The 57,671-nt window shown below is 34.1% G+C and carries 43 protein-coding genes (1 of these 43 running past the window's edge); 17 read left to right on the top strand and 26 right to left on the bottom strand.

Annotation, left to right across the window (positions count from 1 at the left end; genetic code table 11):
• Positions 1-213 precede the first annotated feature (213 nt).
• A complete protein-coding gene (locus I8T81_RS09400) occupies positions 214-3,789 on the top strand; it encodes an AAA domain-containing protein (RefSeq protein ID WP_198072726.1) in 3,576 nt (1,191 codons plus the stop codon).
• 104 nt (positions 3,790-3,893) lie between these two features.
• On the opposite strand, the gene catC is transcribed toward I8T81_RS09400, so the two are convergent.
• The 11 genes from catC to I8T81_RS09345 form a co-directional block, all read right to left on the bottom strand.
• Entirely contained in the window at positions 3,894-4,184 is a 291-nt protein-coding gene (gene catC / locus I8T81_RS09395; RefSeq protein ID WP_100192779.1) for a muconolactone Delta-isomerase, read from the bottom strand.
• A 13-nt stretch (positions 4,185-4,197) separates the two neighbouring features.
• Complete coding sequence (pcaF, locus tag I8T81_RS09390) at positions 4,198-5,412, bottom strand: 3-oxoadipyl-CoA thiolase (protein WP_198072725.1); 1,215 nt, start codon at positions 5,410-5,412, stop codon at positions 4,198-4,200.
• 18 nt (positions 5,413-5,430) lie between these two features.
• Complete coding sequence (locus I8T81_RS09385; protein WP_198072724.1) at positions 5,431-6,078, bottom strand: 3-oxoacid CoA-transferase subunit B; 648 nt, start codon at positions 6,076-6,078, stop codon at positions 5,431-5,433.
• Between the two features lie 18 nt (positions 6,079-6,096).
• Positions 6,097-6,768 carry a 3-oxoacid CoA-transferase subunit A gene (locus I8T81_RS09380; RefSeq protein WP_198072723.1) on the bottom strand — a complete coding sequence of 224 codons (672 nt, stop codon included), beginning with the start codon at positions 6,766-6,768 and terminating at the stop codon, positions 6,097-6,099.
• 81 nt (positions 6,769-6,849) lie between these two features.
• A complete protein-coding gene (locus tag I8T81_RS09375; protein WP_033847748.1) occupies positions 6,850-7,782 on the bottom strand; it encodes an alpha/beta fold hydrolase in 933 nt (310 codons plus the stop codon).
• Between the two features lie 63 nt (positions 7,783-7,845).
• Positions 7,846-8,757 (bottom strand): alpha/beta fold hydrolase, encoded by a 912-nt coding sequence (locus I8T81_RS09370; protein WP_265091528.1) that lies wholly within the window; start codon positions 8,755-8,757, stop codon positions 7,846-7,848.
• Positions 8,758-8,766: 9 nt separating this feature from the next.
• Positions 8,767-9,540 (bottom strand): substrate-binding domain-containing protein, encoded by a 774-nt coding sequence (locus tag I8T81_RS09365; RefSeq protein WP_198072722.1) that lies wholly within the window; start codon positions 9,538-9,540, stop codon positions 8,767-8,769.
• Between the two features lie 62 nt (positions 9,541-9,602).
• The gene (locus I8T81_RS09360) at positions 9,603-10,442 is read right to left on the bottom strand and encodes an amidohydrolase family protein (RefSeq protein ID WP_198072721.1); all 840 of its coding nucleotides are present in this window, start codon (positions 10,440-10,442) and stop codon (positions 9,603-9,605) included.
• A 79-nt stretch (positions 10,443-10,521) separates the two neighbouring features.
• Entirely contained in the window at positions 10,522-11,340 is an 819-nt protein-coding gene (locus tag I8T81_RS09355; RefSeq protein ID WP_198072720.1) for an SDR family NAD(P)-dependent oxidoreductase, read from the bottom strand.
• Between the two features lies 1 nt (position 11,341).
• On the bottom strand, positions 11,342-11,905 hold the full coding sequence (locus I8T81_RS09350) for a carboxymuconolactone decarboxylase family protein (protein ID WP_198072719.1): 564 nt from the start codon (positions 11,903-11,905) through the stop codon (positions 11,342-11,344).
• A 51-nt stretch (positions 11,906-11,956) separates the two neighbouring features.
• A complete protein-coding gene (locus tag I8T81_RS09345) occupies positions 11,957-13,258 on the bottom strand; it encodes a cation:dicarboxylate symporter family transporter (protein WP_198072718.1) in 1,302 nt (433 codons plus the stop codon).
• 418 nt (positions 13,259-13,676) lie between these two features.
• Between I8T81_RS09345 and I8T81_RS09340 the strand changes: the two genes are divergently transcribed.
• Positions 13,677-14,588, top strand: coding sequence for a LysR family transcriptional regulator (locus I8T81_RS09340; RefSeq protein WP_198072717.1), 912 nt, complete (start codon positions 13,677-13,679; stop codon positions 14,586-14,588).
• A 165-nt stretch (positions 14,589-14,753) separates the two neighbouring features.
• Positions 14,754-15,476: a 4'-phosphopantetheinyl transferase family protein gene (locus I8T81_RS09335; protein ID WP_198072716.1), complete on the top strand. Its 723-nt coding sequence runs from the start codon at positions 14,754-14,756 to the stop codon at positions 15,474-15,476.
• 115 nt (positions 15,477-15,591) lie between these two features.
• On the opposite strand, the gene I8T81_RS09330 is transcribed toward I8T81_RS09335, so the two are convergent.
• The 6 genes from I8T81_RS09330 to I8T81_RS09305 all read right to left on the bottom strand — a co-directional run bounded on the left by I8T81_RS09330 (position 15,592) and on the right by I8T81_RS09305 (position 31,884).
• Positions 15,592-17,466, bottom strand: a complete 1,875-nt coding sequence (locus I8T81_RS09330; protein WP_198072715.1) for a thiamine pyrophosphate-binding protein — start codon at positions 17,464-17,466, stop codon at positions 15,592-15,594.
• Between the two features lie 36 nt (positions 17,467-17,502).
• The gene (locus tag I8T81_RS09325; protein ID WP_198072714.1) at positions 17,503-18,261 is read right to left on the bottom strand and encodes an SDR family oxidoreductase; all 759 of its coding nucleotides are present in this window, start codon (positions 18,259-18,261) and stop codon (positions 17,503-17,505) included.
• A gap of 221 nt (positions 18,262-18,482) precedes the next feature.
• Complete coding sequence (locus I8T81_RS09320; RefSeq protein WP_198072713.1) at positions 18,483-22,706, bottom strand: AMP-binding protein; 4,224 nt, start codon at positions 22,704-22,706, stop codon at positions 18,483-18,485.
• A 43-nt stretch (positions 22,707-22,749) separates the two neighbouring features.
• Positions 22,750-27,483 carry a non-ribosomal peptide synthetase gene (locus tag I8T81_RS09315; RefSeq protein WP_198072712.1) on the bottom strand — a complete coding sequence of 1,578 codons (4,734 nt, stop codon included), beginning with the start codon at positions 27,481-27,483 and terminating at the stop codon, positions 22,750-22,752.
• A 55-nt stretch (positions 27,484-27,538) separates the two neighbouring features.
• Positions 27,539-30,790 (bottom strand): amino acid adenylation domain-containing protein, encoded by a 3,252-nt coding sequence (locus I8T81_RS09310; protein ID WP_198072711.1) that lies wholly within the window; start codon positions 30,788-30,790, stop codon positions 27,539-27,541.
• A 50-nt stretch (positions 30,791-30,840) separates the two neighbouring features.
• Complete coding sequence (locus I8T81_RS09305; protein ID WP_198072710.1) at positions 30,841-31,884, bottom strand: cupin-like domain-containing protein; 1,044 nt, start codon at positions 31,882-31,884, stop codon at positions 30,841-30,843.
• Between the two features lie 568 nt (positions 31,885-32,452).
• On the opposite strand from I8T81_RS09305, the gene I8T81_RS09300 reads away from it, so the two are divergent.
• The 11 genes from I8T81_RS09300 to I8T81_RS09250 all read left to right on the top strand — a co-directional run bounded on the left by I8T81_RS09300 (position 32,453) and on the right by I8T81_RS09250 (position 45,031).
• Positions 32,453-33,217, top strand: coding sequence for an SDR family oxidoreductase (locus I8T81_RS09300; protein WP_198072709.1), 765 nt, complete (start codon positions 32,453-32,455; stop codon positions 33,215-33,217).
• A gap of 43 nt (positions 33,218-33,260) precedes the next feature.
• Positions 33,261-34,532 (top strand): serine--tRNA ligase, encoded by a 1,272-nt coding sequence (gene serS / locus I8T81_RS09295; protein ID WP_198072708.1) that lies wholly within the window; start codon positions 33,261-33,263, stop codon positions 34,530-34,532.
• A gap of 881 nt (positions 34,533-35,413) precedes the next feature.
• Complete coding sequence (locus I8T81_RS09290) at positions 35,414-36,172, top strand: HD domain-containing protein (RefSeq protein ID WP_198072707.1); 759 nt, start codon at positions 35,414-35,416, stop codon at positions 36,170-36,172.
• Between the two features lie 4 nt (positions 36,173-36,176).
• Positions 36,177-36,980: an alpha/beta fold hydrolase gene (locus I8T81_RS09285; RefSeq protein WP_198072706.1), complete on the top strand. Its 804-nt coding sequence runs from the start codon at positions 36,177-36,179 to the stop codon at positions 36,978-36,980.
• Positions 36,981-37,372: 392 nt separating this feature from the next.
• Positions 37,373-38,263 carry a hypothetical protein gene (locus I8T81_RS09280; protein ID WP_169329349.1) on the top strand — a complete coding sequence of 297 codons (891 nt, stop codon included), beginning with the start codon at positions 37,373-37,375 and terminating at the stop codon, positions 38,261-38,263.
• A 4-nt stretch (positions 38,264-38,267) separates the two neighbouring features.
• On the top strand, positions 38,268-38,783 hold the full coding sequence (locus I8T81_RS09275; protein WP_169329348.1) for a hypothetical protein: 516 nt from the start codon (positions 38,268-38,270) through the stop codon (positions 38,781-38,783).
• Positions 38,784-38,793: 10 nt separating this feature from the next.
• Positions 38,794-39,963: an iron-containing alcohol dehydrogenase gene (locus I8T81_RS09270; protein WP_125698730.1), complete on the top strand. Its 1,170-nt coding sequence runs from the start codon at positions 38,794-38,796 to the stop codon at positions 39,961-39,963.
• Positions 39,964-39,968: 5 nt separating this feature from the next.
• Positions 39,969-40,988: an acyl-CoA/acyl-ACP dehydrogenase gene (locus I8T81_RS09265; RefSeq protein WP_191001623.1), complete on the top strand. Its 1,020-nt coding sequence runs from the start codon at positions 39,969-39,971 to the stop codon at positions 40,986-40,988.
• 12 nt (positions 40,989-41,000) lie between these two features.
• A complete protein-coding gene (locus I8T81_RS09260) occupies positions 41,001-43,544 on the top strand; it encodes an aminotransferase class III-fold pyridoxal phosphate-dependent enzyme (RefSeq protein WP_191001622.1) in 2,544 nt (847 codons plus the stop codon).
• 9 nt (positions 43,545-43,553) lie between these two features.
• On the top strand, positions 43,554-44,549 hold the full coding sequence (locus I8T81_RS09255; RefSeq protein WP_191001621.1) for a DUF2156 domain-containing protein: 996 nt from the start codon (positions 43,554-43,556) through the stop codon (positions 44,547-44,549).
• Positions 44,546-45,031: a flavin reductase family protein gene (locus I8T81_RS09250; RefSeq protein WP_191001620.1), complete on the top strand. Its 486-nt coding sequence runs from the start codon at positions 44,546-44,548 to the stop codon at positions 45,029-45,031. The genes I8T81_RS09255 and I8T81_RS09250 overlap by 4 nt, the downstream gene beginning before the upstream one ends.
• Positions 45,032-45,680: 649 nt before the next feature.
• Here the strand turns inward: I8T81_RS09250 and I8T81_RS09245 are convergent.
• The 9 genes from I8T81_RS09245 to I8T81_RS09205 form a co-directional block, all read right to left on the bottom strand.
• Positions 45,681-46,295, bottom strand: coding sequence for a TetR/AcrR family transcriptional regulator (locus I8T81_RS09245; RefSeq protein WP_198072705.1), 615 nt, complete (start codon positions 46,293-46,295; stop codon positions 45,681-45,683).
• A gap of 66 nt (positions 46,296-46,361) precedes the next feature.
• Positions 46,362-47,189: a lysophospholipid acyltransferase family protein gene (locus I8T81_RS09240; RefSeq protein ID WP_198072704.1), complete on the bottom strand. Its 828-nt coding sequence runs from the start codon at positions 47,187-47,189 to the stop codon at positions 46,362-46,364.
• Between the two features lie 50 nt (positions 47,190-47,239).
• Positions 47,240-48,088, bottom strand: coding sequence for an SDR family oxidoreductase (locus I8T81_RS09235; protein WP_198072703.1), 849 nt, complete (start codon positions 48,086-48,088; stop codon positions 47,240-47,242).
• A gap of 4 nt (positions 48,089-48,092) precedes the next feature.
• On the bottom strand, positions 48,093-49,121 hold the full coding sequence (gene dmpG / locus I8T81_RS09230) for a 4-hydroxy-2-oxovalerate aldolase (protein WP_198072702.1): 1,029 nt from the start codon (positions 49,119-49,121) through the stop codon (positions 48,093-48,095).
• A gap of 1 nt (position 49,122) precedes the next feature.
• On the bottom strand, positions 49,123-50,091 hold the full coding sequence (locus I8T81_RS09225; protein WP_198072701.1) for an acetaldehyde dehydrogenase (acetylating): 969 nt from the start codon (positions 50,089-50,091) through the stop codon (positions 49,123-49,125).
• A gap of 12 nt (positions 50,092-50,103) precedes the next feature.
• Positions 50,104-50,895, bottom strand: a complete 792-nt coding sequence (locus I8T81_RS09220; protein ID WP_198072700.1) for a 2-keto-4-pentenoate hydratase — start codon at positions 50,893-50,895, stop codon at positions 50,104-50,106.
• Positions 50,892-52,640 (bottom strand): bifunctional 3-(3-hydroxy-phenyl)propionate/3-hydroxycinnamic acid hydroxylase MhpA, encoded by a 1,749-nt coding sequence (mhpA, locus tag I8T81_RS09215; protein ID WP_198072699.1) that lies wholly within the window; start codon positions 52,638-52,640, stop codon positions 50,892-50,894. Before mhpA ends, I8T81_RS09220 begins: the two co-directional genes overlap by 4 nt.
• A 17-nt stretch (positions 52,641-52,657) precedes the next feature.
• Positions 52,658-53,662, bottom strand: a complete 1,005-nt coding sequence (locus I8T81_RS09210; protein ID WP_198072698.1) for a VOC family protein — start codon at positions 53,660-53,662, stop codon at positions 52,658-52,660.
• A gap of 12 nt (positions 53,663-53,674) precedes the next feature.
• Positions 53,675-54,535, bottom strand: a complete 861-nt coding sequence (locus tag I8T81_RS09205) for an alpha/beta fold hydrolase (RefSeq protein ID WP_198072697.1) — start codon at positions 54,533-54,535, stop codon at positions 53,675-53,677.
• A gap of 254 nt (positions 54,536-54,789) precedes the next feature.
• On the opposite strand from I8T81_RS09205, the gene I8T81_RS09200 reads away from it, so the two are divergent.
• The 3 genes from I8T81_RS09200 to I8T81_RS09190 form a co-directional block, all read left to right on the top strand.
• The gene (locus tag I8T81_RS09200; RefSeq protein WP_227602161.1) at positions 54,790-56,043 is read left to right on the top strand and encodes an OmpP1/FadL family transporter; all 1,254 of its coding nucleotides are present in this window, start codon (positions 54,790-54,792) and stop codon (positions 56,041-56,043) included.
• 259 nt (positions 56,044-56,302) lie between these two features.
• Entirely contained in the window at positions 56,303-57,382 is a 1,080-nt protein-coding gene (locus I8T81_RS09195; RefSeq protein WP_198072695.1) for an amidohydrolase family protein, read from the top strand.
• A gap of 121 nt (positions 57,383-57,503) precedes the next feature.
• On the top strand, positions 57,504-57,671 hold the start of the coding sequence (locus I8T81_RS09190) for a DUF2147 domain-containing protein (RefSeq protein ID WP_198072694.1). 273 nt of this gene lie beyond the right edge of the window; only the first 168 of its 441 coding nucleotides appear in the window; it begins with the start codon at positions 57,504-57,506; its stop codon lies off the right edge, out of view.

Here is a 57,671-nt window from a genome sequence, read left to right as displayed (position 1 = left end):
GAATTTTACTCTATATCGCAGTCAAAATATATCTTACATGATATTTACTTATGTTTTGATTAGGTAATTGCGATGAATATACCCATTTTCCACACTTTGTAAAAGACAAAATATTTCGTCAAATGTAGATATAACAGACATGTATATTACGTAGTGCCTAATAAAATCTTATCTATATGATAGTATTTATTTAAATAATAATTTGAGTTAGCAATGAGTTTAGATCAGGCAAATTTACTTAAAGCTTGGCAACGTTTCATAGAGATTACAGGTTGTGAAAAGTCCAAAATTCCTGTGATCGGTGTTAATAACTGCCAAAATATTATTTTTAAGGGCTCTGATTTAATTGAGAATGTTGACAGCCATGGTGTATTTATTGAATTGCATCCAATGCAAATTGCACATCTCAAAGAAAAATATGTAACTTTTGATGAAGATCTAAATGCAGAGGTCATTCGAGACCAACTTTCTTTTGCATTTCCTTTGCTTACGATGCACAAGAACCGCGAGACATTTTATCTTCCCTTATTCATCGTAGAACTTCCTTCGGATTTTTTGGTGAGAGATGGATTCACTGGGTTTGATATATCTTCAAATCTACCCGATAGCATTAAGGTGAATATCTCTGTACTGCTGAATTATTTTGATGTTGATATAGATCAAATTGATGAAACTCGTAATTTCATTGATATGATTAATTTGCTATGCGATACCAAACACTCAGACTTTAAATCAGTATATGAAGGTTTCTTAAGTTGGGCAAATGAGCGCCTGCAAATGAAGAACAATAACTTCAATCAAATCTTTTTGGCTCCAAATATAAGTGGACTAATCTTTTCAGTTATTAATGATGATTTGAGCAGTAACCGCGATCTCGAGGACTTTAAATATTTATTATCAGAAATAGAAAAAACTGATCAAAGTAGCGAAAACTATGTGTCAAAAAATTATCCATTACTAAATATCTATTTAAGTAAAACTAACAAGAACCAATCGATTATCAAAAGCTGTCCAGTGCATGAGACCAAAATTTATGGCCTATTTGAGCATGAATACTCATTAGGACGTGGACAGTTTCAATCAATACAAGCAGCCAATATAAAACCTGAATTACCATTGATTGCAGTTCAAGGTGCTCCTGGTACTGGTAAAACCACTCTATTCAAATCCTTAATTGCTCAGCAAATTACTGCTCGTGCACTTTCAATTATTAGTGGTGAAGATAAAAATCATAATATGTTGGTATGCTCTACAGCGATTAAAGCTGTAGATAACGTCATTGCCGATCTAAGAGCAGATGAATTCACAAAAGAATTAAGTTGGCTTTGGTTTCATGGCGGTTCAAAGCAAAAAATAGAAAATGAAGTCAAAAACCGATTAGAGCCCTATATTTCGCATCTTGAAGCGAATGATTTTGATCAAAATAAATATGATTCTCTTAAAGCGAAAATTATTGCCGGTAGCATCGAAATTAATAAGATTGCCAACCAATTTCAAAAAGATTATCAGTTGCTCCAAGAAAAAAAAGCATCTGTTCCATTCATTAATCCTAATAGCGACTTAGATCCCACAGCACTTCGTGAGGACTTGAGTAAATATCAGATGGAGCTTGGTGAAAAGTTAGATACTGAATTAAAAGATAAAGGATATTCAGATGCAATACTTGAACAGCGCCAAAATCAACTTAGTTTTGAAAATAAAAAATTGTCTGAACAAATTGATGAAATCAATGTTGCTATGGAGTGTGTAAAAAACTTATTGGCATATTGGCCAAAAAAATTCTCACCTTCACAATTCGCAGATTGGATGCTGAATAAAAAAGTACGTGGTAAGTTCACATTATCTTTTGGTGACTTCTTCAAACTTCAATTTTTAAAACTGGTTACAATGTTTTCTCCAGCTAGAATTAATCTTTTAGCCTCTTGTGAAATATTGAGTCGATATGATGAGTTAAGTGAATTTGAAAGAAAACTCAACCATGGAACTGAGCAACTTAAAATATTGAATATACTTCACCAGACATCAATCAATTTTAATGCTTTTATAAACGCTCATAAGCAATTTAATGAAAGCTTTAAAGGATGTCAGGACTTATCAGATGCATTACGTTTAAAGGCGGTTGAGTTAAATCGCAAGATGTTTGAGGATTCTGTACAATTCCTTTACCAAGAGCAATTGAAGCGTAAACCTGAACTCATTGAGGCATTATCTCATTGGTCAGCCATGTTACTTGGTGGAAATACCCCTACTCCTAATTTTGGTAAATTCATCAAGCAAAGTAAAAATTTTTATAATCTCACTTCATTGGCGTACCCAGTTGTTGCGTCTACATTAGCTTCAGCACACAAAATGTCTGGTTATAAGAAACTTGATCATCTTAAAGGCATAAAACCTTGGAACTTGGTATTAGTCGATGAGGCTGGGATGGTTTCAGTAGAAAATCTAGTTCCAGTATTGTCACGTAGTAATACAGCGATGATCGTTGGTGACCCCTTACAACTAGAGCCAATCCGCACAATCTCAAAACCATCTATTCAAAAAATCTACAATGAGTATTTCCTTAATCATGACGAGGAATACAAAATGCTTGGTCCCGGTCAGGTTACAGCATATCACCGAGCAGCTGGAACCTTAACTGGTGAAATCAGCGATATAGGTGATGGGATCATTTTAGATGAGCATAGACGATGTCAAGCTCCGATCGCGAAATTGTTTATTGATATTGCTGAATATAAAGATCTCAGTGTCACTACTTTCAAGCCTAAGGAATCAATCGAAAAAGCCTTCAATGCATTTGGTGGGCATCATTTGATGTTCTACCATGTCGATGGTTCAAGGTCGATTGGAAAGACAAACCTAGATGAAGTTCGTGCCATTGGTGAATTATTAAATCAACTAGAAAAGGCTGGTTACAACCTGAAGGCTGATGTCGGTATTATTACACCGTATGCGGATCAAAAACGCTTGTTGTTGAATGCTTATGGTAAACGCCTTGGATGTGAATTTGAAACTCGTATTGGCACAGTTCATCAATTCCAAGGTACTGGCTTTGACGTGATTATTTATAGTCCAGTGATCTTTGATGAGTTAGACAGCCCATCTTTCCAAAACACACGACCAAACATGCTTAACGTAGCCGTATCTCGTGCAAAACAGCAGTTTATTGTAATTGGTAACTATCACAAGCTTAAGCAAACAAATGGTCCATTAAAAATGGTAGCTGAACGCACGTCTTCAGATTTCTATTTAGAGCTTGGTAGCCAGAGTCCAAGTTACCATGATTTTTCAATAAGCTTTGCTGTAGAAAAGCACATCTATGATGCTCAACATATCAAAGCATTTGAGTACTACCTTGAGAAAGCCGAGAAATCTGTTGTGATTATAGTTCCATGGATTCGTAAGCCACACTACGTACAAGTCCAAAAACAGTTGGATCTAATCAAAGCAGCTAAAAAACGTGGCATCAATGTGAGGATTTATTATGGTTACAGCAACTTAGAAATCAATCAAAAAGATGACAATGATCAACAGTTGGTTCAAAAGTACATCAAAGCACTTGGCCCAGATAATATTATCCGTATTCCACAAGGCACTCATGAGAAGGTACTACTGGTAGATGATCGATTATTAGTGATTGGCAGTTGGAATTGGCTTTCTAACGCATACTACAAATGGTATGAAACTCAGAATACTGCGCAGACTAATTTAGCGATACGACGTGAGACTAGTATTATAATCATGAATAGAAAGCTCATTACAGACTATAAGGCACATAACAATATAACCTAAAAAGGAGTAAAAACTTATTTCATATGCATGATTGTCGCATTCTTTAAATAGAGCACCTATTATTATTAAATAAGTGCTTTTCCATATTTATAAAAAACTCATACTTAATAATCACCTTCTCTCACAGAAGATGGATGTCTATTTAAAGCCATCACTTCAATTTTCATGTACGGGTAAAGTGGTAAGCCTTGTAATAAATTATGTAGCTCTTCATTACTTTCAACATCAAAAATACTAATGTTTGCGTATTGCCCTGTTATTCTCCATAAATGGCGACATTTACCTTGTCTTTGGATTTCTTGAGAATAAGCACGTTCTCTTGCTTTAATATCTTCAATTTCCTGCTCAGTTAAATGGCTAGGTAAAATCACATCTTTTCGTACGTAAAATAGCATTAGTTCTTTCCTTTTAAATAACACGTTCAATAATCAAAGCAATTCCTTGACCTACCCCAATACACATTGAACACAAAGCGTAGCGACCACCTGTTTGTTCAAGCTGGTTTAGGGCTGTTGTCACGAGGCGTGCACCTGATGCACCAAGTGGATGGCCTATAGCAATTGCACCACCATTTGGATTTACCTTGTCAGAATCATCTGGCAAACCTAAATCACGGGTCACTGCCAAAGCTTGTGCAGCAAACGCTTCATTGAGCTCAATTACATCCATCTGCTCTAAAGTCAGGTTGGCTTGTTTAAGTAATTTTTTAATTGCTGGTGCCGGAGCAAAGCCCATAATACGTGGTTCTACACCCACTGCTGTTGAAGCAATGATCTTGGCACGTGGTTTTAGGTTATAAGCCTGAACTGCATCATCAGAAGCAATCAGTAGAGCTGCTGCACCATCGTTAATGCCTGAAGCATTACCCGCAGTGACCGTGCCATCTGCTTTAACCACAGGTTTAAGTTTGCTCAAACCTTCAAGGGTGGTTGATGCACGAGGATGTTCATCGGTATCAATCACAACAGCATCACCCTTACGCTGAGGGATTTCAACTGGCACGATTTCTTTAGAAAAAAAGCCTTTGGCTTGCGCGCTTGCGGTGCGTTGTTGGCTCACCAAGGCAAACTGGTCCTGATCTGCACGATTGACGTTAAACTGTTCAGCGACGTTTTCGGCAGTCTGGGGCATGGTGTCTACACCATACAATTCTTTAAGTTTAGGGTTAATGAAACGCCATCCCATGGTGGTATCTTCAATCTTCTGGCTACGGCCAAAAGCACTGTCAGACTTTCCCATCACATAAGGTGCACGGCTCATGCTTTCCACACCACCTGCAATCACCAAATTCGCTTCACCAGCCTTAATGGCACGAGCAGCAATGGCAATGGCATCGAGTGAAGAACCACACAAACGGTTAATGGTGGTTGCTGGTACTTGATATGGTAAACCTGCAAGTAAAGCTGACATACGGCCAACATTACGGTTATCTTCACCGGCTTGGTTAGCACAGCCATAGATCAAATCATCGACCTGTTCCCAATCTACACTTGGGTTACGCTGCATGAGTGCTTTAATCGGCACAGCACCAAGGTCATCGGCACGAACAAGTGTAAGGCCACCGGCGTAACGGCCGAATGGTGTACGGATGGCATCGATGATATAAGCATTTTTTAATGTCATTTCCCTACTTCCTTACCCTTAAGTCGCATCAATCAAAGTTGCACCAGTCAAAGCCTGTAACTCATCAAAGCTAAGACCTTCCACTTTCTCAATCACCTTTAAACCATCTTGGGTCACGTCAATCACACACAGGTCGGTGTAAATACGGTCAACACATTTTTTACCCGTCACCGGATAGCTCAGCTCAGCCACAATCTTCGGTTCACCTTGTTTAGTCACATGGTCTGTAGTGATAAATACTTTCTTAGCCCCTACAGCTAAATCCATCGCACCCCCAACCGCAGGAATCGCATCGGGTGCCCCCGTGTGCCAGTTCGCCAAGTCACCATTCGCAGCAACCTGAAATGCACCGAGTACTGCAATATCAAGGTGACCACCACGCATCATCGCAAATGAGTCGCCATGGTGGAAAAAACTGCCGCCTTCAAGCATGGTCACAAATTCTTTACCCGCATTAATCAGTTCAGGATCTTCTTCACCTGCCGCTGGCGGTGGGCCAAAAGCCAACAGGCCATTTTCAGAATGAAGAAAAATATCTTTATCGTTAGGTAAGTAGCTCGCGATCTTGGTCGGTAAGCCAATACCCAAGTTCACATAGGCACCATCTGGAATATCTTGTGCCACACGTTTTGCAATCTGGTCACGGCTGAGTTTCTGGTAGCTCATGTTATTTCTCCTTATTGCTTACTGTGCTGGCGCTACTTGTACAACGTGCTGTACAAAGATACCCGGGGTGATGATGTGCTCTGGAGCTAATCCACCTAGCTCAACCACCTCAGAAACCTGAACAATGGTGACATCAGCAGCCATGGCCATAATCGGGCCAAAGTTACGGGCAGATTTACGGTAAACCAGATTGCCCCAGCGGTCACCCTTGTAGGCTTTAATCAAGGCAAAGTCAGCCTTGATTGGATATTCAAGTACGTAATCTTTCCCATCAATCTCACGGGTTTCTTTGCCTTCAGCTAAAAGTGTTCCAAAGCCTGTTGGTGTAAACACAGCGCCTAGGCCCATACCCGCTGCCTGAATACGACAAGCCAGATTACCTTGCGGGACCACTTCAAGCTCGACCTTTCCGGCACGGTACAGCTCATCAAACACATAAGAGTCTGACTGGCGTGGGAAAGAGCAAATCACTTTTTTAACCGAACCGGCTTTAAGCAGTTTAGCCAGACCATAATCGCCATTACCGGCGTTATTGCTGACAATCGTTAAATCTTTAATACCCAGTTCAATCAGTCCGTCAATGAGTTCAGCGGGTTGTCCTGCGGTACCGAAACCACCAATCAGGATGGTTGCACCATCTTTAATCTGCGATAGTACCTCGCTAAGTGAGGACTTACTTTTGTCAATCATATGGAAAAGTCTCTTAAAGCCTTAATGCACAAAATCGATTAGAAACGAACGTTCTTGAACGTTCGTTTCTTTAAGGAACAACTATGATTTTTTCGCGAATTGTTGTTTAGCAAATTTACCAATGGCATCCGCTAAAGCTTTCGGTTGCTCTGGAACTAAGGCATGACCTGCATTTTTAATTTCGACTATCGTCACTCGATCCCCTAAAGCACCTTTTAAAACACCTCTTAAAGGTTTAGGCGCAACTGTGTCATATTCTGGTTGAATATCTAAAATTGGTGCTTTGCCAGCAGCAAAATAGTCATCTACAGGAGTGTTATTACGCGCATAACCTTGTGCATCGTGTGCTTCGTGGTGCCAACCAGTTAGCCATACGCGCGGATCATTCATTGGTGCAAAGAATGCACGTTTTAAATATTCAATACGCTTAGCTTCTGGAAGCTCTTCATTTCCAGCATTATCAATCGCCTCACGAATTTCAGGACCAATTGGTTTACCTTTATATCCCTCAGGCACTTTACCTGCGGAAGCGCCTGCTAACACCACCCCTTTAACCAAATCTGGACGTTGCGTTGCAACCATACGGGTTGGGAAATTGCCCCATGCATGACCGACTACAATTGCAGGACCAGCTTTAAAATGTTCGATCACTGCTGCAACATCATTTCCATAATCTTGGATATGCAGTTTTTCCATTGGACCACGGCTTAAACCAATTCCACGAACTTCAGGTCGAATCACTCTAAAGCCTTGTTTAACTAAATCTTGTGCAACTACGTCATAGTCACGTACAGAACGCCCTAGTGACGACATAATCACAATGGTTGGCCCCTTACCTTGTACATAAGCTTGAATAGAGACATCACCATACTTCACCATCTCATAAGGCACATTGCTTACCTTAGAGGCAGCTGCCGTATGCGTTGCTGGTGTAACGTTTGTTTGCTTTGCTTCCGTAACCGTTGCTGTGGCTAATAATATTGCTGTAGATAAAATAGCTAAGGTTTTGTTCATCTTAATCAACTCCATGTTTTAGATGATTGTGGTTTAAAAATTAAATAAGCAGATTTAAGTCAACTAATTGGCTGAATAAACTTGTTTGGAAAATTTGACTATCGCATTTGCCATCGCTTCTGGTTGTTCTGGTACCATCGCATGACCTGCGTTTTTGATGACCTGTTCAACAACTCGTTCAGGCAAATACTCTTTCATTACATTTTTGACGACAACGGCATCGTACTCTCCTTGTAAATCAAGGATTGGAACCGTTTTCCCACCTGAAAAATACTCATCAATTGGCGTTACAATTCGTGCATGAGCTTCAGCAGCATGGTTTTTTTCATACCAACCGTTTAACCACACATGTGGATCATTCATAGGTGCGAAGAAAGCTTGTTTTAGATATGTGATACGTTGTTCTTGAGGAAGCTTATAATTCCCTGCGTTATCAATTGCATCTCGTAAACGCCCATACGGTTTTTCAGTTGAATCTTTAGGTAACTTACCTGCTGAAGCAGCGGCCATGACAATACCGCGAACCAGATCTGGTCGATCAGCAGCAAGCATACGTGCAGGCTGACTTCCCCACGCATGTCCAACGACTACCACTGGACCAGTTTTTTCAGCATCCAAAACTAAAGCAACGTCAGCAGCAAAATCGTGGAGAGTTAAATTCTCTAAAGGCCCTGTACTGCCATTGATACCTCTAGGTTCAGGACGTATTACTTTAAAGCCTGATTTTGCAAGATAATCTGCAACAACATCAAAATCCCTAGCTCCACGACTTAACGAAGGCAATAATACAATTACGGGGCCCTTCCCTTGCACATAGAACTCAATTGAGACATCACCTTGTTGGATCTGCTTTTTATGAACAGAGAAATTTGAAATTAAATTTGCTTGATCCATATTAGATTCAACCTTATCAAGACTTGAGCATCCCATGAGGCTCAATGATGTCGATAAAATTGCAGTTAAGTATTTCTTCATGGTGATTCCTCACTTACCAATTGGTTCTAAACCGCTACTGGTCAAAATACTTGCTGCTTGTTTAGATTTTAAAAATTGTATAAATTGAGCTGCGATTTCAGGATGTTCAGCTTTTTTAGAAATCACTGATGAAAACTTACTAACGTATTGCAAACTTTCAGGTAAAGGTGCAACAAAGGTAATCCCTTTAGTATGCTTAAGCTCACTAATCTGTTGCATTCCGACATCAGCCTGATGTTCTGCTAACACTTCTCCGACCAGCTTTTTACCCGGAACCTCAAGCCCCTTTGTTTGCATTTCTTGTTCAATATTCAATTTTTTGAATAATGTTGAACGAATATAGACACCACTTGAACCTTGAGAGTAGGCAACTTTTTGGGCTGACAATAAGGCTGCCTTTAGGTCTGATTCATTTTTTAACGGTGGCACTTTAGTGCCTTTACTTACAGCTAAACCAATTTTTGAATTTGCCAATTCAGTACGACTAGATAAGTCAAAATTTTGACTTAATTCATTAGATTTAAGTGCATCATCCAAAATAATAGCCAAGTCCATCTTTTCATTGTTTTTAATTCGCATTGGTAATGATTCAGGAGACTTTCCGGCAGAAGGTCCCCATTCGATATGAACCGTATTTCCAGTTAATTTTTCATACATTGGAATAAGAGTATCCATCGCACCATGAAAAGAACCAGATGCAATAACATTTAATTGCGCTGCATGTGCTGGCACGACCATAGCAATTGATAAGCCCATTCCTGAGACTAGTTTTTTTAAACTCATTTTTAACTTCCTTTTAAGTAAAGAAGTATTCAGTCAATGAATACTTCATTGGTTTTAAAACATTAATTTTCTCTGAAATATAAATTTCGTGGATTATCGACAAATACGGCTTGTTTTAATTCGGGTGTATCGAGTGCTTTTAATGCAAACTTTAAAAGCTCATCATCATTAGGAACTTCACCTTTCAAATTTGGATGTGGCCAATCTGTTCCCCATACCACTCGGTTTGGCGCAAGTTTGATTAACTTCTGAACCCAATTCAGTGAAGCCTCCCAAGTGCTGGCAGGCTGCCCATTCATTGCGCGGTCAATTCCGGAAATTTTTAGCCAACGCTTCGGATTCATCATGACTTGTTGCAACTTGGTAAAAGTATTTGCTGCATCTTGTGAGTCAAGCAAATTAGGTCGCGCCATATGATCAATCACAATATCGACATCTATGTCATGCCAAGCTTCAATCGCAGGTAAAATATCTTCAATTTTGCCGTGTATCTGAATATGCAATCCGAGCTTTGCAACTCGTTCAACCAAGCTACGTAATACTTGCGGATCACGGCTTCCCGGCAAATGCCCCATCATGTTAAAGCGAATACCACAAATACCGCCTTGCTTTAATTCAACAAGTTGCTCATCTGTAATATCGTGATCTACTAAAGCAACACCTCGATAATTAAAGTTACTTTGTTCAATCGCATCTAAAATGATGAAGTTATCTGAACCATAGGCGACGGCTTGAACAAAAACACCGTGTGCAATTCCTAAACTTTTGTGTAATTCAAGCAACTGCTTAAATGTTGCTGGTTCAGGATGATATGCAGCATCTTCAGGTAACGGAAAGCGATCAAAAGGCCCGTATATATGAAAATGGCAATCCCATGAACCTTTTGGCAAATTAAATGACATAGTACTTCCTAAACAAATCTTATTAGGTTCAACAAATATTCCATGCACCTCACATATTTGGAGTTACTCAGAATTCACCTTAATCACAACGTGCAGTCATTCCGCCATCGACCACAATTTCTGTTCCAGTAACAAAACGGGCTTCATCACTTGCTAGAAACAGAGCAGCAAAAGCTGTATCACGACCATCTCCCATAAAGCCTGCGGGAATTCGTTTTAAACGACTTTCAAGCAATTGATCGACATCACCGCCAGTCCGTTGTCCTGCTAAACGAACCTCAACCATCGGGGTATGTAATTGACCAGGCAAGACAGTGTTTACGCGTATTCCTTTAGAGGCATATTCGACAGCAGTCACTTTTGATAATTGAATAATCGCGGCTTTACTTGCGGCATAGGCAACTTGCGGAGCACCTGTAAAACGGATTCCAGAAGTTGAAGCCGTATTTACAATCGAACCACCGCCTTGTTGCTCCATATATGGAATGGTGTGTTTACAAGTTAAAAAGACGCTTTTTAAATTTAAGTCGAGTTGTTTGTTCCAAGCTTCTTCTGATAACGCAACAGCTCCACCAGCGGCAGAGCCACCTACGTTATTTACTAAAATATCGACACGACCATATTTCTCTACACAGGCTTCAACCATGGTTTGAACTGACTCACTGTCAGTCACATCACATGCAAAAGGTGTCACTTCACCACCGAAGTTTTGAATTCGATTTAAAGTCTCTTGCATTGCATCAATCGAACGATCTACAGCAAAAATTTTTGCCCCTGCTTTTGCAAAAAGTACTGCCGCTGCACGACCATTTCCCCAACCTGGACCAACACAACCGGCACCTGTAATGATTGCAACTTTATCTTTCAAACGTCCTTGAGGATTAATTTCATCAAACATATTAAATTCCTGCTTCTGGGGTTGGTAATTCAGGAGTTACACCTGCTGGGGGTGGAACCTCGAAAACATTAATCGTCATAGAAATCAGGGTGTAATAACCTGCTATCGCGACCAAATCAATTAAGGTATCTGTTCCAAGTAGTTGCTCTATTTCTCTATAGATCTGTTCAGAAACCCTTTTAGTTTCATGAAGCTCATAAATGAACTGATAAATTAATTGTTCGTCTTTATGAATAAATGCGGGTTGCTCACCTAAACGAATTGCTTCAATGACGTCTGTACTTAGACCTGCTTCAATTGCATAAGGTTTATGAGCAGCCCATTCATATTCAGCGAGCCAGTGTCTACCCATTAGTAAGATGGCTAATTCACTCAAACGCGGCTCTAAACAACTATCGTATCGGCAATATTGACCAAGACTTTGGGCTAAATTGGCTAACTTGGAACGATGCAACCAGATCGCTAAAGGACCTCGCACACCTTTACGTGGACCACTTGCAATTGCATCGAATACAACCTGTTGTTCAGCAGTTAAATGTTCTGGGTCGATAGCTTTTAAACGCATGTCTATTCTCGATATAAGAAGTTGAGATAATTAATTGGATTTATCTAAAACTTAACTTGATTGATTTGAATCAGAAGCTAATGGCGTCTCTACCAAAGAATCTTTCGCCCCTAGCAAACTACGCTTAGGTCTTTTACCTGTTTGTTTTTCAAAGGCATCAGCATCGAAAGCATTTTCCCAACGAGCAACCGCATAGACCGCAAGCGTGTTTCCAATAATGTTGGTAATTGCCATGATGGTTGCCATAATTCGGTCAACACCAAATAACAGTCCCAAACCACCTAACGGTAAAGTTTTTACAGACTGTAAAGTCGCCGCCAATTTAATAAAGGCGCCTCCAGCAACAGTAGTTCCACCTTTTGAGGTAAAGCTTAAAATTGCTAATAGAACCAGTTGGTCGATTAAGCTCAAAGGCGTGTCAGTCGCTTGTGCGATAAAGCCCACAGCAATTGCCATATATAAGGCTGTGCCATCTAAGTTAAAGCTATAACCTGTAGGTAATACGAACCCGACAACGGCTTCATCACAACCAGTTTTCTTGAGTTTTTCAATCAGTTTAGGAAAGGCAACTTCACCAGATGCTGTACCGAATACCAAAAGTATTTCGTCACGAATCACTTTTAAAATGGTGAGGAAAGGTAGACCAATAATCCACGTAACTGTGCCAAGGGCGAATACGATAAAGAAGAAGCACGCTGCGTAGAAAACACCAATTAATTTCATTAAATAAATAAGTGTTTCACCGCCGTAACTACCAATTGCAGCCGACATCGCACCAAAAGCACCGAGTGGAGCAAGCTTCATGATAAAGCCGAGCATCTTGAACAAGATGGTTTGTGCTTCATCAATTCCTTTAACAATGACAGAGTCTGGACCACAACATAAATTGATAGCCATACCTGCTAAAATTGAAACAACCAATACTTGTAATACGTTTCCAGTCGCAAAAGCATCTACGATGGTATGGGGAATCATATTTAAGAAGAAATCAACCGCTGAAAGCGTTGCTGAGCCCTTTGCTGCGTCAGGTTCGGCTAAGTCCGTTGCATGAAGCCCTAAACCAGGTTGCAACACATTGACAAACACAAAGCCAATCAGCATTGCTACAGTTGTTAGCACTTCAAAATAAATAAGCGACTTAACACCCAAACGGCCCAGTTTTTTCATATCTTTAATATGAGTTAAACCATGAACCAAGGTAAGAAAAATCAAAGGAGCTAAAAGCATTTTTAGTAAAGCAATAAATGCTTGACCTAATGGCTTCATTGCCTTTGCCCATTCAGGGGAGACTAAACCCAAAATAATGGCAGCAATAATTGCAATAATTACCTGCACATGTAGTTTTTTTAACATGTCGAATTCCTATATCGAAACTTTAAAATGCTTGTGCTTGAACACATCCCTGCATTTTTTTGGCAAACGAATCCCCTATAAACAACATTCATATGTGTTTAGATTTAAATATAACGGGGGGTTCAATTGTCTAGAGTGTTTAACTCATCGAAAAGCTAGATTTAAAAGATAATCTGTCATAGAATCAGTCCTTAATCATATTTTTCCAAATAAACCTGATCAATCCTATTTCCTAGATCAGGTTAAAAATCAATAATGATATCAATATCTTTTGACCATAAAATTGATATCTATTGATAAAGTATTACGTAAATAAGAATCTTAACTATCACTTTCCATATAAGTTCCGTTCATTACGTCTGAGTTCATTGTTATATAATCACCATCTTTGTGGAATAGGATTTAGGCACTATCAGATATGAATGAAATTAATATCGCACAAATCGACTTAAATCTATTGAAGTGCTTTGAAGTCCTATATGAAGAGCAGAATGCTTCGCGTGCAGCAGAACGTTTAGGAATTACTCAATCTGCGGTCAGTGCATCTTTAAGACGACTTAGAGACATTTACCAAGATCCACTTTTCCAACGGACTGGTCGAGGACTTGCGCCAACAACTAAAGCTCATGCTTTAAAGCCCTTAGTCAGTAATGCCTTAAATATTTTTAAGGAAACGCTGCTATCTCTACCTGATAATACCAATGCTTTACAGCAGCGAATTATTACCCTTGGTATGTCAGATGATTTTGAAATTGCGTTTGCACAAGAGATTATAGAGCAAGTTAGATTAAAATTTCCGCATTATAGAATAGTGATAAAACAGACATACATGCATATTATTGCTGAAATGTTAGTAAAACATAATGTTGATATTGGTGTAACTTCTGGTGGAATCTACTATCACTCTCTGTATCGAGAATTAATGGTTTTAGGTGATTATTCTTGTTTAGTAACTCACCCTGAAGATGCTGTTGATTTGACCTTAGAAAAGTTTTTGGGTTTTGAACATTTATTAATTTCTAATACAGCACAGATCGGAATAGTTGACGAACATTTAACAAAATTAAATAAAACCAGACATATATTTGCATCTACCTCTCATTTCGCAGCTATTCCTTGGTTATTAAAAAGGAAAGGAACTGTTTGTACGCTTCCAACCCATGCTGCAAGAAAAATTTCTGAAATTGTACCCTCACTTATTTATACAAAATGTCCAATTTCGATACCGACCTACCCAATGGTTCTTTCATGTAGAAAAACATCTCTAAAGGACAAAGCAATTTTGGATGTTCAAGAAGTGATTAGATCCGTTATTAATAGTTATAAATAAGTTTTTTCTTAAATAATCTTCATTTTGGAGCAATAAAATTAGTATCATTCTTTCAGTATAAATATTCTATATTAAATATTTTACTGTATAATTATTAAGAATAAATTTAAAGCAGATAAAACGTAACATATATAAATTATAGCCTTTTAAATGAGATTTAAAAAGATGGAAGTAGATTCAACCAATTATTTTATAAAAAAAATATACCAACATAAAATAAATGGATTACCTGGTATTTGTATACAAATAGATTTTTTGTATAATTATTATAATGATAATGTAACTTTTAAATTACTAGGAAAACATTTACCTGAATCATTGAAATATGTTGCTATTAAGAGGAAAGCTGAATACACTGCTGGTCGTTATGCAGTCCAAAAAGCTTTAAGATTATTAGAATATAGTAGTGATAATGAAGTATTTATAGGACAGCATGGGATACCTATATGGCCTCAACTTTTTACAGGTTCAATTAGCCATACATCAACAAATGCAATGTGTGTAGTTTCACATACCGATGAAATAAGAAGTATAGGTATCGATATTGAAAACTGGTTTAATAGTGACTTGTTTAATAATATTACTAGTTCGATTTTAACAGGAGCTGAATATAAATTACTGAAAAAATATAAAACTCTAGATCACAATATAGCTACTCTAATCTTTTCGGCTAAAGAAAGTTTATTTAAAGCGATATATTTTGAAGCTAAATGTTATTTTGGTTTTGATGCAGCAGAAATAGTATCAATTGATTTTCAAAAGAATATATTTACTATTAAATTAAATGTAGACTTAAATTCAAATTTAAAAAAAGGCAGACAATTTAGTGGTCTATTTAAATTTTATAAAGATTTTATTTTTACAGCGGTTATAATTTACAAATTATAAAATCCAAATTTATATAAAGAATATATTAGTAATTTTAATGACCTTTTAAGATATTAAAGTCCTTATAAAAGGACTTTAATATAATCTTAAATTAATAAATACAATTTTTCTTTAATTAATGTTGGTAACTAGCAATTCCTGGTTCAGGTACAGTAGTGTAACCAGGTGGGTATAATTTTGCAGAAGAAAATTCACGAATTGCCTGAACATTAATTAAACAAGGTTTACTTTCTTTTGCAGCAATTTTATAGCATCGCTGTAAAGCTGCTCTCATATCTTTTGGATTTGTAACATACTCGCCATGTACGCCTAATTGTTCCGCCATAACATCATAACGAGTATTTTCACGCATATGATGTAATTTTTCAGCTTCAGAGCTATTCGTATTAAACCATGTCCCCCAACTATTATTATTATAAACAATAACAATTAAAGGCAATTTGTACATGACGGCTGTTTCCAATTCAAGTAAACTGTATCCTAATTCAGAGTCCCCACATTGAACTAAAACAGGAGCTCCTTTAAATTCTTTTTGAACCCCCACTCCTTGTTTAATCGCTGCTGTTGCCCCAATCATCATAGGTATCGCAGTTCCTAATGCACCCATTTGATATAAATTAACAATAGTTTGGCCTGGGCGAAATGCACGAAACCGTGGGGGAATATAGCGCTGATGGGTAAAACCGCCTGAACCAGTCACTGTTTGTCTAGGATCAATATCACCATTGAAGAAAAACTCGTATATTTCTTTTCCAATTACCGCAGGGTGCACAGCGTTTTCTCTACTATATTTCAACCCAATCTTATAATCATTATCTAAATCTTTTTCGTATTGTATACGTGAAATTTTAATTTCACTTGTCCATTCTGGACGGCTCTTTAACGGTAATGCATTAGCTAACATTTCAAAAAATAAACGCTCATCACCTACCACGCCGAGATCAACTGGCCAATTTCGGCCTAAATCTTCTGCTGAGGGATGTACACGAATCGTTTTTACATTTTCAGTTATTGTGTATTCGATTGGACTAGGCATACAATACTGTCCAACAAAAATAACAAGATCTGCATTTTTTACAGCACTAGGTGACAAACTCATAGATAAAGGATGTTCATCAGGGAAATGACCCCTATTAGGACCAGAAATTGCTACAGCAATATCATTTTTTTCAGCAGCTTTTCTTAGTTCTTCTGAAGCATGTCGATGGAATACTCCATGTCCTGCAATAATCATTGGGCGTTCTGATTTTTCAATATAATTTACAACATCCTCAATATCTTTTAAGTGTGGGGTCGCTATATTTTCAGAACGATAAAGATGTTTACTCCAAAAATCACTCAATTGCGATTTATCTTTAAAATGAGCATTACACACCTCTTCCGTAAAGTCTAAATGCACGGGTCCAGGTATACCTGTTTTTAGATGACGAAATGCATGCGCACCATATTCATAGATTCTTTCAGGAACAATAATTCGCTTTCCATATTTACGAATACCTTCTGACATTGATTGTTGTGGCAAGTTTTGAATCTCGAAATCACGATCTTCATAAGTAGTTGTACAATTACTTGCTAGTATTAATAATGGAGTTCTTGCAGCCCATGCCGCCGAAATACCCATCATCATATTAGCAAATCCAGGGCCTTCAGTGCCAGAGCATGCAGCTATCTCACCTGAAGCACGATAAAAGCCATCAGCTGCAGAACACATCCCACCTTCAGTACGCCCCCCATAACTAGTTATACCTGCTTCAGCCATAGCATGGGTAATAGCATAATTACCGGGTGCACAGAATAAAGCTGCCAGTCCTTCTTCTTTACATAATTTAGCAAATATTTCGGGAGCTGATATTCCTTGTTCCGAAGAAAAATCCCAATTAGGTTGTCTATCTAAACTAATACTCTTATTCAATTTATTATCTGAAGTAATAACTTTATGTTCAGAAGTATCTAAAGATATCATTTCGTTTGAATCATCATACATATTCATAGTTTATTATCCAATAATTAGTATATTACAATTTTTTTAAGCTAAATTAACTTCACCACCGTCTACAAAAATTTCAGCTCCATTTGTAAAACTTGAATCAGAGCTTGCTAAAAATAGTACGGCTTTGGCAACTTCTTCTGGCATTGCTAGACGTTTCATAGGGATGTTTTCTAAATCTTGATTAAGTATATGCAGTGGATTGTGATCTTGGGTTCTAGAACGACCATATGCTGGAGTATCAGTTGGTCCTGGACTTACAACATTTACCCGAATGCCCTTATCAATAAAACTTGCAGCTAACGATCTAGCTAATGAACGTAAGCCTGCTTTACTAGCACCATACACTGGCGCTGATGCTACAGAAACAGTACCTGCCACAGACCCTGCTAATACAATTGAACTTGGATTGTTCATCATTTGCAATATAGCTTGAACTGTAAAGAACAACCCTTTTAAATTAGCATCCATAACCCAATGCCATTCCTCTTCAGTAACATTTCCAATTGTTGAAAAAGAACATTGTCCAGCACTAAAAAATAAAACATCTAAATTTTTGAATTTTGACCGAACAATTGATGCCATTTCTTCTATTTGTTTATTACTGGATACATCACATTTAATTGATAGAGCATCTTTGCCAATTTCATTTAGTGCAGATTTTAATGTTTTATCATTACGACCAGTAATAATAATATTTGCACCTTCCTGAGCAAATAATTTTGCAGCTGATAAGCCTATTCCACTATTACCTCCAACTATTAAAATATTTTTACCATAAAAACGCTTATTAATCATATCAATCATCTCTCTATATTAATTTATATTAATTTCATATAACTTAATTCAAAATTTATTAAAATCATGAATCAGATTATATAAATTTGTAACAGCTTTTATTGAATATTAATATTATCTCTATAAAAAATATTAATATAAAAACAATTAAATTTTAATTTATGAATATAAAATACATTTCAAATTTATTTACTCACAAATTAAATATTTATAAAAATATATTATATTTTCTCACTTTCAGGTTTATATAAATATTTTTTTCTAATCGCAAAATCTATGGTTTTTTTAAACCATGCTATAGTAGGATTTGGAAAATAAATTCCTAATCTACTCATAATTTCTAATGTACGCTCGCAATTATATTTAACTTTCCTATTCGGTCTATCTTTCCATTGGATAACTGTAGCTGCCAATACTTCATCCAGTTTATACACTTTATCAATAGCCTTATCATACTCTTCAGAAGAGCAAGGCATCACAGGATAACCTAGATTAGTTAGCCAGTTAGCTATTTGAGTAGGTTCAACTATATATGGATTTTCAACATGAAAAACTTGGGCAGGTATAGAAGGATTTTTAGCAATAGCCACAATAGTTGCTGCGACGATATCCACATGTGAAAAAGATATACAATAACTATCTTCATCAGCAATTGCTCCCGAAAGAATATAACTTTTCAACATTTGATATATTCGATTGTCACTAAGGTTAGATTGAAATGTTCCAGTTTTACTGTGGCTTGCAATATGTCCTGTACGATATATATATGTAGAACATCGTGTAGATGAAGTATCACGAACAATACGTTCAGAGTTAAACTTTGCTTCCTCATATGGAGAAAGGAACTGCTGACCTATATCAAATTCAGTCTCTGAGAAAATCTTAGGTGTATTTACTGTGCCAGCTATGGCTAATGTTGAAACGTAATGTAAAGGAATCCCGCCTTGTTTTGCTATCCATTCAATAACGTTTTTAGTTCCGATTTCATTAGTATGAGTTAATTCTTCTACGCTTCCTAATAATCTTGTATCCGCTGCTGCATGGAATACTGCTGAAATAGGAAAATTTATAACAGTAGAAATACCAAGATTAGGAGAACGAATATCACCACTCACTACTATCACCTTTTCAGCAGCGATAAGCATATCTTCATAACCAAAAGTTCGAGAATATGCTTCTAAAAAACGAGTATGCGCCTCTAAATCAGATTTTCCACGAACCAAACATACTGGTCTAAAAGCCTTTTGATTTAACATTTCATGTATTAATTGCAATCCTAAATATCCAGTCGCTCCAGTTATTAAAGCCGCAGGTAGATCCATAGCTAAGTCTATAGGCGCTTCATTACGGGAAAGCAAAATCAAACCAGATGTTGAAAAATACTCTCGAGTCAAACAACCAACAATCTGTTCATGTTTACTATCAATTGAAATAATTTGTCCTAATCTTTTACTTAATGTTGATATAATTTTGTCAGCTTGAGAAATAGAAATGCGTGAAGGATCATGGACAAAGTCTATTGTCAATGCATTATTTACAATTCTTGCAGTTAAACGACCAGCATAAACTTGGTCAATCTCTAAATTTCTAGTAGGACCATGCATCTCTTTTGCTGCGACCCATTCCTGATCAGAGGAGAAGGTTGAAAAGATACCTAGAAAGTTAAAACATAGCTCAGCTGTGTCTTCTTCATTAACTAATGGATCAAATAATTCACTATTTAGTTTTTCTTGCAAAGAATCAATACGTTGCATAAAGTTTATACTATCACCAATAGAAAAAGCTCCTTGCTTTATTGATGTGAACCAACCTACTGTCCCGAAATAACGTTCAATATCTCTAAGATTTTCTCGACCGTGTCTTTCTACGTCAATAACAACCTCAGACATTGAGCTTACAGCACCAATTCCGTCTAAGAAGCTTTGAAGCAAATATGCTTCTAAAGTAGTAGTATTTTTTGCAATATTTACTAGTTTGTTTGTTTCTATTTCACTTAATGATAAAATTAATGACTCAACTACTTTTTCATTCTTATTAGAATCTTTTACAAATATCTCTTGTTTTTTGGGCCGTATTGTAATTTGTCTCTGTTCTTTCAATTCAGAAGCAAACTCAGATGTCCAGTTCCAAAAACTTGCAGGTATATCAGATAACCATTCTTTTTCATTGATACATGCAGAGTAAGCTGAACCAAGCTCATTAAGTAAAATTCGCCAAGAAACACCGTCAATTGCCAAATGATGAACAATAATTAAAAGTCGATCTTGAGTTTCTTCTTTTGATTTAAATATATGTACTTTGAATATTTTTCCACGCTTAATATCTAGTGAGTGATTCAAATCTTTACTTACACTAATAATACTATTGTGCATATCTACTAAATCTGTCGGTAGATATGAAATACTTACATTGGTTAGCATGCCATTATTATTCACTTTACCAATATTATTTTTTTCAAAAGTCTGACATAACATTGGATGACGTTCACATAACAGATGTATTGCTTTTCCAAGTATAACTGGATCAATACTATTTCTAGATTGTAGAAGTACTGCATGATTATAATGGTCTTGGTCATTAGTATCTAAGTCAAAGAACCATTTTTGCATAGGTGAAAGAACTCTAACATGTGTTTCAGTTTTTATTTTTCTAGAAACCTCCATTTCAGAATTTGATTGAAGATAATTTGCTAGTTGACGAGATGTAGGATATTCATGAATTTCAGGAAGTGTTATTTTCCAATTTATAGCACGTAATCTTGCTATAAATTGCATTAGCATTATAGAATCTGCTCCCAACATAAAAATATTTTCATCAATATCAACTAAAGAAGTTCCTAAAAGTTGTGACCAAATATTAGATATCTGATGTGCTAAATTAGCATCTAATTGAGTTATTATTGATAATTGCTCATCTTTTTCTTCAAGCTGCTGAATTAATCTATCGATATTTTGATAATCAAGCTTGCCATTATCTGTGAGTGGCATTACAGGCAAAGAATATATTTTTGTTGGAACCATCCAATTTGGTAAACATTCTTTCAACTCTTGTCTTAAGTATTTAATTTCATTATTATTTTCTCTTAAACTATCTTCAAACTCTACTGCACAATAAATACGGGTTAAGCCATTATATTCATAAGTTAAAATCGCCGCCTTAATTACTCCTGCTATTTTTTCAATAGCAATTTCAAGTTCAGGGGGATTTACTATGTATCCACTAATTTTAATTTGACGATCTTTGCGCCCTAAAAATTGTAACTCTCCATTTGGTAATTTTGTACATAAATCACCAGTATGAAATGCTGTAAGACAATTATTATTAATTTCGAAACGAGTACTGGTTAATTCAGGTCTACCCAAATAACCTAAAGTAACCCCTGGGCCTCTAATAACTAATTCTCCTGCTTCACTTCCATCATCTCTCCTAAATGAATTTTCAAGTGTTAAATTACCTTGGCCAAGTGCTACACCAATTGGTACGCTTTCCTCATAATTAGCAAGCTCTTCCAATGAATCTATAACCTTACAGCACACCCCAATGGTTGTTTCACTTGGACCATAATGATTAATCAACCTTTCCGTGTAACCTTGAACTAAAATACCTTTTGCCAAATCAATACTTAATTTTTCACCACCTAAAATAACAGTGTTAATCATTAAGCTATTATCTATACGACCCTGCATAAGTATACGAAAATGTGAAGGTGTTGTTTTTATGTAGTTGATTTTATTCTCTTTGACCCATGTCCAAAAAGCAACTGGATCACGAGCAATATGACCTGAAGCTACACAAATACAACCTCCAACTAGTATCATGGGAAAAATAGCTGTATAACCTAAGTCTGCAGCTAACGTTGTAACATGCGCAAAATGAGGATTTTCATTTTGATTTATATCTAATCGTTCAATAATAGCTTTTGCATAATGAAATATATTCTTATGACTGACCGCCACTATCTTGGGTTTACCAGTAGAACCTGAAGTTAGTATCAAGTAAGCTGTAAGAGGTATATCAAATAAAAAAGAACTATTTACTTCATAACTCTTCAAAAACTCATCTGGCTCTACAATAAGAAGATCTAATATTGCTAGTGGAGAAGCCTTGTCTGAAACAATTAATTGTAGTTGGAGATCTTCTAAATCTTGCAATAAAAGATCAATAGGTTTGTTAGGTAGGGCCACTACCGTAAAACCTGCCGCCATAAGGCCTAGAAAAATTGCAATACTTTCTGCCGAGCGGTCAATATTGACACCTACTCGATCCCCACTTTGTAAATTATACTTCAGAGCAATATTAGTAGCTGCTTTTGTAATCCGGACTAAATCCTTATAGGTAAATGAAGATGAAGTATCATCCACAGCAATGCGCTCTGACCAAAGATTAGCAGCTGAAAATATTAACTCTCGAATGTTATCTGACTTTTGTATATTTAAATCTAACATTTTAAAATTCCTATATATTCATTTGTTTATTTTTAAAAAATATTTAATAAGATATATCTGATAAACTAACTATACGTTCCATTGCTAACATGATCATTTCTTTATTAAAATCAGGAACTTTTAAACCAGATAGCTCAAGTTCTTTTTGTGTTTTCAGCCAGCAATAGTTTAAAATACCTTGATTTTTTTCACTTTGATAACTTTCAAATTCAATTTGATTCATTGAGAAACTAGATTGTATTAAAGGAACCGCTGATAACGATTGCCCGTTTTCATGAAGATTTTTTATTTTCTTAATCCATTTAAAAAGTGGTACAGGGATTAAAGACAAAGAGGAATTATTATTTAAACATTCAGAAATGTTAATTGTTGTGCCTGCTGAACCACCGATGTGAAATATACGACCTCCTTGGGGGTTCTGTTCAGCTAATATCGAAATTGCATTTGCAACGTAGTCAACGGGAATAGGTTGCATATCATAACTGTAATTAGTAATCCCATAACCAGAATGTATACAACTCTCTAGTATTCTGTACTCACGCTGTTTAGGATCAAAATATCCATTTTTAGAATCGGCCCAAACAAGACCCAATCGATATACATTACAGCGTATACCTCTGTCTTGAGCTAATTTAACGATATTCTCAGCAACCCACTTACTTGTTTCATAACCATTTTCTTCTAAATGATTTTCATTATTAATAGGATGTAATTCATCTATAATACGTTCTTTAGGCTGTGAATTTGAATTGAACACAGCTAATGTAGAAATGAAATTAAGGATCTTAGGACGATTAGTGGTGGCTAAATGAAATAAATCACCCATACTATCTACATTTACTGCTTTAGCCGCCTTATAGTTTTCAAGATGGTTAACATGTGTTCCACAATGAAAAATTGAGTCAATAGTTTCGGATATTTTTATATAAGCATTATTACTTAATCCAAATTTTGGCTTAGAAATATCTCCTGAAATTACAATCAAACGTTTTTCATCCCCATTCCGCCACAACTTATATCGCAACATGATTTCTTTTAAACGTTCATTCGCTTTAGATTGACTTTCTCCACGAATTAAACAGTAAATCTTGCTTTTTTCATTATCATCCAGTAATTGGCGTAAAAGAAAACGACCTACAAAACCAGTAGCTCCAGTTAGCAGAATTGACTCAGGAGGATTTTTTGGTTGTCCTAAAAGTGGTTGGATATCTTGACTTAAAGTAGCTTCCCTATTCAAGGAAACATATTCTGCTGACTTTATTTCTTGGCCATGAATTAACTTTGCTAATTCTTTCAAAGTAGGGTTTTGATAAACATCAGTTATTTGAAGTTCAAAACCAATTGACTCATTAACTTTATGCAACATTTTTAATGCACTTAAAGAATGCCCCCCTAATCTGAAAAAATTATCATTCTCACCTATATCACTAACTTGAAGTGTTTGTGACCAAATAGTCTTCAACTTATCAATTAGTTTATCTTCCTGTAATTTAATTGAAAAAATATTAGAATGTATACCTAAATCTATTAACAATTTAGATAATTCAAAAACCGAAGGGGATTTAAATAAATCTCTAACTGTTATATTTATATTGAATTTAGAATTAATTAATGAAGTTAAATAGACACCTAATAAGGGATCACCATTTCTTTTAAAATAGTTTTCTTTAATATCTACAGTTTCGAAATGTAAAGCCTTTTTATATAAATCACATAATTCTTTTTCCAAATCTGATATAGTCAAATTATTTATATTTCTATAATTTGCCGAAAATTCTAATAAAGCTTTACGATCAAGTTTACCATTAGATGTGACTGGTAGAGCTGTAAGCTTAATATAAGAAGAAGGCCTCATAAATTCAGGTAATTTTTGTGTAATATAATTTCTTAATTTTTCTTCTAGATCGCTAAATTCTTTATTATCTGTAACAATATAAGCAGTTAACTCTTTACTATCAACGGTGGTATCAACTGCTAAAACAACAACATCTTTTATCAATCCGCTTTCTAATAATGATGATTCTATTTCTTTCAGCTCTATTCGAAAACCTCTAATTTTAACTTGATCATCAATTCTACCTATATATTCTAATATTCCATTTGGTAACCAACGTACAAGATCACCAGTTTTATATAAACGTTTACTACTACCTTTAATATTAGGATGGTAAAAAGGATTTTTAATAAATTTTTCAATAGTCAACTGATCTTTATTTAAATAGCCTCTAGCTAATCCAATACCACCTATATGTAGCTCTCCAACAGAACCTGTAGGGATAATTTCCTCTTTATTATTAAGTACAAAAAAATGAGTATTATGAATTGGACGACCAATAGGGACACTTAATAAATTTGTCGTATTTGGTTTACAAGCCCAATAGCTAACGTCAACTGATGCTTCAGTTGGTCCATATAGATTATGTAACTCTAAATTAGGACATTTTTGTAATAAATTATTGACTAAATTTATAGGTAAAGCTTCACCGCTACAAAATACTTGTTTTAAAGTCACACAATTAGAGAGATTTACTATGGATAACATACTAGAAAGCATAGAAGGAACAAAATGTATTTTTGTAATTTTCTCAGTATTTATCAACTCAAATAAATAATGAGGATCTTTATGCCCACCTGGTTTTGCAATTACTAAACCTGCTCCAGTACTTAAAGGCCAAAAAAACTCCCAAACTGAGACATCAAAACTAAAAGGTGTTTTTTGTAAAAATTTATCTTCAAATGATGAACCATATTCCTTATTCATCCACTCTATTCGATTAACTATTGAACTATGTTCGATCATCACACCTTTAGGTTTCCCGGTTGAACCAGAGGTATAAATTACATATGCTAAATGATTACTGTTCAAACCTAACTCATCTACTTTAGGATTGGTTATTGGTTGTTGATTTAGGATATTTATAATATTTATATCTTTAATATTAAGTATATTTTTTGAATTAAATTCACTCAATTCAAGAAATTTATTACTAGTAATAATTGTAGATAAATTCGAATCCTCAATTAAATACTCTAATCTAGACTTTGGATAATCTGGATCTAAAGGGACATATGCACCACCAGCTTTCAAAATAGCCAAAATACTAATAACCATTTCAATAGAGCGATCAAGACAAATTCCTACTAAAGTATCAGGTTTAACACCTCTATAGTTTATTAATAAATGAGCAAGTTGATTTGATCTTTTGTTGAGTTCAGAGTAGGTCAACTTTTCTTGACCAAAAATTATAGCAATATTTCCACTATTATTAATTACTTGTGTCTCGAAAAGTTCATGGAGACAAAGATTATTATTATACGGAGAAAAAGTTTTATTCCAGTTTTGCTGTTGTTCTACTAGTTCAGTTTGTGGAATTATTGAAATATCCGAGGCTAATGATTCAATTCTATTATCAACTATCTCTATAAGTTCAAATAAAACTTTCTCTATATATTCATGAATAAGGTGAGGATTAACTGATTCATCAACATTTAATTCAATTTCAAAATCATCTTCAAAATCATTAATAGTTAATTCTAATGGATAGTTATGAAAACCAAAATCTATTTGCTTTATGCTACTTAATGTAAAATTATTTCCTACTGCATTAAAAATATTATTTGTTTTAATCTTACGATAATTAATCAAGCTACTATATAGTATTTCCCCATTTTGTAAACCACTACATTTATAAACTAATAAAGGTGAGGTATTTATAAAAGATTGCAACCCAACTAATTCATTTTGAACATACAATAGCAAATCAAATATGTTGATATTTTGGGTTTTAAAACGTAGAGGTAAAATATTAGAATAAGCACCTACTTTCCTATAATTATTTTCATCAATATGAGATCTCATTAGGCTACCTAATACGATATCATCGTTATCACTACATTTAGCAATTATTAAAGCCCATGCTGTATAAAAAAAAACTTTAGGTTCTATATTGTTTAGTCTAGCTGTATTTAATAACTTTTTAATAATATCTTTTTTCACAGTACTTTTATAATTTAAAAACTTGATCTTATTAAAATTATTAATATTAAAAGGAGTTGCAGCTTCATTATAGTCATTTAACTTATTGCAAAAATATTCTTTTGCATATTCTTTCGTATTATTTAAATAGTTTTCTATATGTAATTTATATGGAGTCGGATTTTGCAAATAATCAGTTTTGTCATTAAGGCAAAAGTTTAATTCATCTTTGATTATTTCTAAAGTAAAATAATCAGAAATAATTTTATGTACTTTAACCTTAACAAAATATTTAAAAGTTTGCTCAATTCTAATTAAATCTACACTAAACAATGGAACTTTTTCAAAATTTAAATTTTCATTACATTTTTTTTCATTTAATTTATTGTATACATCATTATAATCTTTAGCTTGCATACTATTAATAATAAGATTCATGTGCTTTAGAACAACTTGAACAGGTTCAGAAAGCTCTTCAGACACTATAACTGTCCTCAGAGCATCATGTCTATTTAATATAATCTTAAATAAACTTAAGATTTCCTCATTGTTTTTATCGCTTTCGAATTCCATTATAGAAGACAAAAATAAATAATCTTGATTTTCAATAATATTACTTTCAATAAAAACCTCTTCTTGAAAAGGTCCTAGTGGATATACATCCTGTATATTATCAATACCACCCGGGATATTATTAAACACGGATTCAAGATTATTATTCTGCAGATTAAATATTCTATCTAAAGAAGAGTTTATTTTTAGATTCTCATCTTTAGTGTATTTTTCAAATAATTCTTTCATTTTAATTTCCTTTGGTTTGGTTGTAAAATCACACAAAATAGTTTTTTTTAAATTCCTAAAAATTAGATTTTTTTTCAAGGAATATGGATAACTCAGAGCTAAATAACTTAACAAGAGTATTAATTTGTTCATCCAAAAATAAATCTATCTGATATTCAAAATATAAAATAAATTTTTTATCAGTTGCTTCAATATTTAGTGATAAAGGAAATTTTGAAGTTCCATTAAAAGAACGATAATATTTTTTCTCAATATCAGGTAAATTTAAAAAATCTGTTGCTATATCATCATAAGAAATAACAAAATCAAAACCATAAAAGTCTTTGATCTTATTATTATCTCTAAGATGATCTAAAATGATTTTAAGAGGAATTTTTCCATGTTCTAAATTATTCCAAATTGTTTTACTTACATTTTCTAGAAAATTATTATTTGTCATATTCTTTTTAATTTCTATGAAACATGGTAATAAGTTTGCATAACACCCTAAAGTATCAAAATACTCATCAGGACGGAATGCTGATGTAAACCCGATAATTTGGTTAGTACATCCAAATAAGCTATATAATGATTTAGCATAAACAGTTAAAAATAGATGAAATGGTGTTATACTTCTATTATCAACCTTATTTAAATAATTATTAATAAGATTTTTATCTACATCAATAGCAATTTCTCTTCCTAAAATTGTATTTTTACTTATTTTATTTAAATTTGCTTTTTTGATAGCATCATCCATATCAAAAGTAGTTAAAATTTTATCCCAATAACTAAGAGTATTTTTAACTATATCTTCATTATATATTAGATTTTCATCTCTCTCCTGTGTTTTAAAAAAAAGATGCTCCCATTTAGAATACTTTAAGAAACGATAATCTTTTTCTTTAACTGGTAGTTTCCTATCTTCCACAAAATATGTATAAGCTTTTGAAAGCTGATCCATAAAATTTTTTACTGCTAGCCCATCAAAAACTAAATGATGAAACTGAATTATTAGTAGGTTTTCTTCATTGGATAATTTTACAACTCTAATATAATATGGTGGTGACTGCTCCAGATTTAATCGCATATTTGAAACAAGATGTATCTGATTCCTAATATAGTCATCCTTAAAATCTTTTTCGAGATTGCGCGCCTTTATAATATCAATATTAGGAACAATATTTTCGTCAATTCTTTGTTTAGGACCATCTGAAGTCATAAATACTCTAGAACATAATACAGGATTATTTTTTATTATATATTCTAATGATTTTTGTAGAAATTCTGTATGTAATTTTCCTGTTAAAAGTACGGAATAAGTAATACCATAGGGATTACCTTCATAAATTATTTTTTCATGTAAATATATTGCTGTTTGAGTTATAGATAGTGGTAATTTACTTGTATTATTAAAATCATCCTTTATATTTTCTTCATAACGATAATATTCAGTTATAAAACTTTTCTTTAAAATTTTAAATTGATTTTCATCTATAATATTTGAAATATGACTAATATCTGGTTTCTCTAAAATATCTTTTACAGACAGCGTGCAATTAAATTCTTTCTGAATAGTATTTATCATAGCTATAAATGTTAGAGAATCACCACCAATATTAAAGAATAAATCAGTAATTCCCACATCCGGCAAATCTAAAATTTTGCACCATATATACCTGACTCTAGCTTCTGTTTCAGTAATGTCATTTCTTTCTATTATGTTATTAATTACTATATCATTTGTAAGAAGAGCCTTTCTATCGATCTTTCCTGAACCTGTTCGTGGCATTTTATCTATAATAAAAATTTTATGGGGAACCATATATTGTGGTAAATTATTTATGCAATATTCACGAACATCCTCTTTTGTTAATTTTTCACTCTTCGATTGAACATAAGCAGTCAATATAGTATGACCATCATTATTAACTGTAGTAACTACTGCTGCTGCAACAATTTTTTGACATTTTAAAATAATATTTTCTATATTATCTAGCTCAACTCTATAACCTCTAACTTTAACTTGTCTATCCACTCTGCCACAAACAACAATATTTCCTGTTTCATTTTTATAACCCCTATCTCCTGTTGCTAAGAGCTTACTATATGAATTATTAAATGGATTCTCTAAAAATTTTTCTTTTGAAAAATCTGTTCTATTCAAGTAACCATCTACTACGCTTAAACCTGATATATATAGTTGCCCTTCATCCCCATCCTTAACTGGAACAAGATCCTCATCTAATATAAATATATTTGTCCCTGGAAAACATTTACCAACAGGTACAATTTCATTTTTATAAATAGGTGTTTCTATTTTACTTGTATCATAACTTGTTATATCAGCACTAGTTTCAGTTAAGCCATATTGATTTAATAAAATAGCATCAGGTAGAGCCTGATAAAAAGATTTTACCAAATCTGAAGTAAGTAACTCACCACTCACAACCCATAATTTTAACTTTGGTATTTTTTTATTTAACGCATCTACACTATTAATAATAGAATATAATAAAGAAGGAACTAAACAAATTCGTGTAACATTAAATTTATTTAGTAGATTAACTAATTCATAAGGATTTTTATTAATCTCATCATCTAATAATACTAGTGGAATTCCTTTTGATAAAGGTCCCCAAATTTCCCAGTGAGAGTCAACAACAGTCAGAGCTGTATTTTGTATGGCGATTTCATTTTCTGAATAGGGTTGTAAGTTCCATAAATTTAAACAACGTTGTACTATTCCACGGTGCAGACCTCTCACCCCTTTCGGTTTACCTGTCGAGCCCGATGTATACAATATCCAAGCTAACTTATCTTCTGGATAACTAGGGCTTTCATATTGCTCACACTCAGTATTGAATATAAATTTATCAATTCGTAAATGATTTATTGATTTTTTAAATTTGAATTCACTATCAGTAATAATCAACATAGGATTTGAATCTTTTATTATAAATTCAATAAAAGATTTTGGATAACCTTTATCAATAGGTAAATATGCAAATCCTGCTTTAACACAAGCTATTACAGCAATAATTGCGTTAATTGATCTTGATAAAAATATAGCCACTAAAGGGTCTTTAGTATTTATATTTCTTTTTAATTCTTGAGCAAAAACATTTGCCCTTAAATTTAGTTCATGAAATGTTAAGCATCCATCATTACTAATTAATGCAGTTTTATTAGGGCTCTCTAAGACTTGTTCTTCAAAATATTTTTGAATTGATCTAAAATCATCAAAAATATTTTCTGTATTTGAATTTTCGTCAGGATATTTTTTCTTATTAATCGTTGATGATTTTTCTAGTATATAATTAGACATTAAAAGACCTTTGAAATCAGATTTATTGTTAATAGAAAATTAATTTTTAATTATTCTAATTTAATTGATTTGAGTGGATATGAAATTGACATTACTGGATCTAACGCATATACACAATGATACCAGCCAAAAGGTATATATAAAGCATCACCAGGATTTAGAATAATTTCAATTGGATTTGCACTTTTAAATAATGGATAGTTTTCATTATCAATAACATCTGGCCCCGTCCAACAAGAACGATATTGATTAAAAGCTCGATAAGGATATAAATATTTTTCTTCGTATGGAGGATACATTAATATCTTTTTTCTGCCAAAAATTTGGCATAAAACTCCGTGGACACAATCAAAGTGTAAACCTGTTACTGATCTTTTTTCTGGTGTCTTTGACGATCCCAGCCAAAGCTGAGGAAATCCTAATATTGCAGTTTCTTGGAGCAATTGAGGGTTTTTAAAATCACTCATCAATACTCCTGGCAATCCTGTCCCTGCGCTATATTTTGAGGTTCCATTTTTAATATAATCTTCAATAGTCCATGGTAAGTACGAAACAACTTGGTACTTACCAAATTTTTCTAATAAACTTTCTATTGACCATTGGGAAATATTCCATTCATCTAAAATACCTTTCATTAATAAAGGTTCATATTTCTTAATACTTGCTACTAAATCCTTTGATTTTGGATAATGTAATACAGGAATATCTATAATTTTATCATTTTCTAACGTCGTTTTTTTTGCTAATTCTAATTCATCTAAAGTTTCCTGAGTTGGTCTCATGACAAGATTACATAAAAAATTTGCCAGTTTTTTATCTCCAGTAATATTCATAGATGAAGAGAATTCAATAACACGTGGATCATAAGTAGTTGCCATTTTCACAATATTTTTAATAGCAAACTCACTCATTAAAACTACTGCTTCTGGTGATTCAAATAAACCCTCTGTAAAAACAAGTGAAGAACTATTAACAGTTATGTAGAATTCTTGTTTTGGATTATCAAATATAAATTGAACTACTCCTGTTATATCCGCTTTCTCAAATCCATTTTCAAGCTCTGCAAAGAAGTGTCGACCATAATCAATTGTCATAAAATCACCTTACATTCCTAAATAATTTATATTAAATTCAATTAATTAGATTTAAATTGTGTTATTAAGTTAATTTAACCGAATGGTAAAAAATTTTAAATTACATTAATGTTGGTTTAATTATTTTTAAATAGAATGAAACATAAAATTTACATTACAGCAACCTAAAATTAACAATAAAATATTTTGTTACTCTTCTATCATTGCAATTAAAAATTCATTAATATCAATAGCTTGTATATTTATTAAATTTTATTTAAAAATTATTTTAAGTAATTTTTCTAAAATAAACAGCTAGATAAAGCATTGTTATAAAAAAATATTATCTTTCTAGTTGAAAAGTTTAATTTATAATTTTTATGAACTACCTAATTAACTAATTTTTCATTATTTTATTACCATGTAAAACAAAATAAACCTTAAAAAAAGCACTTAAAAATTAATTTAAAATATTGACCAAATTTCATTTTCATAGTTTATTAACAAATAAATTTTATATTAAATTTACTCAATTAAAATTATCTAAACGCATTCTTAACTAATACTTAATTAAAATTGGAGAATTTATTTGTTAAATAATAGAGTTGCGATTATTACAGGTGCAAGTTCTGGCATAGGAAGAGCTATTAGTGAATTATTCCTATCTAAAGGTTTTTCTGTTGTGGGAAATGCTCGTGATAAAGAGCGTTTAAGTGATCTTGAACATTGGAGTAAGGACATGCCTGGTACTTTTATTCCAATAGTTGGAGATATTACAGAGGAAGATGTAGTAAAAAAGCTTTTAACGGCTTGTTATGACAACTTTGCCTCTCCTCCTTCTATTGGAATTGTTAATGCGGGTAGAGGTTTACCAGGTAATTTTATAGATTCTGATTCGGATAAATGGAAGCAAATGATCGATCTCAATGTTCTTGGTACTTTTTATCAACTTCGAATGCTTGCCTCTGCGATGACAACAAATCAACCGAATAATCATGATAAAAATCCTCGAGATATAGTGATATTAGGATCAACTATTGGTACTAATGTTTCTCCTTCTAACCCTGTATATGGCGCAACCAAATTTGCGGTTCATGGTGCTGCAGAATCCCTAAGACGAGATTTAGGTCCACTTGGTGTACGCGTAACTTTAATACAGCCAGGATTTGTTCGGACAAATTTTCAGGAGGCATCTGGTTATGATCTTAAAGCCTTTGCTGAAATGACTCAGAAAATTGGTGATTTAGTAGAAGCTAGTGACGTAGCTAGAACGGTAGAATTTGTTATTGATCAACCACCTCATGTGCATTTACATGACATTATGCTACGATCTACACGTCAATCATATCCTTAATTAAAATCCTTTTTTAACCTAACACTCAATTTGTTGAATTAATATGCTTAGTCGTCGTTATATTATTGAAAATCAAGATGAAATTCGCTCTAACATTAGACGTAGAAATATGAATATTAATCTTGATAGATTTTTAGAATTAGATGAACAGGTTCATACTATTACTAGAGAACTTGAAGAAATCAACCGACAAACAAATGAACATGCTGCTTCTTTAAAAAATATTAAAGCTTCGCCTAGTGAAGAAATGCTCCAATTAGGACGAAATTTAAAAGAACAAAGATTTTCATTGAAAGAAAAACTAGCAGATAAGGAAATAGAACTATCAAAATTACATAGATCTATTCCTAACCTAATCGACCCTCGAGTACCAGATGGAGCCACAGATGAAGATAATGCGGTAAGGGAATATGGCAAAACTGACAAACCAGAATTTGCGTTTAATGTCCGTGATCATATAGAACTTGGTGAAATTCATAATCTTTTTGATTTTTCATCAGGAAGTAAAGTTTCTGGTCAAGGATTTTATTATTTAAAGGGTGATGCGGTTAGATTAGATCTAGCTCTACAGCTCTATGCTATGAGTATCATTGAAAAACGTGGTTTTACCATCCACACCACTCCCGATATGGCTCGTTCTGATATTATTTCTGGAACAGGATATAATCCACGAGGAGAAGAAACTCAAATTTATTCAATAGATAATTCAGACCTAGGTTTGATTGCAACTTCTGAAATTACTTTAGCTGGTATTTATTTAGATACTATAATCAATGAAAATCAATTACCGATTTTAATGGGAGGTTTAAGTCACTGTTTCCGTAAGGAGGCTGGAGGAGCTGGGCGCGCTGGTCGTGGTTTATATAGAGTTCATCAGTTCTCAAAAGTTGAAATGTTTGCTTTCTGTCATCCAGATCAAACGGAAGAGCTCCATAATCTGATGTTAGATATTGAAAAAGAAATTTTTGATGGGCTTGGCATACACTATAGGATTGTTGAAAATTCAACTGGAGATTTAGGTGCATCCGCTTATCGTAAATTTGATATAGAGGCATGGATGCCTGGCAAAAATAGCTATGGCGAAGTTACTAGTGTAAGTAACTGTACTGACTATCAAGCACGCCGTTTGCAAGTTAGGATGCGTTCGTCAGAGACTGGTAAATCTGCTGGTTGGGTGCATACTTTGAATGGCACTGCAATTGCTACTGGTAGAGCAATGATAGCTATTTTAGAAACATATCAAGAAGAAGATGGCTCAATCCGTATTCCAGAACCATTACAAGCAATTATGGGAAAACAGAAGATTAGCTTGTAGAAATTAAGAACTAGAAATACTAGTGCTTTTTTTAGAACATGAAAATCTAATAACCTAGTTGATTCATAACTAGGTTTTTTAATTCTGAAAATTAATAATAAATTAAGTTCATGAACTTAATTTATTATTAATGAAAAACTATTGGTTTCAGTTAATAAATTTAATGTATATATTATTCATTATTTTTATGAACTAAATTTCTAGCAAACATAAGTTAAATAAATATCCCCTGCCATTTAATTCATTATTTTTGATATAGATTAAACCTGAACCTGGTCGTAGTCAAGGTGGTAAAGTTATTTGATTATATTAATAGCAGAGTCTATGGTAATAGATGAAATTGATTATAGAACAACAGAAACTAACGAAAATCTCCAAGATACAGTTATTTTTACGTAAAACTGTTACTAAGAAAAATTTCTAAAATTGTAGTCTCACTAATTTATACAAAATGTTCAATTTCGATACAGACCTATCCATTGGCTCTTTCATGTAGAAAAACATCTCTAAAAAACAAAGCTATTTTGGTTGTACAAGAAATGATTTGATTCGTTATTAATAGTAGCCTTAATAAATTCCCTGCTAAAAGCCAAAATACTAATAATTATCTAAATAATAAAAAATATACGGTCTTTAAATATGTAAAATATATTTAAAATCAACAACTATAATGTAGCCAAACTAAATAAATTGCCTTATACATTACTAATGTCATTTTAGTTATATATAAGAAATTAGTTTTAAAATTTTTAGCAATATTAGGTATATAAGATAAAGAATGATGAGAACAGTTATCAAATTTAAGTATATTTAATAGACAATATTGACAGACAGATCTGTATGAATTAATTTAGAGTAAATGCTCTAAATTGGAAAAAAGAATGTCTATAAAAAAAATTGGTAGCTTTGAATGGATGCAATCAACAGATGGTCATCTCACCACTAAAGAAAAACTTAAACTTCTAAATGAAATTCTTTTGCCTAGTATGCTGGGTGTTATGAAGTCTCAACTTCATATTGGGAGTTCAAAAAGCAATATAAATTTAAAAGATATAAAAGTTCCTGATACTAAGATTATTGTAGAAGCGATAAATGAGCTGAATGAAAAAGCTCCAGGTACTCTTATCAATCATTCATGGAGAACTTATTTTTGGGGTGCTGCGATAGGCCTTCAGGATCAAAGAAAATATGACCCTGAAGTTTTATTGGTAGCTTCTTTGTATCATGACATCGGTCTTACAGATAATCATAAAGAATCAAAAGGTTGTAGATGTTTTACATATGAAAGCTCAATGCAATTTGAAAAGAAAGCAAAGCACTTAAATTATGACGAAAACAAAATCAAAACTGTCAAAGATGCTATATGCATGCATATGAATGGTCATATTGCTGAAGACAATGAATCTGAAGTAATTCTTCTTCAACAAGGTGCATCCTGTGATGTAGTCGGGGATAAATTATTTACCTTATCAAAGAATTATAGAACGGAAGTTCTAGAGAAATATCCACGTTTGAGATTTAACTCAGAATTCAAAAAATTATTAGCAGAAGAACGAAAAACTGTTAAAAGCTCACGAACAAAATTCTTATCACAATTAGGTCTACCAGTGATGATTTCCATGAATCCATTTGGGGAATAAAGCCATGAATGAAACTTTTCTCTTTAATAATAAGTTCCCTGTTACAGTAAAAAAATTCGAAGCAGGTAAATCTACATCTGAAAATATAACTTTTATATTATTGCCTGCAATTGGTGTACCAATTAAAAAATATCAAAATTTTATAGCTGAACTAAATAGCTATGGATTTAACGTAGTTACTGCAGACTATCCTTGTTGTGGAGAAAATCAACCTCACATTGAAAAAGGCAAAGACTACGGATATGCGGATTTAGTAAAGGATTTTGTGCCTCATTTAATCAGTTCTGCTGATACAAAAAATATTATCTTACTTGGACACAGTCTTGGTGGGCATTTAGCAACTTTATATGCAATCGATAAAACAATACCTGTCATAGGAATTGCAACCGGTAATATTCATTATAAAAATTGGGATGGCCTGGGGAAACTCACTATTCTGAAAGCTGTCGGCTTATTTAAAATTTTAACAAATTTATATGGTTACCTACCAGGCTATAAGATTGGATTTGGAGTTAAAGAAGCTAAGACTTTAATTAAAGATTGGTGCCACACTGCCCTTACAGGTAATTATAGCTACTATTTAAATAATGATAGTTTATCCGAAGCCAAGGCTTATTTTATTAATATTAAAGGTGATGATTTTGCCCCCCTGCAGTCAACAAAAAAACTAGCCGAAATGTTTAATAATTATAAACTTGAAAGTATTGATTTAGGAGAAGATATTAAAGGAAATAAACATAGTAGCTGGCTTAAAGATCCCCAACAAATAGTGAAGGGAATTAAAACAAATATAGGTGAGTTATGCTAAACAAAATTCATTTCCTTAAAAAAGAGAGTTTTTATCTTTTTTTTATTTCAATCATTTTAACAATAATTTTATTTAATCAAATAAATATTATTTATTATCTAGTCTTTTTTTTATTGATTGATTTAATCGGATATATACCAGGTAGAATATGGAATTTATTAAAGGGTGATAATGATACCGCAAAAATATTCTATAAACTTTATAATCTATGTCACAACTTTGCCACCATAACAATTATCAGCCTCATTTGGCTTTATTTCGTCAAGAATGATTATAGTTTTATTGCTCTGTATACGCATTTATTTCTTGATAGAGGTTTACTTGGTAATTTCCCGAAGGAAGAAAAAGATACATTTAAAACCCCAACAATTAATCTAGTGGATTGAGTTACTATGAATTTACCTGGTTTTTTATTAGAAGCTACTAATATGAAAGCAAAAGTTGAAAGTAATATTTTGAATGATTGGTTTACTACTAAAAGTACTGAAAATAAGATAGGTACTTTTAAGGAAGATATCCAATTAAATAACAAATATTTAGAAAATTCTCTAAAACAAGAACTTAGCTTTAAATCATTAACAGAATTTTATGCTTCTAAAGCAATTCTAGATATTGTGAAAATAGCACCCTCATTAAAAGAATATGATTTTTTAAACACCCTATTAATTGATGAAACTCACCATAGTTATCTTTTTAGAACTTATCTTAAAGATAATGGCTTATTAGCCCTTACAAATCCTTTAGAAGAGATGGCTGAAGTACTAAACCATTCTCATCAACAAGTTGTGATTCCTTTCCAGGATTTTATTAAAAAATGGGTAGTTGATAAAAACGATTTTTATGCGGGTATTAGTATTATTACAATTATTTTGGAGGGGATCCTTGCACCAACTGCAGAATTAAGTGAGGTTAAATGGCTTCCGTTTTATAAAAAAGCATCTGAAATTCAGAGATATGCCAATGTTGATGAGGTTAGGCATTTAACCATATGTGCCGAAATTCTTAAATCAAAAGTAAATACTAATCCAGAAATTAAAAATGGTCTTCAAGAATGCATCCATGAAGGGTTAAATATCTGGAATACCTCTAATATTCAAAAAATTATTTTACAAAGGGAATCTCTTTATCAGCAAGGGATAGAAGAAAATCAACACTTAATCGAAGATTATTATTTAGTTGATGGAATATTACTTAAAGATACAACCCCTGAGATGCGTCTTGAAATTTCAAACTCAATGGTTCATCAAATGCAAAAATCACGACTCGAGTATATAGGGATTTAACTTAATGATTAAAAATAAATTAGTTAATAGAGCTTCTACTCATATTGTCCATTTATATTTAAATAGTAGTTTGAGAATTATTGGTAATATTTTAGATAAAGCCAGTAAAGAAAACTATGCGCTTAAAGAGCAAATTGAAGATTTCAGAGATGGGGCTAGAATTTTATTTAAAATTAATTATTTAAAAAATGGATATATTGTTTTACAGGTCTGGAATAACTCTTTTCATCTTATTAACGAAGATGAGAAATCTATTACTGATTACGACTTGGCGATCATAGTTAAGCACCCCATTCTGGCGTTTAAAATATTAACTCTCCAAGAGAGCAATACAGTAGCTGTAGCAAATAATAGATTCTTAACAAGCGGTGATGCTTCGTTAGCTATACGTTTTATCAATTGTCTAGAAATTGTTGAAGCCAATCTCTTACCTTCATTTATTGCTAAAAATATTGTTGCTAAGCATGAGCATATTCCAATAAGTGGAAAAATTAATTTTATAAAAAATTTAATTATCTGAGATATAAATAATGTTTAATAACTATGAATTTTTTAGCCCTGTACGAATTCTATCAGGAATAGCAACGCTTAAATGCTTACCAGAAATCATTCATAAGCTTGATGGATCTAGTGTTTTCATCATGACAGATAAAGGAATTTCAGCAGCGAATGCGCATGAGCCTGTAATAAATGTCTTGAATGAAAATACTATTCCATTTGTGATATTCGATGATATTCCACCAGATGGTAGTGTTAATGCAGTCTACAGTGCACGTGAACTGTATGAAAAGCATAGATGTAATTTGATCATTGCCATTGGGGGTGGATCTGTAATTGACACTTCTAAGGCATTAAATATTGCAGTCACTTTACCGGGTGATCTCGAGAAATATCTAGGTGTAAATAATCTTCCACATAGATTAAAACCTTCTATCATCATTCCCACAACTGCTGGTACTGGTTCAGAAGTTACTGCTGTTGCAGTTGTTGCAGATAAACATAAGAAGCTGATTTTTAACTCACCATATTTAATGGCTGATTATGCCCTACTTGATCCGCTAATGACGCTAAATTTACCGTTGTATATTACAGCAATGACAGCAATGGATGCTTTAACACATTGCATCGAGGCATATACTTGCAACGGCAGAAATCCGATTTCATCTGAACTTGCCTTCTCAGCCATTAAAAAAATATTACTTAACCTACCTATAGTAATGAAGGACTCTCAAAATCTTGAATCAAGATTGGCTCTAGCAGAAGCATCTACTATGGCAGGAATGGCATTTTCTAATTCAATGGTTGGTTTAACACATTCTTTAGCACATGCATTAGGTGTTAATTTTAAAGTCCCTCATGGTTTGTGTTGCAGTATTTTTCTACCACATGTCTTAGAGTTCAATAAAAATTATATTTTAGATGAGTTAAGTGAACTCTCTTTACTTTTTCTAACAGAAAATGAGTATAAATCCAGCAGCAAACAAAACCGTGTAGAACTCTTAATCAAGAAAATCAGTCAATTAAAACAAGAGTTAGAAGAAATGTCTAAACTTCCTTCTAAGCTTAGATCAACCAATAAAGTGCAATTAGATGATTTTAATTTTATTGCAAAAAAAGCCTTGGTTGATGGCTCCATAATTTATAACCCAGTAAAGCCTACAAGGCATGAAGTTATTGAAATCTTAGAAAAAGCATGGTGATATAAATGAATATAATGCAAGAAAATAATTCTGACTACATAGTAGTTAAAGATAAAGTAAGTTTAAAAGAATATCTGCAAAACAATAAACTTTTATCTGTTTCTTTAAATACTAAGGCAAATGAGTCAAATGAGTCTCTAAAATCCCTTTCTGACCTTATTCGTAAAAATGCGGCATTAGAGCCAAGTTTGGGAATAGCTTTAACTATGCATCACCATATTGTTTTAGTTTTAGCTAAATATCCAAAGATTTTCAGAAATGCATCTCAGATATTGAAAGAAGTGATTCAAAATGAAGCATTGGTCGCCTCTGCTTTTGCAGAAGGAAATGCTGGCGTAGATGTCTTTAATCCTTCTTCTGAAATCACTATCACCAATGACTCTTTCATCTTAAATGGTCAAAAGAAACCTTGTACTTTATCAAGTATCTCTGACTTTTATGTCTTATCAACAGCATTAGACAATAAACTTAAATTAATTAACTTACCCTCTAAAAGAGAGGGAATTTCAGTACAATCTTTTTGGAACTTAGAAGTTTTCAAATATTGTGATAACCAAGCAGTAATATTTGAAAATGTAAGTTTACAAGAAGAAGAGCTTTCCACTCTACAAGATGATGAATTATCACTATGTTTAATTTATGGGTTATCTTTATTTAATTATTTTGCAGTAAGTGCATATATTGGCATAGCTGAAGAATTAATGAATAATATTCCAGAAAATTTATCGAATATTCCAAATATAAAAATAAGATTAGTTGAATTTACTAATTTGAATACTACCCTCTTATCTCAAATAAACAATATCTGCTCTGAAAGTATTCTTACCGAGCAGAGCTTAAGTGAAGTTCTAAATTTGAGATATTTGGTAGAACAAAATTTAGATAATATTAAATCCTTTGTTCTTCAAAATATTGGTGGAATAAATGTAATGAAAAACCCATCAATTTTAAAATTAGTTAATCATATTGAAATGCTTAAATATCATCCAACAGGTAAATTTCAATTTTATAAGCAATTCGTTTAAAAGAGATAAAAAATGTATAAAATTAATGAATATCGCCAAAATCTTCTAAATAAATTTAAAATTAGCCTTAACCCTCAATCAGCTAAAGACAATATTTTTTACTTGTCTAATGGTCAGATTGCTTATGATTATTTAGCGCAATACGGGGCTGTACCTTTTGGTCATAATCCAGAATTTTTAAAAGAAGCCATTCAAAATTATTTTTCTTCTAACCAGGCTAATTTCATACAACCTAATATTCATCCTAAAGTTGAGGAGTTTGCAACAACTTTAATTGAGTCAGTTAATTCCAATCTATATTCCAGATGTATAACCACGAACAGCGGAGCTGAAACAGTTGAGGCTGCACTGAAACTGGCTCGTATTAAAACTGGTAGACGTAAGGTCCTTGGTATTTTTAAGGGCTTCCATGGTAAAACATTTGCAGCCTTATCTGCGAGTGGATCAAATCGCTTCAAAATGCCTTATATTCATGACAGTGATAGTTATGAATATGTGAATTTAAATGATACAGATGCCTTGATCAACAAATTAAGCACGAATGAATTTGCTGCTTTTATTGTTGAACCAGTATTAGGTGAAGGAGGAATGCTTCCAGCTACATGTGAGTTTTTAAAACTGGCTGTTGAACTCTGCGAAAAACATGGGACTATGTCCATTTTTGATGAAATTCAAACTGGCTTGGGACGGTTAGGTGATATTTGTGCAGCAAAGAAATATAAAATATTCCCAGATTGTATTTTATTTTCAAAGGCATTAGGAGGTGGAATTGTACCTATTGGTGCTGTAATTTATAAAGAACAATTCTATGATTTTAATTTTGATAAGAAACATAGCTCTACATTTGCTAACAACTCCCTTTCTGCAACAATTGCTCTAAATGTTATTAATCATTTGGATAATCCTGATAACAAGATATATGAAAATGTGAACAATTTAAGTAAATATCTAGATGAGTGCATAAGAAACCTTACAGATCAATATTCAGATATTATTAAGTTTACGGGTCAGGGATTAATGCGTGCTTTTGAGTTTTATAATAAAGAGGCTCAGCAAAATATATTGATTAATTTCTGTCAAAACAATGGTAGTTTAGCTTATATCATTTGTGGTTTTCTTTTAAAGAACCATAATATATTTGTAATGCCTCTATTATCTCAACCATGTTCAATTCGATTTGAGCCTCCTTTAAATATTAATTCTCATGATATTGATCGTTTTATTAATGCCTTGGAAGAAATTTGCAAAATAATTAAGAATGGACGTTATGACGTACTGTTCGGAAATTTGATAGATATAGATAAAGATTCTTTACCAGATTTGAGTATTTCATTCCCAGTTTCTTATGTAGATGACACTAAAATAGCCGAAATTAACTATAAAACTGTAGATAAAAATTTAAATGCAGGTAAAAAATTTGCTTTCTTCATTCATGCTACTTCCGCTGAAGATCTAGTAAATACATTCCCTTATTCGATTAAACAAAATTTTAATGATAATCAACTGCGGCAGCTTGCAGATGAAATTCTGGATATTGCTCGAATTGATTATAGCCCAGATGTAGGCGCTTTTTTTAGTGTATACAACGATAAGACATATGCAAATGGAATGTTTATCTTTTCCCCACTTAGCCCAAAAGATATGATGCGGCTGAATGAAAAAGAGAAACTAGACTTAATGCTTGAATACCTACAAGTCGCTGAAGAAAATGGTGCTGAGCTGGTAGGACTAGGCGCATACACATCTGTAATCGCTAATGGTGGGACTAGCATTTTACCTCATGCCAATAACCTTACAGTTACTAATGGGAATTCACTTACTGCTCTTTCCACAGTAGAGAGCTTATTTTCACTCATTGAAGATAAAAATGTAGAAGATGCATGCGCGGTCATTGTAGGAGCAAGAGGATCCGTAGGGAAAATAGCTGTTTCAGGAGTGGCCCACAAATATGGCAATTTAATATTAGTAGGCCGGCCAGGAAGTGAATTAAAAATTCAGCAAGAAATTATTCCTTATTTAATACAAAGCTGTCTAACTACAGATTATCAAATTTCAAGAAATTCCTTTTTTGACAAATTGAGTTCTTACCTAAGTACTACTGATTATAAGAAGATCAATTTTGATAAATTAGTTGATGATTTTCTTGAGTTAGGACTCTCTGTGGAGGTCGATTATCAAATTGCTTTCTCGAAAGCAGATGCAGTCATTTCAGCGACAAGTGAAGGAAAAGGCTTCCTCAATACTAAATATCTCAAAAAATCGGCTTTAGTATTTGACGCTGCCAGGCCTTTTGACTTTGTAAATGATGATGATTTCAAAATCTATGAAGGTGGTCTAGTGAGACAGCCTAATGAAGTATTTTATAGTGACTGCAATATGGTAAAAGCCCCAGCTGGAATTAATTTAGCTTGTTTATCAGAAACTATTGCATTGGCTTTGGATAATACAGAAGAACATCAAAGTATTGGGAAAAGTATAGATTTCAAAAAAGCAAGCAACATCTTAAATGTTGCTAAAAAGCAAGGCTTTAAGTCTGTAAATTACAACTTAGAATAAGAGTTAAATATGTTTTCTATTAGATCCTTACATGCTAATGAATTAATTGATACAGAGCTTTTAGATCTTTGTGGAAGTTCAGTATCGCCTCTACTTTTTGAAAAAAATCTCACGTGGTTTATATCTGATAAATCCGCTATAGCCTTTTTTCAATACAAAAATACTTTGATTAGCCTGGGTGGAATCCTAGCAAGTCAAAATGATAAAGAACAAACACTTAAGAATTTCTTGAAATACTGTAAAGACAAGAAATACCAATACCTTTTTTTACATTTTCCTAAAGAGGATATTCCAGTTTTTGAAAATAACTCATTATTGATTAACCAATTAGGAGCATCTTACACAATTGATATTAAAAACTACTCACTTGAAGGAAAGAAGTTCCAGCAACTGCGTAATAAAATTAATAAGGCTAAAAAAAGTGGGGTTTCAGTAGAAAGAATTGATGATCAGGATAATTTTGAAATTCTTAAACCTAGACTTAAAGAAATCAATAAATCTTGGTTAAAAGACAAAAAAGCTAAACATCTAACGAATTTGGTTACTGACTTCGAAACCTTAAATTTAGATTCTGGACTTCATAAGCTCTATACAGCTAATAAGGAAAATGAGGTCATCGCATATATTATATATAGTAAAAACTTTGGTAAGTTTAAGGGGTGGTTTCATAACATTACTCGTAAGGCCCCAGATACTCAAGATGGAGTAATGCAGTTAATCAATCAGAAAGCACTCAATGAATTAGAGGATTTAGATTATCTGAATTTTGGCTTTACACCTTTGGTGGAACTACAGCCTAATTTGAACTTTAACTCCTCCCCGACTTTTCATAAGATAATGAAATTTATGGAAAGTAAAGGTGGTGTTGTCTATCCCGCTCGTTCTCAACGGCAATATAAAATGAGCTGGCGGCCACAGATAATTGATTATGAATATATTGCATTTCCACAAGGAAAAGCTATCAAATCCCTTTTGACCCTATTGCGTTCAACGAATAGTATATGAGTAATTTTCAAAAATTTAAGGACACCATGAGTTTTTCCTCTCATGGGGTTTCTTTATTTAGCATTAAATCTCGAGACAACCATATATTAGGTACAACTATTACTTCTTTTATGAGTGTCTCGACTGAACCTAATTGTTTCTTATTCTGCCTAAACCAAAAACTTAAGGTGAACAATCATCTTGATGTAAAAAGTTTGATTAATATACATTTTCTTAATAGTAAGCAGCAATATATCGCGGAAATATTCTCGAACAAGCGTGATGTAGATGCTTATAAAGATCTGTTTACTCTGGATGAGTCTAATAATGAAAGATTATTTTTAAAAGATTCAATTGTTGATATTTTTGCACAAATTAGATCAATTAGTCCTATAGGTTCTCATAACATTTATATTTGCGAAGTAATTAATAGTGATATAAATGAATACGTTAGCTATAATCCACTAATTTATTACAACAGAAAATATACTTCAGTAAAGTAGTAGTGATTGTTGTCATTATAAATGATAGCTGTAGGCTTTTTTAATTAAGTTATTAAAATTAATTCAATATGCTCAAATTAGTTGAGCATATTGAATTAAATTAAACTTATTTTGATGCCATCATTTATCATTGTCTGATGATTGAACGTAAGAGAGATATAACAAATAGCTTTTTATAAATATAACTTTACGTAAAGTTGATAAAAATTTAGAAAAATTGATCTAACCCCAAAATTATTGAAATCACTTGTTTTAGAATTTTATTTGAACAAAAATTCCTACTTCATGAACCATCAATGTCTAAAATTAAAAATTAAAATCATAACTTATTATTATTATTCATCTATTTTTAAAATTGGCTTATGAACTAGATTTTAGGTGAACATAAATGCAGTAAATAACACCTGTTATTTTATTCATTATTTCTGATATAGATTAAATTAGGTTTTATTAGTTGTCAAATTACGACTTTTATTTGGGTACGTGAAAAAGTGGAAAACTTATATTTTTATATCTTACGCCAAAAGCCAAACAGAAATAGTAGTTATCAAAAGTGTTTTGCATTAAAGAATGCCCATGATTAAGTAACATGGGCCTTTTATATCTAAAATGTTATCTGATGATAGACATTTAATTTTTAATGCAATCGTTATAGCTCTAATAAAGGTGGCAATTCCATTCGGGCAATTTGAAAAGCTTCTTCACGGCTAATTCCAAGTGCGCAAAGTAATAATTCAGCTATCTCTGTACCAGAGTCTCTCCAAGTTTTATGACCTTCCAACACTAGAAAGATTGAGGTTAAAACTGAGCCAGCAATCAAAGAAATAATAGAAATCAACTGATCTTCTCGAAAGGTATAACGCTTACCTTCCAATCCGGCTATGACATCTGGTAAGGGTGAATCACTACCAGTCCATAATGCCATTAATGAAGTTGAGCTAAATGCAAAACGGCATATGAATCGTCCCCAGTCTGGTTCTTCATGTGCACGACGAATATACATGCGAACACCTTGAGCAAGACGAATAGCTGGGTCTTCTTCATTACCAAAACTTTTAATAATTCTGGCATTCATTTCAACTGAAAGTTGAGAGGCAATATCTTCAAATAAAGTTCCTGGTGATAACTTATTATTATAGATTGTGCCACGAGCCACACCTGAAGCTGCGGCTAATTCAGAAACACTAATGTTAGTTGATCCACTTTCAGCAAAAAGTTTCAAAGCTGTTTTATGGATTCTTTGCTGAGATGAAGATAAACTCACTATATAAGACCCTTTAAACAAAATAATAATATTTGAACAGATTTGGCTATTATTATACAGTTTTTATTACCCATTAAAACTTTTTGTAAGCTTCTTTCTCAGCCATCCCCAATTTTGATTTTTATCAGACTCTCTATAATTCTTTAAATCAAGAACCTGTTTTTCGATTGAGTGAGCAACCTGTTCCCTTATTTTCCATATATCTTTTTCATTAAGGACAACCTCAGCTGTAGAAATTCTTTCTCCAAAGCTAAAATAAAATCTTTGAGGCTTAGGAATAGGTAAGTAACCCACACCAGTTGGTATTGGGGGCAGGATGTCTCCGCCTCTCAATTTTTCGTTCAGATTTAATTTTGAAATCATTTTCTGGGCTAAAGCATTATTCTGTATATCATTCGCATCAAGAACAATATCAAAACAATCATCAGCTCCTAAAGAAGCAAATGGGATAATGTCATAGCTATGTTCTATCGCTAGACGCGCAAAACCTGTACGCTTTTTCCAAATTAATTGATAGCTTTCTCCTTTACGACGCATTACCTCACGTGCACCACCAGGAAAAACTAAAATAGATTGCCCACTCGACATTAATGCATGGCAGTTTTCCGGTGTACCTAATACCATTCCTCCTTTAGTTAAAATATCTCTCCAGATTGGGATATTAAAATGCATACGGTCACCTAAAGACCGTAAGTGAACACCATGTTCTAATCTTAGATGTTCTAGAATAAGAGGAACATCTAATAGACCATACAATGTATGATTTCCTACAAATAATGCCGGTTTTGACATATCGAGTTGATCTGAGTTAAAAAAAACTGGATCAAAATACCATCGTTCTAAATTACGTCCCCACTTGCCATAGTTTTCTTTTGGGGGGATGAACTTATCCATTTTATTCTCCTGTTCACATTAAGAAGACGTCCCTGTATTCTTAACTTAAATTATTGTTTTACCCAATTTAGACTTTGTTCCCACAGCTCATTTGCTAAGTTTATATTTTGAGCAGCATGCGAAGAAACTTTGACTTTACAATCTTCATAATAGAAACCTGTGTCACCAGCTACTTGTGGTTGAGTTGCACAATAAAGTGTAGTTTTCGCGCCCTCTTCAGGACTAATCATAAAATGGCTAATTAACTTAACAAACGGTTGTGGCATTGCTCTCCATACATTTGTTGAAACAACCCCAGGATGTACTGAATAAACTGTAACGCCTGTCCCATATAAACGACGACCTAGTTCTTTAGCAAAAAGAATATTTGCAAGTTTAGCCACCGCATATTCTTTTAAACCACCAAAACTGTTAGAAGGTTTTAATACTGCATTGAAATCAATACCCCGAGCATGTCGATGGGCTTTACTAGCGACCACAACAATACGTGCGGGTTTAGATTCAATTAATTTTTCAGTCAATAATTTAGTTAAAAGAAAGTGACCAACATGACAAACACCAAACGTTAATTCGAAGCCTGATTGCGTTAGACCTTTCTGGCCTGCTAATCCAGCATTTGCTATTAATAAATGCAAAGGAAGATCTCGAGAAAGAAAACTTTGGGCACAGCGACGTACAGAATCTAGATCAGCTAAATCTAACGCTATGAATTCAACTTTTGCCTGACCATGGGATAAACTTTGAATTTCTTGAATTACAGATTTCGCCTTGTTAATAGATCGGCATGCCAAAAAAACATGATAACCTTGGAGTGCCAATTCTCTGGCAGTGACTGCCCCAATACCTGAGTTTGCACCAGTTACTAAAGCAACTTTTCCATTTAATTTTAAATAAGACATGTTCTTATCCTTCTTGTTTTTGTTTTAATAGATCTAAGGCAACATCGACAATCATATCTTCTTGACCACCAACCATACGACGACGCCCCAACTCTACCAAGATATCAACCGTACTTAAACCATAACGCTTAGAGGCAATTTCTGCATGGCGTAAGAAACTTGAATAGACGCCGGCATAGCCTAGCGCAAGTGTTTCTCGGTCAACGCGTACAGGACGATCCTGTAAGGGTCTTACCAACTCATCAGCAGCATTCATCAACGTGAATAAGTCTGTCCCATGATGCCAACCCAAGCGTTCAGCAGCAGCGATGAAAACTTCCAACGGTGCATTACCAGCGCCTGCTCCCATACCAGCAAGACTTGCATCAATACGGTCACAGCCTTCTTCTACAGCAACAATTGAGTTTGCGACACCTAAGCTTAAGTTATGATGAGCATGTATACCTGTTTCAGTTGAAGGATCTAATATATCTTTCATGGCTCTAAAACGTGCACGGATATCATTCATAGACATAGCCCCGCCAGAATCTACGACATAGATACATTGAGCACCGTAGGATTCCATGAGTTTGCCTTGTTGCGCCAATGCTTCAGGTGTAGTCATATGACTCATCATTAAGAAACCAACCGTATCCATTCCCAACTCTCTAGCATATTCAATATGCTGTTTGGAGATATCGGCTTCAGTACAGTGTGTTGCCACACGGACAACGCGGGCACCAGCGTTATAAGCCGCCTTAAGATCATGGATGGTACCTATACCAGGAAGCAGTAAAGTCGCAATTTGTGAATGCGTGAGTACATCTGCTGCTGCTTCAATCCACTCTAAATCTGTGTGTGCACCAAACCCATAATTAAAGCTTGATCCTTGCAACCCATCACCATGGGCAATCTCAATACTATCTACTTTTGCCTGATCTAAGGCTTTAGCAATTCCTTGTACATTCTGAATTGAATATTGATGACGGATTGCATGACTACCATCACGTAATGTCACATCAGATATATATAACTTTTTTAAAGATGTAATCATTTTAGACTCCGGCAGCTGTATTGTTCATTTGAATAAACTCTGCAATCTTTTCTCCTGTTGCCAAAGCAGCTGACGTCATAATGTCTAGATTCCCAGCATAAGCAGGTAAATAATGTGCGGCTCCTTCAACCTCTAGAAAAACACTAGTTTTAAGTCCTGAAAACTTTCCAAGCCCAGGAATATTTAAAGGTGATTCTTCTGGAATTACATCAAACTGAACTTTTTGTTTTGATCGATATCCGCTCACATATTTTTGAACTTGTTCCACGATTTGTTCAATTGACTTTTCAACTTCAACTTGACTTGCATTTTCAGAAAGAACATATACCGTGTCACGCATCAATAATGGCGGTTCAGCTGGATTTAGGACAATGATTGCTTTTCCTTTAGCTGCTCCTCCTACCGTCTCTAAAGCTTTTGATGTCGTTTCAGTAAACTCATCAATATTTGCTCTAGTGCCAGGACCTGCTGATTTACTTGAAATAGAAGCAATAATTTCAGCGTAATGAACTTTTGCAACTTTAGATACGGCAGCAACAATAGGTATAGTCGCCTGCCCACCACAGGTCACCATATTTACGTTCGGCTGCTTAACATGTTGTTCAAGATTAACCACTGGAACGCAATATGGGCCTATTGCCGCTGGCGTTAAATCGATCATACGAATATTAGGTTTATAACTTCGCAGTAAAGCATCATTTTTAATATGTGCATTTGCTGAAGTTGCATCAAAAACGATTTCAATATCTTTAAACTCAGGCAAGTTAATAAGCCCTTGTACACCTTCAAATGTTGTTGAAATTCCTAATCGTTTAGCTCGTGCTAATCCGTCAGAATCAGGGTCGATTCCAACCATTGCAGTAATTTCAAGATGCTCGCCATAACGTAACATCTTGATCATCAAGTCACTGCCAATATTGCCACTACCAATAATCGCAGCCTTAATTTTGTTTTTTGATTGTTCACTCATTAAGTTATCTCCCTATATTAACGTACAGCTAACCGAACCTAAGCGGTCAATATAGGCAGTCACATTATCGCCAGCTTGTACATTTACCATGGGGCCTAATGCACCCGATAAAATAACTTCTCCCGCTTTTAAACCAATCCCTTTTTCACACATCGTACGAGCTAACCACCAAGCAGCCTTTAAAGGATGTCCTAAACAAGCAACACCACTACCTTCGGATGCAATTTTATTATTGTGAAGAAGTTCCATCTTTACTTCTGCAAGATTGAACGTCCCGATTTCAATGGGTTGATTACCTAAAACGAATAAACCACAAGAAGCATTATCAGCAACCGTATCTTCTAAAGTGATTTTCCAATTATGAATCGCACTATCAACTATTTCTAAAGCAGGTAATGCGTAATCTAGTGTTGATAAAAACTCTGCCCATGATGGAATTGGCCCCTTTAAATCACGACCAACAATAAAAGCAATTTCCGCTTCAATTTTAGGTTGTAATAAATGGCTTACTGGAACCTCATCTCCATCAAGAAACTCCATGTCATCAAATAAAATCCCGAAATCTGGCTGATCAACCCCTAACTGCTCCTGTACTGCTTTAGAGGTTAAACCAACTTTTTTACCGATAATTCTTGCACCTTGGCTTAGTTTAAAATCGGTATTAATTTTGGCTACCGCATAGGCTTCATCTAAACCTGAAATTTTATATGACTGTGATATTTGCTCTATTGTCTGTCTGGAGTGTCTAGCATTTCGTAATGCAATTGCCGCAGTCTCTAAACGTACTTGATCATTGATGCTCATACGCTTGCCTCACTAACTACATGTAACTTACGCTGAGCCGTAGTTAAATCCAGCTGATGCTTAAGCTGCTGTATGGTTGAATTAATGTCGTCTTGGTTTACAACAGCAAAGGTAAATTTATCTGGCCGTAACAAGGCAATAGGCTGAGATGCTTTACATGCTTTTTTAAGCCAGCAGACCATATCACCAGCAATATCTTCAACTTCAATCACGTCAGGATTTAAATTCCGGCTGATATGACCTTGTGGACGATCAGAATATGGATACAAAGTAATAAATTTACAGCCTATTTGCTTCAATACTTGTTTTGACGTATTTGATAAACCAATTGTTGGATCTACTGATAATCCAATCAAAGAATAGTGCTCACCTAATAGAGAATCTAAAAGTTCAGGTCGCCCATCGAAACCACGGACTATAGGTTGTGGAGATAAACTACCTTCAGGGCTTAAACGATGTTTACGTGCCAAACCAAAATATTGACCTTTAGTGTAAATGGGTTTTGGTTTGAAGCCCCCTTCTTGTCCCCACTCTTTTAGTTTTGGAGTCGCAAGTACGCCTTTGATTACACCATCTCGAATTTTCCCAATCACAGGATTGGTCATTGAAACAAGATCTTTTAAGAGTACTGATCCTTGAATCATTGCCTTAGCATGATCACGACGTTCACTTTCATAGCTATCTAATAACTTATCTCCAGCCTGACCATTTAATACAGCACTCAGTTTCCAACCTAGATTCCCCGCATCTCGTATACCTGAGCTCGCACCTTGTCCCATAAATTGCGGAGTCATATGGGCTGCATCACCTGCCAAAAGTACACGTTTATCACGCCATTGATTAGCTACTAAAGCATTAAAGGTATAAACCAATTTACGCTTTACTTCGAAATCATCAGGATTCACAAATTTGGATAGCAACATGCGTACTGTTTCTGGTTGCTCCATATATTCTTTGGTTTGACCTTTTTTCAGCATAAACTCAAAACGATGAAATCCATTAGGCTGGACACAACTCACAACCGGCAAATCAGGATCAACAACAAAATTAAAATAAGGTAAATGGCGCAAACCTTTATTTCTGTCTTTCTGTTTTAAATCAACAACGAGCCATGGTTCTGGAAAGTTCTTTCCTGACATTTCAATACCCAACTTGGCACGCACTGTACTTCGACCACCATCTGCACCAACTAAATAACGGGCTGTGATCTGTTGAATATCAGTATCGTCCTGTACTTCGGTTTTAACATCTGATTCATCACTAAAACGATAGACTTGTGTTGCTTGATGGGTCACAGTGACACTATTTACATCCTGACTAAAATTAATCAGTTCTCGCCCACGTAAAATCTTAACGTTTGGATATTTGGCTAAACCATTTGTTAAAGAAGTTTCCAAATAAGGCTGATAATAGAAATTAACAACTGGCCAACCAAATGGACGCTTTAATGGTTTGTATTGAGCAATTACAGATCCATCTGGTCGAACTAACTGAACAGGTGTATCAATGAGCATATCCTTTTGTAACTCTTCAGCCATATCAATAGACTGAAAGATTCGCATACACTCATCATCGGTATAAACAGCCCGAGCATTACCATAAAATACGGGTTCACGTTCTAATACCAAAACTTGGTGTCCATATTTTCCTAAAACGTGTGCCAATACCAAACCAGTAGGTCCTAGACCTGCAATAATCACATCAACATTCAATGATGTAGATTTTTTTGTTTTTTGATCATTCATGTTTAGAGCCTCTAAAGCTAGATGGGAGAATATTCAGGGTGAATTGCCGTTGATATTCCCTGCTTAAAATTACTCAAATTTGTAGAGAACATATAAAGTTTAGTGGGGTTTTCAGGCTTGTGCCCCCAAGAACTGATCGCAAAATATTTGGTCGGTTTCCATGTTGTCTCGTTTACAACCAATGGAGCCCAACCTAGCTCAATTTCAAAGCCAGACGGACTGATCACATAAAATGACAGTTCTTTGTCATTTGGGTGTTGTCCAATTTCGTGAGCCATTTCATATCCAAGTTGCTTACAACGCTGAAAAGCACTAGACAAATCATCTAAAGACTCGCCTTGTAAATTCATATGCTGAACTTTGGTACGAATTGGGTCTAAAGGGATTTCTCTTGTGGTTGCGATCGCAATCGAATGATGGCGTTCATTAAGACGAAGAAAAGTAATATCTAAAGTGACACCACTGATCACCTGCTCAATATAATCACTAACTCTGGCATTAAATATTTCCTGCCAGAATCTTTGCATTTTCATAGGTTTTCTTGATGTAATGGCTACATGCCCCATACCAGCTTTGTCAGTAACAAAACTCGAAGTCAGCATATTTAAGGGTTCATCTGTCAACGTAGGTTCAACAAACAGCTCTATATTTTGTTTCTTAGGGCCTAAAATTCGCCAAAATTCTTTTACACCTCGTTGCTCAGCCTCAGCTAAACTACTTTTTTCTATAGTAATTTCACGTTCAGTTAACCGTTTTAAAATAATTTTCAGGGTTTCTTCATCTTCAACTTGCCACCCCAAAGCAACAAAGTCTTCTGCACTACCTTTTTGAATGATCAGACGTTTAGAATGCTTATCCATTCGAAAACTTATTTCATTAATAGACTTTTCATCCGCATTGAAATGCAAACCTAAACCCTGTTGCAGAAAAGTTTTCCAATCTTTTAATTTGTTTGATTCAATGACTGCATAACCCATGCGTACTGAACCAAAAATATCTCGATCAATTGTTGAGGTGTTCATTTTTCTTCCTCCTCAAACAATGTTCTGTCTATCAAAAAAATCTAGGCTAAGCTTGTTAAATTCGTCTGCTCTTTCCCACTGTACCCAATGCCCCGTATTAGCAAATAAATAAACATCACAATTTGGCATTATTTTCTGCAAAGTTAATGCGCCACTTGGACGATTAACCAAATCATTCGCACCCCATACTACTAATGTAGGAACTTTGCATTTTTTTAGTCTCGAATCACGAGTGAAGTCCATTCGGATTGCCCCTTTCAAACCCGTAGGTCTTCTTAATGGTGGGGCTGCAACGACTTCAGGATCAGTACTTGCTTGAAAACGCTCTCGAATAACACTTTCAGGAACTTGACTTCCATCAAATACAAGATATTCGCGGATAAAAGTTCTTAATTTATCGATGGTTGGTCCTTTACCGCCGTAGTAATTTAATAAACAGTTCAAACCTTTGGTTGGTAAAGCTTTAGTCGTATTAATACCGCCAGGGCCCATAAGAACTAAGCTCGAAACTCGTTCAGGTTGTTCTAAAGCCATGCGTAATCCGCAAGCACCTCCAAGTGAATTTCCAATGATGTGGACTTTCTGAATTTTTAACTGGTCAAGCAGACCAAACATAGCATCGGCTAAGTCACCAAATGGATCATTACGATTCACACCTTTTGAAGACTGACCATACCCCTGCATATCAGGTACAAGTACACGATATTTTTCCGCCAACGCATCTATATTCTTTGAATAATTCGACAATCCAGAAGCGCCTGGACCACCACCATGCAACATAAGGATAGGAAAACCTTTTCCTTGTTCATTAAGAAAAATTTGTCTATCACCAAATTTAACTGTTTGGGATATCAAGGTATTCGCTTTCATCATTTTATTTCTCAAATACTCCACAAAACAAATTTGAACATAAGTGTTCAAATTAATCAATATTTGTTCATATTTTTAAAAATTTATAATTTACAGATAGATAGGATTTTTATTTTTTAAAATTACTATTAAAAACATACATATAGTTAATTTTACAATAAATTTGATTTTTGAACACTTTTGTTTAATATTTTATATTCATGTTTATTTAGATGGATATAACTGTGATCGGATCACTTAGAACAAAATTAATATTTATGAGTTTAATGGCCCCAACTTCTTTAACTTATGCTTCTGGTATTTTTATAGATACACAGACTGCTGCAGGCGTGGGTTATGCCTTTGCAGGCTCGTCAGCACTCGCACAAAATGCTAGCGTGGTTGCCTATAACCCTGCTGCTATGATGGGTTTAAGTTCAGGTAATTATTTATCAGGTTCAGCATCTTACGTTGAGGCTACAACCGACTTCAAAGCAGAAAATACTTCATCAATTTCACCTATCGTTCCAGTAGGTAGCGTAGAAGCGAGTATTGATCGAGAATTTACAGTTCCAAGTGTTCAATATGTATATAGAAGTGACAAACCATTCGCTGTAGGGCTGAGTGTTTCTCCCTTATATGGAAATAAAGGATCATGGGACGATGACTTTGTTGGACGATATAAAGGATTAAAAACCGAAGTTACTGGTATTAATATGAACACATCACTAGCGTACGAGATCAATCCTCAGGTGATGATTGGAGTTGGGTTAAATTATCTCGATTTTGATGCCACTTTAACTAGAAAAGCTGCCCCTCTTATCAATACAAATGCACCTGTTTATTTAGGTGATGCTCAAGGTGAATTAAAAGGTGATGGAGACGGTTGGGCGGGAAATATTGGTATTTTTTTGAGGCCAACCGATAAACTAGATATAGGTTTAACCTATCGCTCTGAAACCAAGCTTAAACTAGATGGTTCTCTTACAGTAACAACACCTGCAACTGGCCTTAGTTACCCAGCAGAAGTCGATATAAAAATGCCGCAAAGTGCAAGTTTAGCAGGCGCATATCGCTTTACACCCCAATGGACCGCTCTCGCAGAAATAACTTGGACTGATTGGTCAGTATTACCAGAATTCAGTGCAGTCAATCCAGAAAATAATACAGTTGTTTATGAAGAACAACTACATTTTAAAGATGGTTTAAGATCAAGTTTAGGCGCTCTATATCAAGTTACCCCTGCTACACAACTTCGATTTGGTATGGCTTACGACAAATCTGTGGTTGACTCATCATCAGACCGAACTGTTCGTTTTCCTGACGCAGATAGAATCTGGCTTTCATTGGGTGCAGGTTTTCAGGTTAACAAGAATCTAAGTATGGATGTTGGTTATTCACATGTTTTTGCCAACGAAGCAACTATTGACAGCCAAACCATTGTGGCTGGTAAACCAACTATGCAAACACTTAAAGGAACTTTCGATACAAAAGCAGATATTTTTTCACTCCAATTGAATTATAAATTTTAATCAGATAGCCCGTATTAAACATACGGGCTATTTTCTCTAATTCCAATTTTTTAACTGTAGTATGAGAAATCTAAGTGAAATTATCTATTCTGGATGAGTTCATAATTGAAAGCATTCTAATACGTAACAATAAAAAAATATACAAAATAAATAAACATCAGTGTTCAATTTTGATCAATACTGTCCTAATATAATTTCATTAAGATTTTTTAGAAATGTAAGTATCTAAAATAAATTAAGGCTCTTTTGAGGATGAGATATGGCTAATACAATATTAAAGCAAGGGAGAATTGATGTTCATCATCATATTGTTCCTCCAGTTTTTAAAGATGCAATGCTAAAGAAAGGTATTGATAAAGTTGCTGGTGCCCCATTACCAGTTTGGACACCGACTCAATCTATTGAGATTATGGATCAGATTGGTACTGAGACTGCAATTGTCTCTTTATCTGCACCAGGCGTGTATTTTGGAAATGTTCAAGAAGCATGTACCTTAGCCCGTGCATGTAATGAATATACAGCTGAAATGCGGCAGAACTATCCAAACCGTTTTGGATTCTTTGCTGTTCTCCCAATGCCACTAACCGAACAAGCTTGTGCTGAAGCAATCTATGCCCTTGAAGTTCTTAAAGCAGATGGAATTGTTTTACTAGGAAGTACTAATGGTATTTTTCTAGGTGACAGTCGATTTGAAGAATTAATGTTTGAATTAAATAAACGTAAAGCCATCGTTTTTATACATCCTAACTTACATCAAACCAGTGAAAATTTAGGTCTTACTACCCCTGGATTTATTTTAGAATTTTTACCAGATACAACTCGTGCAGCGGTCAATCTCATCACATCCGGCGTTATGGAGCGTTATCCAGATATTCAGTTTATTTTAGCGCATGCTGGAGGGTTTTTACCTTACGTTGCTTGGCGAGTGTCTTTAGGCAACATGATGACAGAAATGAATAAAAATGCTCCTCAAGGAATCATGACTTATATAAAGCGTTTTTATTTTGATACAGCTTTATCGCCTTCACCATACGCAATGTCGGCATTAAAAGAACTTGTAGGCTCTGAAAGAATTTTATTTGGTAGTGATTTTCCATTTGCACCAGCTCCTGTGTCACATATGGAAGTAAATACACTAGATGAACTCAGTATTTTTAATGATACAGATCAATATAAAATTCAAAGAGGTAATGCTCTATCACTATTCCCACAGTATAAAAAAATAAATGAAGATGTTAGCCCACGACCTATTTATCAACAGGAATCATTAGGGAATAAATTTAAACGCTGGATGGTCCAACCCATTATCGCAATCGCTGAAAAAAAGCGGTCCCAATAATATTTGGTGAAATTGAATCTTATTTTCAAGTTATTCATCTTGAACTTCCAACTTAAAAAACTTGGAAGTTGAGTCGTTGTGACTATTAAATTCCTCATTGTTCATTCGAGAAACTATTGTTATGAAAAAATTTTTATTCTTATTTTTACTTAGCTCTTGTTCAGTTCATTCATTTGCTGCCGACAGACTTAATGGCACAGTTTGGAAAACCATTGATGATGAAACGAATCAGCCTAGAGCAATCGTAAAATTTAGTGAAGATAAGAATGGTAATTTGTCTGCCAACATT

Source organism: Acinetobacter seifertii (assembly GCF_016064815.1).
Classification (GTDB): domain Bacteria; phylum Pseudomonadota; class Gammaproteobacteria; order Pseudomonadales; family Moraxellaceae; genus Acinetobacter; species Acinetobacter seifertii.
Note: the sequence above shows the minus strand (reverse complement) of the source record. Positions and strands in the feature narration are given on the sequence as shown.

Bases quoted from the DNA above. Each gene is read 5' to 3' on its own strand.
- I8T81_RS09320 (WP_198072713.1), bottom strand. From the start codon at position 22,706: ATGTTAGATTTAAATATACAAAAGTCAGATAACATTCGAGAGTTAATA.
- I8T81_RS09250 (WP_191001620.1), top strand. From the start codon at position 44,546: ATGAGTAATTTTCAAAAATTTAAGGACACCATGAGTTTTTCCTCTCAT.
- I8T81_RS09375 (WP_033847748.1), bottom strand. From the start codon at position 7,782: ATGAACAAAACCTTAGCTATTTTATCTACAGCAATATTATTAGCCACA.
- I8T81_RS09365 (WP_198072722.1), bottom strand. From the start codon at position 9,540: ATGAGTTTAAAAAAACTAGTCTCAGGAATGGGCTTATCAATTGCTATG.
- I8T81_RS09270 (WP_125698730.1), top strand. From the start codon at position 38,794: ATGTTTAATAACTATGAATTTTTTAGCCCTGTACGAATTCTATCAGGA.
- I8T81_RS09195 (WP_198072695.1), top strand. From the start codon at position 56,303: ATGGCTAATACAATATTAAAGCAAGGGAGAATTGATGTTCATCATCAT.
- I8T81_RS09340 (WP_198072717.1), top strand. From the start codon at position 13,677: ATGAATGAAATTAATATCGCACAAATCGACTTAAATCTATTGAAGTGC.
- I8T81_RS09220 (WP_198072700.1), bottom strand. From the start codon at position 50,895: ATGAGCATCAATGATCAAGTACGTTTAGAGACTGCGGCAATTGCATTA.
- I8T81_RS09235 (WP_198072703.1), bottom strand. From the start codon at position 48,088: ATGTCTTATTTAAAATTAAATGGAAAAGTTGCTTTAGTAACTGGTGCA.
- I8T81_RS09280 (WP_169329349.1), top strand. From the start codon at position 37,373: ATGAATTTACCTGGTTTTTTATTAGAAGCTACTAATATGAAAGCAAAA.
- I8T81_RS09255 (WP_191001621.1), top strand. From the start codon at position 43,554: ATGTTTTCTATTAGATCCTTACATGCTAATGAATTAATTGATACAGAG.
- I8T81_RS09240 (WP_198072704.1), bottom strand. From the start codon at position 47,189: ATGGATAAGTTCATCCCCCCAAAAGAAAACTATGGCAAGTGGGGACGT.
- I8T81_RS09325 (WP_198072714.1), bottom strand. From the start codon at position 18,261: ATGATTAATAAGCGTTTTTATGGTAAAAATATTTTAATAGTTGGAGGT.
- serS (WP_198072708.1), top strand. From the start codon at position 33,261: ATGCTTAGTCGTCGTTATATTATTGAAAATCAAGATGAAATTCGCTCT.
- I8T81_RS09335 (WP_198072716.1), top strand. From the start codon at position 14,754: ATGGAAGTAGATTCAACCAATTATTTTATAAAAAAAATATACCAACAT.
- I8T81_RS09305 (WP_198072710.1), bottom strand. From the start codon at position 31,884: ATGACAATTGATTATGGTCGACACTTCTTTGCAGAGCTTGAAAATGGA.
- I8T81_RS09385 (WP_198072724.1), bottom strand. From the start codon at position 6,078: ATGAGCTACCAGAAACTCAGCCGTGACCAGATTGCAAAACGTGTGGCA.
- pcaF (WP_198072725.1), bottom strand. From the start codon at position 5,412: ATGACATTAAAAAATGCTTATATCATCGATGCCATCCGTACACCATTC.
- I8T81_RS09380 (WP_198072723.1), bottom strand. From the start codon at position 6,768: ATGATTGACAAAAGTAAGTCCTCACTTAGCGAGGTACTATCGCAGATT.
- I8T81_RS09260 (WP_191001622.1), top strand. From the start codon at position 41,001: ATGTATAAAATTAATGAATATCGCCAAAATCTTCTAAATAAATTTAAA.
- I8T81_RS09360 (WP_198072721.1), bottom strand. From the start codon at position 10,442: ATGTCATTTAATTTGCCAAAAGGTTCATGGGATTGCCATTTTCATATA.
- I8T81_RS09265 (WP_191001623.1), top strand. From the start codon at position 39,969: ATGAATATAATGCAAGAAAATAATTCTGACTACATAGTAGTTAAAGAT.
- I8T81_RS09285 (WP_198072706.1), top strand. From the start codon at position 36,177: ATGAATGAAACTTTTCTCTTTAATAATAAGTTCCCTGTTACAGTAAAA.
- I8T81_RS09310 (WP_198072711.1), bottom strand. From the start codon at position 30,790: ATGTCTAATTATATACTAGAAAAATCATCAACGATTAATAAGAAAAAA.
- catC (WP_100192779.1), bottom strand. From the start codon at position 4,184: ATGCTATTTTACGTACGAAAAGATGTGATTTTACCTAGCCATTTAACT.
- I8T81_RS09290 (WP_198072707.1), top strand. From the start codon at position 35,414: ATGTCTATAAAAAAAATTGGTAGCTTTGAATGGATGCAATCAACAGAT.
- dmpG (WP_198072702.1), bottom strand. From the start codon at position 49,121: ATGATTACATCTTTAAAAAAGTTATATATATCTGATGTGACATTACGT.
- I8T81_RS09355 (WP_198072720.1), bottom strand. From the start codon at position 11,340: ATGTTTGATGAAATTAATCCTCAAGGACGTTTGAAAGATAAAGTTGCA.
- mhpA (WP_198072699.1), bottom strand. From the start codon at position 52,640: ATGAATGATCAAAAAACAAAAAAATCTACATCATTGAATGTTGATGTG.
- I8T81_RS09370 (WP_265091528.1), bottom strand. From the start codon at position 8,757: ATGAAGAAATACTTAACTGCAATTTTATCGACATCATTGAGCCTCATG.
- I8T81_RS09225 (WP_198072701.1), bottom strand. From the start codon at position 50,091: ATGAGTGAACAATCAAAAAACAAAATTAAGGCTGCGATTATTGGTAGT.
- I8T81_RS09315 (WP_198072712.1), bottom strand. From the start codon at position 27,483: ATGAAAGAATTATTTGAAAAATACACTAAAGATGAGAATCTAAAAATA.
- I8T81_RS09345 (WP_198072718.1), bottom strand. From the start codon at position 13,258: ATGTTAAAAAAACTACATGTGCAGGTAATTATTGCAATTATTGCTGCC.
- I8T81_RS09330 (WP_198072715.1), bottom strand. From the start codon at position 17,466: ATGAATATGTATGATGATTCAAACGAAATGATATCTTTAGATACTTCT.
- I8T81_RS09200 (WP_227602161.1), top strand. From the start codon at position 54,790: ATGAGTTTAATGGCCCCAACTTCTTTAACTTATGCTTCTGGTATTTTT.
- I8T81_RS09400 (WP_198072726.1), top strand. From the start codon at position 214: ATGAGTTTAGATCAGGCAAATTTACTTAAAGCTTGGCAACGTTTCATA.
- I8T81_RS09205 (WP_198072697.1), bottom strand. From the start codon at position 54,535: ATGATGAAAGCGAATACCTTGATATCCCAAACAGTTAAATTTGGTGAT.
- I8T81_RS09275 (WP_169329348.1), top strand. From the start codon at position 38,268: ATGATTAAAAATAAATTAGTTAATAGAGCTTCTACTCATATTGTCCAT.
- I8T81_RS09210 (WP_198072698.1), bottom strand. From the start codon at position 53,662: ATGAACACCTCAACAATTGATCGAGATATTTTTGGTTCAGTACGCATG.
- I8T81_RS09350 (WP_198072719.1), bottom strand. From the start codon at position 11,905: ATGCGTTTAAAAGCTATCGACCCAGAACATTTAACTGCTGAACAACAG.